Below are 57,671 nucleotides of genomic sequence, written 5' to 3' on the forward strand. Positions count from 1 at the left end.
GATACCCCGGTAGTCCTAGCTGTAAACGATGAGCACTGGATCGAGGGGACTCCCACATCTTCTCGGTCGTAGCGAAAGTGTTAAGTGCTCCGCCTGGGGAGTATGGTCGCAAGGCTGAAACTCAAAGAAATTGACGGGGGCTCACACAAGCGGTGGAGGATGTGGCTTAATTCGAGGCTACGCGAAGAACCTTATCCTAGTCTTGACATGTTTAAGAATCTCCCTGAAAGGGGAGAGTGCTCTTCGGAGAGCTTTTGCACAGGTGCTGCATGGCTGTCGTCAGCTCGTGTCGTGAGATGTCGGGTTAAGTCCCTTAACGAGCGAAACCCCTATCTCTAGTTGCCAGCGAGTAATGTCGGGGACTCTAGAGAGACTGCCGGTGTGAAACCGGAGGAAGGCGGGGATGACGTCAAGTCCTCATGGCCTTTATGACTAGGGCTGCACACGTCCTACAATGGTGCGAACAAAGGGACGCAAACTCGCGAGAGTAAGCAAATCCCAGAAAACGCGCCTCAGTTCGGATTGCAGGCTGCAACTCGCCTGCATGAAGCCGGAATCGCTAGTAATCGCGGGTCAGCATACCGCGGTGAATATGTTCCTGAGCCTTGTACACACCGCCCGTCAAGCCACGAAAGTGGGGTGCACGCGAAGTCGCTAAGCTAACTCGCAAGAGAGGCAGGCGCCGAACGTGAACTCCGCGATTGGGACTAAGTCGTAACAAGGTAGCCGTAGGGGAACCTGCGGCTGGATCACCTCCTTTCTAAGGAAAACTGTTAGATGACTCAGGAAGACTCACACTTCCTTCTAGCGACGCTTACTTCGGTAAGCGGCGTGGATCGAAAGATCTGCGTCTGTTCAATAGACATCTAACGGTGGGACAGTCTCATACCGCTTAACAAGGTCACAACCATTTTTTATACGAAGCTCGCGATAGTTTTTTCTATCGCGAGCTTTTTTCGTGCGCGCATCTCAAATGCTCATCCCTGCGATGGACGCCGTTGCAGCGAACCTAACGTCAATCACGCGACTCTTGCCGGAGCGGCGGTTGCCTGCGTAGGTCCTCGCCGCGACAATCGAAGTACGTCGCACCCAAGCGTCGGCAAGCAATCTCTAGGAAAGTTGACCCCGCGAATGTCCTCTCACAAACCTGCATCGGATCGCATCACCGTCCCCAAGTTCGTCGCGATGAAACGGGACGGCAAAAAAATCTCAATGCTAACCGCTTACGATCACACGATGGCGCAGTTGCTCGACGAAGCAGGCGTCGATTCGATCCTGGTAGGCGATAGTCTTTCGATGGTCGTCCAAGGACACGATACGACTTTGCCGGTGACGCTCGACGAAATGATTTACCACGCCAAAATGGTGGCTCGCGCAGTCCACCGCGCCTTGGTGATCGTGGATTTGCCGTTTCCCAGTTTTCATCTCGGCGTTTACAGCGCGATCGAAAGCGCTGGCCGCATTTTAAAAGAGACCGGCGCCCAAGCGGTCAAGCTGGAAGGGGGAGTCGAACAGGCCGAAGTGATCGCGGGGCTCGTTTCGGCAGGCATTCCCGTCATGGCCCATGTCGGACTTCGTCCGCAATTGGTCATGCAAATGGGGGGCTACAAAGTGCAGCGTGACGAAGAGCAACTGCTGGCCGACGCCTTGGCGGCGCAAAACGCCGGAGCGTTTGGCATGGTGCTCGAGTGCGTTCCGCGCAGCGCCGCCGCAAAAATATCGGCCGAGTTAACGATTCCGACCATCGGTATCGGCGCCGGCGCCGGCTGCGACGGTCAGGTTCTCGTCGTCAACGACATGTTAGGGCTGACCGGCGGGTACGTGCCAAAGTTTGTGAAAGCCTACGCCGACTTGCGCGGGCAAATCACCACCGCCGCCCGGCAGTACTGTGAAGAAGTCCGCGGCGGAGCATTTCCGGCCGACGAACATAGTTTCAAATAATTTCAGCAGTCGCGGGCAGCGTTTCCTTGTCGTCACCTGCTCCGTCGGAGATCAAAATGGCGAATCGCCTGACTCACGAATCGAGTCCCTATTTACTGCAACATGCCGCCAACCCGGTTGATTGGCGACCTTGGGACCAAGCGGCGATCGCCGAGGCGGTCGAAGCGGATAAGCCCATTTTTCTCTCTATCGGCTACTCCGCTTGTCACTGGTGTCATGTGATGGAGCACGAGAGTTTTGAAAATCAGGAAATCGCCGATTATCTAAACGAGCATTTTGTCTCGATCAAGGTCGACCGCGAAGAGCGTCCTGACCTGGATCAGATATATATGAACGCGGTGCAGATGCTGACCGGTCGCGGCGGATGGCCGATGTCGGTCTTTTTGACGCCGCAGCTCAAACCGTTCTTCGGCGGCACCTACTGGCCGCCGACGCCGCGCGGCGGGATGCCCGGCTTTGACCAGGTGCTGAAAGCCGTCATGGATGCTTGGGAAAATCGTCGCGCGATCGCCCTGGAACAGTCTGAGAAATTCGCAGAGCGTTTGCAAGAGATCGGCCAGGCCGAAGACTCTGGCGAACAGATCGACCTGCATTTGCTGGACGACGCGTACAAGTATCTCGAATCGATCTACGATTTTCGACACGGCGGTTTCGGCGGTGCGCCGAAATTCCCCCACACCATGGATATCGAAGTTTGCCTCCGCTACAGTCGCCGCCAACCAAGTAGTCGCGCCCTGGAAATGGCGATCCACAATTTGGATCAAATGGCCCGCGGCGGAATTTACGACCATCTGGGCGGCGGGTTTGCTCGCTACTCGGTCGATGCGCGTTGGCTCGTTCCCCATTTTGAAAAAATGCTGTACGACAATGCGCTCCTCGCCGGAGTTTACATTGATGGCTATCGCGCCACCGGCCGCGAAGACTTCGCGCGCGTCGCGCGAGAGACTTGCGACTACGTCCTCCACTATCTGACCGATGAAGCAGGCGGCTTCCAAAGTACCGAAGACGCCGACAGTGAAGGGGAGGAAGGGAAGTTCTACGTCTGGACTCCACAAGAAATTGTAGACATTCTCGGAGAAGGGGAGGGGCGTCGCTTTTGTGAGATTTTCGACGTCAGCGAGTCTGGCAACTTCGAAGGCAAAAATATTCTGAACCTGCCCCAGTCGATCGAAGATTGGGGCGCCGCATCCAATCTCGACGTTGTCGAACTTCGCCGCGAGCTTGATGTCGCTCGCCAACAACTTTTGCAGGTTCGCGACAAGCGTATCCGGCCCGCCAAGGATGACAAAGTCCTTGTCAGCTGGAATGGCCTGATGATCGACAGCTTGGCCAGAGCGGCAGGCGCTTTGAGTGAACCCAAGTATCTAATCGCGGCCGAGCGAGCCGCCGATTTTGTGTTCGACAAGATGATCGATGACTCGGGGCGGCTGTTGCATTCGTATCGCCACGGCGTCGCCAAGCTGGCGGCCTATCTCGACGACTACGCGAATCTCGCCAACGCTTGCATTTCGCTGTACGAAGCAAGTTTCGCCGAGCGGTGGCTGAAGCGCGCGATCGAGCTGACAAATCTAATGATGCGTCACTTTGGCGATCCCGTGGGCGGCGGCTACTACTTTACGGCTGACGACCACGAAAAGCTGATCGCGCGCAACAAAGACTTGTATGACAATAGCGTGCCGAGCGGCAATTCGATGGCGGCGGTCGTTCTGCTGCGGCTGAGCGCCTTGTTGGGAAATACCGAACTGCTGGACGAAGCCGTGACCACGATCCGCGTCGCCGCGCCGCTGATGAAAAAACATCCGACGGCGACTGGCCAGATGTTAGCGGCGGTCGATCGTTATTTGGGACCGGCTCGAGAAGTCGTGATTTTTGGAAATGCCGATTCTGGCGCAACCCACGAGTTTTTAGCGGAACTACGTCGCAGCTATACCCCCAATAGCGCTATCGCCTGCGTTTCATCCGAGAAGGCATTGCCTAGTGGCTCGCCGCTGGCTCCGATCTTTGCGGGGAAGGGCCCGTTGCCCGAGGCCGACGGAACTGTCTATGTCTGCGAGAATTTCGCCTGCCAACGACCGGTTACGGCCGCCGAAGCGATCGCCGATCTGCGGCAATCGCCTGCATGAACCGCAAGCGAAGGGGCGTGTCCCGATCGAGGATCAGAATCTAAAATAAGCGATTCGATCCGCAATAATTCCTTTCTTCGACGCCCATAGGTAGACCAGCTATGCCGACCGTGCCGCAATTTAAGACGTTTCGCACCGAAATCGCCGGAGTCCCGGTTCTCGATTTGGCGGCGAAATACGGCACTCCCACCTTCGTCTACGACGCCGCGAAGATTGTGGAACGAATCGAGGATTTGCGGGCGTTCGACGTGATTCGCTACGCTCAAAAGGCTTGTTCCAATTTGGCGATTCTCGATCTGATGCGCAAGAACGGCGTGATGGTCGATGCGGTCAGCGCCTGGGAAATCCGTCGCGCCTTGGCGGCCGGTTACGGCGCCAAGGGAGAACCGGCGCCGCTTGTCTACACCGCCGATATCTTTGATCACGAAGCGCTGGCCCTTTGCGTTGAACATGGACTGCACGTCAATTGCGGCTCGCCTGACATGATCGCCCAGTTGGGCGAAGCGGCGCCGGGAAGCGAGATCACGTTGCGGATCAATCCTGGTTTTGGTCATGGTCATAGCCAAAAGACCAACACCGGCGGCCAACAATCGAAGCACGGCATCTGGCACGAGCAACTCCACGAGTGTTTGCTGATCGCCGATCAGCACGGCGTCCGCGTGACCGGACTGCACATGCATATCGGATCGGGCACCGACCTGGAGCATTTGGCCCAAGTTTGCGGTTCGATGGAGAAAGCGGCGCTCGAAGTAGGACGGACGATCACCACGATCAGCGCCGGTGGCGGCTTGCCGATTCCGTACAACGCTTCCCAAACCTATGTCGATCTTGATCAGTACTTCGAGCTGTGGAACGGCGTCCGCAAACGACTGCAAGACTCGTTCGGACACACGGTCTCGCTAGAAATCGAACCAGGCCGCTATCTATCAGCGGAGTCCGGATTCTTACTGGCCGAAATTCGCGCCATCAAAACGATGGGCGAGAACAAGTTTTACGTGGTCGACGCAGGCTTCAACAACTTGGCGCGGCCAATTCTATACGGCTCTTATCATCCCATGTCGATCGCGCTGGCCAGCGGCGAAACGGATGAACGGCCGCATTTGGACGTGGTTGTCGGCGGGCCGCTCTGCGAGTCAGGCGACATCTTTACGCAGGAAGAGGGCGGTTTTGTCGGAACGCGCAGCTTGCCTGCCGCATCGATCGGCGATTTTCTCGTGATCGAATGCGCAGGAGCATACGGCTTTGTCATGGGATCGAATTACAACTCGAAACCCTTGGCCGCCGAAGTTTTGATTCGAGACGGCCAGACCCATTTAATCCGCGAGCGTCAGACTTTCGAGAATCTAATCGCAGGCGAGCATATCCCTGGCTAGGTCGCTGAAGACCACCAAGCTCGCGTCAGCAAATATCATGGGTACGGCTTGGATCGCCTGCTGACGCGAGTCAATGCGGCGCAAATTATGCGCCGCGGGCAGCCGCGTACATCGAACGCTCGCTCTCTTCCATCGGATGCGGCGTGATGCCGTGATCCCATGCCGGAAGCATCGCATCATTTTCGATGTCTTCGATCAAATCGACGACCGAGTTAATCACGCGATCAGGTCGAAATGCATAGGACGGCAAATCTTCGGCGCGCGAACCGCCGCTAAGCGTCAACGTCGCGTAGTAGCCCATCTGCACAGCGCCCAAGATATCGGTTTCCATCGTGTCGCCTATCATCACGGTTTCCCACGAGCGAACACCGAGTTCCCATTGCGCCGAACGCATCATCACCGGACTCGGTTTACCGACGCTAAACGCGGTCTTACCTGTCGCTTTCTCGATGAACGAAACGGTCGCACCACAACCGCTGCGTGTGCCAGACTTGGTTGGGCAGTTCGGGTCAAGATTGGTCGCGATCAATTGCGCGCCATCGAGCACCATCTGCACCGCCGCATCCAACATCTCAAGCGTGATCGAACGCGCTTCGCCGACGACCACATAGTCTGGCGCATGATCGACAATTGCGTAGCCATTGCGATGCAGCGCATTGTGCAGTCCCCCTTCGCCGATCACGAACGCTGTTCCACCAGGCTTTTGCTTGGCCAAAAATCGAGCGGTCGCCATCGCACAGGTGAAGATGCGGTCTTCGTCGACATCAATTCCCATGCGAAACAACTTGGCCGCGACGTCGCGACGCGTGCGCTGGCTGTTGTTGGTTAGGAATAAAAAGGGTATCTGCTTCTTTTTCAGTGTTGCGATAAAGCGATCAGCGCCGTCAATCAGCTGACTGCCGCGATAAATAACGCCATCCATGTCAATCAAAAATCCAAGGCCCATCGTTCTCATTCCTTGTTAAGTCGAACCGGTAAGCAAAAGGTCGGACCAGACTACGTTAGGCAATTGACATGCCAAACCGACAAGGCGACCGCTCTCCACCTAATTACCATCTAACGGATTGGTTTAGGTGAAGATGTCGGGCACTGCTTAATTCATGCGCAGTGATGACGGCGGCGAGTTTCGCATTATGTGGATGCGAGCTAGCACGGCGTTTCGCACGTTATGCGCGGCTATCTTGCGTTTCATTGCGCACGGGTCGCCATCCTGTACCGAGAAAGTCGTTTTGGCCTATGAAAAACTACCGGAACTAACGCAGAACTTCGGGCATTGATTTCTGACAGGTTTCGCTGGCCCTACAGCACGTAGTCGCCCAGAGGTATAATTGGCTGTTTCCATCTCTCTTTCGGCAGAAAAGCAAATAGCGCCATGACGACGACGCTTGAGACTCCGGCATTCGACTTTGCTCCTTATCGCTCGCTCAGCAATGAAGAGCTGACGGATCGCATCAACGCGGTCCGCCGCAAGCAGGGAAGTCGCCTGATGATCTTGGGGCATCACTATCAACAGGATGAAGTGATTGCGCAGTCCGACTTGCGCGGCGACAGTTATCAATTAAGCAAGATGGCGGCCGACAGCGGCGATTGTCGCCACATCGTCTTCTGCGGCGTTCACTTTATGGCCGAGACCGCCGACATCTTGGCGAATCGTCCCGAGAAGATCGCGGCGCGCGACGGACATCGCGTCGATGTGATTTTGCCCGACATGGCGGCCGGTTGTTCGATGGCCGACATGGCGGCGATCGATCAGGTCGAAAATGCGTGGGAAGATCTGGGCGAATTGATCGACACCAATGACATCACGCCGGTCACTTACATCAATTCGGCCGCCAGCTTAAAGTCGTTTGTCGGTCGACATGGGGGCATCGTCTGCACGTCCAGCAACGCTGCGTCGGTTCTGAAATGGGCGTTCGCACGCACTAGTCGCGTGCTCTTCTTCCCCGATCAACATCTCGGCCGCAATACGGCGCAGACCATGGGGATCCCCAACGATCAGATGCCGGTCTGGAATCCGTACGACTTGGAGTTTGGCGGCAATACCGCCGAGGCGATTCGAAACTCGAAAGTGATCCTATGGAAAGGACACTGCAGCGTTCATCAGATGTTCAAGAAGGAGCATGTCGCGGCGTTTCGGCGCGATTACCCCGGGATTCAGATTTTGGTCCATCCCGAATGCATGCAGGAAGTCAACGAAATCGCCGACGTGTCCGGTTCGACCGGAAAAATTATCGAGACCGTTCGCAATGCGCCCGCCGGAACCAAATGGGCGATCGGCACCGAACTCCATCTAGTGAATCGTCTAAAGCAAGAGCACCCGGAACAAGAGATTCACTTTCTTTCGCCGGTCGTCTGCATGTGCGCCACGATGTATCGGATCGACCTGGCGCATCTTTGCTGGAGCCTGGAAAATCTGGATGCAGGAACTCCGGTAAACGTCGTGCGGGTAGATGACGAAACGTCGCAGTGGTCGCGCACGGCGCTCGAAAGAATGCTGAGCGTCACGTAGTTCTCGCGCTGGCGCAGCAGCGCCGGGACGCATAGAATTCGTACAATCGGCACGACCTGCCCAACGGCTCGTAAACATTCGCCGCTAGAAATCCCCGGCGACATTGCGCGTGTGATGGTTCCTCGTCGAGTGTTAGAGTTGCCGACGCTTCAACGTATCGGCCGCTGGGCCGAACGGCAACTTTCACATCGTCAGCGAATGCCGCCATGTCGTCCCGTATCGCGATCATCGCCGTTCTGGTTCTGGTTTTCGGATCGCTCTTGGCCTACAGCCAGTTGCGGCACGAGCCGCTAAAGGTCTCTGGATATATCGAAGCGGAGGATATCCGACTCGGTTCGCGGGTCGGCGGACGCATTGCAGAAGTCTTGGCCGACGAAGGAGACCGCGTCGAAAAAGGCCAGATCCTCGTTCGCTTGGAACCGTTCGATCTCAACGAGCAGTTGGCCGCCGCCAAGGCCGAGCAAGACGACAAGCAGGCGATTCTCGACAAGCTGAAGTTCGGGTACCGAGTAGAAGAAGTCGCCCAGGCGAAAGCCAAAACCGATCAGTTGACGGCGCGACTGAAGAAATTAGTCGACGGCCCGCGTAAACAAGAGATCGACGCGGCGCGAGCAGAGCTAAAAATGGCCTCTTCCCAACTAGAGTTAGCCCAAGCCAACTTCAAGCGTGAAAAAGAGGTCTTCGAGAAAGGCGCCGGCACGCAGGAGAGTTTTGATCGCGTCGCCGATCTCCTACGTGAGGCCGAAAGCTCCTCGGTCGTGAGAGAGAACAACCTTTCGCTGTTGGTCGAAGGAACGCGCCAAGAAGAAATTGACGAAGCTCGCGCAGCGCTCGACGAGGCGACGCAGCAGTACGAGTTGATGAAATCCGGCTTTCGCACCGAAGATATCGCCCAAGCCGCAGCCGCCGTCGCCGCGGCCACCGCGAATGTAGCCGCGATTCAAAAGCGAATCGAAGAGTTGGATATCGTCGCCCCCAGCGACGCAATCGTCGAAGCGCTGGAGTTAGAGCCCGGCGATTTGATGGCGCCCAATGCGCCGATGCTAACGTTGATCGACCCGAACAAATTGTGGGTGCGCGCTTACGTTCCAGAAAACCATCTGAATATCGAACTTGGTCAGATGTTGCCGATCACCGTCGATAGCTTTGACGGCGAGTTTCAGGGGGAGATTACTTTCATCGCGCGGAACGCCGAGTTTACGCCTAACAATGTGCAAACGCCGGAAGAACGCTCGAAGCAGGTTTTTCGTATCAAAGTGACGTTGCTCGATGGGCGCGACAAACTGCGATCGGGTATGGCCGCCGACGTTTGGCTCGAGCCGAGAAAGTAATCTCATGAGCGAGCCAGTCATCCGAGTCGAAGGACTCTCCCGTTCGTTCGGCGATCTTGTCGCGGTGGACGATGTCAGCTTCGAGGTCCGCCGCGGCGCCATCTTCGGCCTGCTCGGCCCCAATGGTAGCGGCAAGTCGACCATTATCCGCATGCTCTGCGGCGTGCTGGAGCCATCCTCCGGCGACGCATCGGTGCTGGGCTATGATGTGCACAAAGATCCCGAAGAGATCAAACGCCGCATCGGCTACATGTCGCAGAAGTTCAGTCTGTATAGCGACCTGTCGGTTCGCGAGAATCTCGACTTCTACGGGCGGATCTATGGTCTGACCGACGAACGTTTGGCCGAGCGTCGCCAAGCGGTGCTCGAACTGACCAACATGAATGATCGAATCGATCAGCTGGGCGGCAATCTCTCGGGAGGTTGGAAGCAGCGGCTGGCGCTTGCCTGTGCGCTCATTCATGAGCCGGACGTCCTCTTTTTGGATGAACCGACGGCCGGTATCGATCCGGTAGCGCGTCGTCAGCTCTGGGATCTGTTGTTTGAGTTGGCGGCTCAGGGGGTGACTCTGTTCGTGACCACTCACTATATGGACGAAGCCGAACGTTGCACCGATGTCGGCTATATCTTCATGTCGAAACTGCTGGTGCTCGGTCGCGGCGAAGAACTGAAGCAATTACCCGACGTCACGCCGGAGGGGACCAAGCGGATCGAGATTGATGCACACAATCCATCGACCGGACTCACGAAACTGATCCACGTCAGACAGGTCCGTGATGCGACGCTGTTTGGCGAGATGATCCATGCGTTGGTCGACGACTCGTACACGCACGAGCAACTGGCCGCCGATCTGGGGACGACGGCCGATAAACTACCGATTCGCGAAATCGCACCGACCCTGGAAGATGTCTTCGTTACGCTCACCAAAAATGCGGAAGAGCGGCACAACAGCGGCGAACCAGCGAAGACCGTTCGGCTGGAATCGGCGATCGACAATTCTGAGGAAAATGTCGAAGAAGCTTCGGCGCCCTCCCCTGCTCTGCGCCAGAAACATGAGTCGACGCTGACCGGACGTTCGACCGATGGTCTGCTCGCCGTCTTTGTCAAAGAGATGTCGCACATACGCCGTCAGCCCAGCACGCTCTTCTTCATGTTTGTCGTGCCGGTCATGCAGGTGCTGATTTTCGGCTACGCGATCGACATTCAGATCGAAAACATTCCGATGGTCGTCTACGACCTCGATGGTCGGCAAGATAGCCAACGACTGATTGATTCGCTGGTCAATACGCGCAAGCTGAAATTGATCGGCAAAGTCTATGACGAGGAGAGCTTTCAACGCTCGCTCACCTCGGGCCGGGCAAAAGTCGGCGTGCTGATACCGCCCAATTACAGCGATAGTCTGGCGCAAGGTCGTCAGGCGCAGGTGCAAGTCTTGATCGACGGCAGTGATTCGCAGGTCGCGACGACGGCGCAGAACGCCGTTGCGCTGTTAGGCTTAAATCTTTCGATTGGTCGGGCCAAATCGGCGGCGACAGATGCGCAGCGAGCTCCCGCTCGCGATCAGTGGGGCGAACTCGCCCTGCCGATCGATGTTCGTCCCCGCTTGCTTTATAACCCGGATCTGGAAAGCGCCCGGTTCTTTGTTCCCGGTCTAGTCGGCATCATTTTGCAGTTGGTCACGCTCTTCCTGACGGCGTTCGCGATCGTACGCGAACGGGAGCTGGGAACGCTCGAACAACTGTTTGTGACGCCGGTCGGCCGCGCTGGCCTGGTGCTGGGAAAACTGGTCCCCTACTCGATCATCGGCATGGTCGAGATGTTGTTGGTGCTGACCGTGATGGTCTACGTCTTTGGCGTGCCGATCCGCGGCAATCTGATGTTGCTGATCGTGTTGTCGGCCCTGTTTATCGTCTGTTCACTTGGCCTGGGCTTGTTGGTTTCGACCTTGGCCAAGACGCAAGTCGCGGCGCTGCAATTCGCCTTTTTAATCATGCTGCCGTCGGTGTTGCTCTCAGGATTCATGTTCCCCCGTAGTGAAATGCCGCTACCGATCTATCTGGTCACGTTCGCAATCCCGGTGACCTACTTCATCGAGATCCTTCGCGGCATCGTCTTGCGCGACGCCGACTTCATCGACCTGGTCCCATCGATCGTGGGTCTGTCGATCTGCTGCCTGGTGATTTTAACGGCCAGCATCGCGCGGTTTAGAAAGCAGCTGGACTAACCTGTTTTGCGACGGCGAGTTTTCGTTTTCGCCGGAGCCGGGTCGACCAGTTCCATCTTGGGGCGCGGGATCTTGATTCCGTAGACGCGGCCGAACTGTTGATGCAGTTGGGCGAAATTGAGTTCGAGAAACTGGTACAGAGAACGCAGCGGCGCCGTCATCAGGTATTTGTTGGCCAAGATCCCCATCTGTTCGTCGTACTCTTTTTGCGAGTGCGAATGGGCGTAGCAGCGCCCCGGGAGTCGGCGGATATCGCCGTCAAACTTCGGACTAACGTGCCAGAGTTCATGGAAGATGGTGATCAGCTTCTCTTGGAAGCTCATATCCATGAATCGCGGCAGATAGAAGGTGAGGATATAGAGCATCTCGCGTCCTCGTTCGTCAGCGAGCCGTTGAACGCGATAGGAACGTCCGCGACGTTTGGTGACCGCTGAGCCTCCTTCAAATCGCAGCGGCGTCAGTGACGCAAATACGCCGTAAGGAACGTCTTTGCGGGCCTGAGCGACGGCGACGGCGATCCGGCTGAGATCGATATGCTTCAACTCGGGTGAGCGAGCGATCATATCGGCGACCAACTGCCGCATGCTCCAAGAGAAGTCAAAGCCAGGTTGCGAGTTGCGCTTTACCAACGAAATTGTCCGTCGCCCTGTCGTCGCCAATGGTCGCATGCGCCGATCGTCCATCCATGAAAAAAGCCGTTATGCTCCGTGCGGGGAGTATAACGGCTTTCGTTTGTTTTAAGCAAAGCGAATTAGAGCGTAAATTACGCCTCTTCGCCGGCGGCGGCAGTTTCACCTTCAAAGGCGGGACGCTCGGCGGCTTCGTGCTTACGATCGCGATCATTCCCGACAAATTCGATAATCGCACGCGTTCCGGCGTCACCCAAGCGGGGCGTCGCCAAACGCAAAATCCGGGTGTAACCCCCTTCGCGATCTTCAAACTTCGGAGCAAGTTGGTCGAACAGCAGATCAACTGCTTGATGATTGCACAGCATCGCGACAGCGCGACGACGCAGCGCCAAAGCAGGCGCCTGAGCGTTGTTCCAAGCGACGTATTCGTCACTCTTGCGCCACTCACGATAGGCTTCGTTCGGCTTGCCGTTGGAGTCATACTTGGCGTGCTTCGTCGCCAATTTCTCAGCGGCGCGAAGGTGCGGCAGAGCTTTGCGGGCGAGGGTGATCACCTTTTCGATGTACGGGCGAATTTCTTTCGCCTTCGAGATCGTCGTGATGATCCGGCCTTTGACCTTCGGCACGTTCCGCCCCGCATCGGGCGTATCGGTCGAGAGGTACTCATAGCCCGACTCATTCACATCGTCGCTACGTAGCGACAGGATTAGACTGCTCGCCATGTTCCGCATCATCGCTTTGCGATGGGGAGACGAACGCCCAAGAACCCGGCCTTTTTTTCGATGTCGCATGCTACTGAAGTCTTAAAAAAACTATAAGCGTGTGAATTGCAAATGACGGCTGTTGACGCTGTTCGTTAGCGAGGCGCCGATTGAACACGCATTCCCAAGTGCAGGCCAAGCTCTTTCAGCTTTTCGCGCACTTCGGTCAGCGTGGTTTCGCCAAAGTTCCGAACTTCCATCAACTGATCTTCGGTACGACGAACCAGGTCGCGGACCGTATTGATGTTTTCTGATTCTAAGCAGTTGCTGGCTCGCACCGACAGGTGCATCTCGGCCAGACTCATGTTCAGCTTTGATTCCAGCACGGGATCCAATCCGCTCGACTGCGTGCGGCTGGGAATGCTGATCTTCGAGCCGAGTTCGTTGTATTGAACGAACGGGTTCAGGTGCTTGCGAAGGATCTTCGCCGCTTCAACAAGCGAGTATTCGGGATGAATCGAACCATCGGTCCAAATCTCCAGAGTCAGCTTGTCGTAGTTGGTCTTTTGACCGACGCGGGTTTCTTCGACTTCGTAACGAACGCGAGTCACCGGGCTGTAAACGGCGTCAACCGGGATAATGCCGATTTCGTGTTCAGCGGTGCTATGTTCGGTAGCCGGAATGTATCCGCGGCCCGATTCGACGACCATTTCCATCATGAATGGAATGTCGCCGGTGATCGTGCAAATGTGAATGTCTTTGTTGATGATGTCGACTTCCGGATCGCACTGAATGTCGGCGCCGGTAATCGTGCAGGGCCCCTGCTTTTCAATCGTGACGACTTTCGTCATCTCGGAATGCTTTTTGACGACGATCGCCTTGGTGTTCAGGACGATCTCGGTCATGTCTTCGACAACGCCGGGGATCGAGGTGAACTCGTGCTGAGCTCCGCGGACCTTAATCTGCGTAACCGCGGCGCCTTCCAGGCTCGACAGCAAAATGCGTCGCAAGCTATTGCCGATCGTGACGCCAAAACCGCGTTCAAACGGCTCAGCGATAAACTTGCCATAATTCGGCGAGAGTGATTCGGCTTCGCAATTAACGACGCTCGGCAGCTCCAAACCGCGCCAGCGAATATGCATTGATTCTCTCCGTTCGACGAACTTCGAAACAGCTGTGGGGGGAAATAGAAACGCGATGCCCAAAAGCGTGAAGCTTTAGACGCGGCGTTTCTTCGGCGGACGGCAACCATTGTGCGGGATCGGAGTGCAATCTTCGATCGACCGAACGTTCAAGCCGGCGGCGGCCAAAGCGGTGATCGCACTTTCACGGCCCGAACCCGGACCTTTCACGCGAACTTCCACTTCTTTCACACCGAACTTCAATGCCTTTTCGGCAGCCTGTTGGGCGGCGCACTGGCCGGCGAACGGGGTGCTTTTGCGACTACCCTTGAAACCGCAGGTGCCGGCGCTTGCCCAGCAAAGCGAGTCTCCCTTGGCGTCGGTAATCGTCACTTGCGTGTTGTTGAAGGTCGCTTTGATATGCACGACCGCCTGCAATACGTTGCGACGAATTTTCTTCTTTGCTGCCTTGGCCACTGCGCCAATACTCCTGAAAGGTGAATGTTCGCTCGTCTCTCATTGCTCTCAAAAGGGAGCAACAAGCCTGCAAAATTATCGCAGGTCCTTCACGCCCTTCTTGCCGGCGACCGTCTTTTTCGGTCCCTTGCGAGTTCGGGCGTTCGTGCGAGTTCGCTGACCGCGAACCGGCAGACCGCGACGATGACGCATGCCGCGATAGCAAACGATGCGATTCAAACGCTGAATGTTTTGAGCGATTTGTCGGCGGAGGGGACCTTCAACGGTGTATTCCGTTTCCAGCAGCCCGGCGATGCGGCTTAGCTCATCTTCGTGCAGCTCGCCCGCTTTGCGTTCCTGCGAGATACCAACTTTCACGCACAGCTCTCGAGCGGTGCGCGGTCCGACTCCGTACAAGTACGTAAGCGAAATCCAGGTTGGTTTGTCGTTCGGAATGTCGACACCCATCAAACGGGGCATAACTCTACTCCTGCCAAGACGCGGTAGCGTCGAAATTACTCTATGTGCTTAAAATTGAACGGGTTGCGTGCGGTGGTAAAGTTGCGTTTTGGCCCCCAAGGGGAACGATCGCAGCAACCAAACCGAGTCGCCGTCAAACCTAGATCTTCGAGATCTAGCCCTGACGTTGCTTATGGCGGGGATTCTCGCAGATCACGAAAATCCGGCCGCGGCGGCGGACCACTTTGCACTTATCGCAGATGCGTTTTACGCTTGCTCGAACTTTCATCGCCTACAGCTTCCAATCAATGCTTATGGTGGAAGCGAGCCAGTATAACGCTCCTCGCGACTGGCTTGCAAGGCCTCCACGCAGGAAAACTGACCACGAAGTCTACCCCATTTTCGAGCCGCTCGGCATATGGCAATTTAGACAAGATTACGCGACGATCTGGTCGGTTTCTCGAGGTTTTTGCGTATTCCGCGACGATCTACAGCCAATCCGCATAGGCTTTTTTCAGATCTAATTCGTCCCCGACCTCCGTTTGCAGCTTCAACAAGCGATTCAATAATTGTTCAATTCGCGTGCGTTGATCCGGATTCCCCGCCAAATCTGCGCGCTCCTGCGGGTCCGACGTCAGATCAAACAGCTTTAGCTTGGCGATGGTCGGATACAGAATCAGCTTGTACCCATCGACCGTGATCATTCGCTGGCGATCGAGATAGGCGCCATAAATGGCGTCGTACTGCACGTCGCGCTCGCCGCGAATCACCGGCAATAGGCTCCGAAATTCGACGTGATCCGGCTTTTCCACACCGGCCAACTCCAAAGTTGTCGCCATCACATCCTGCAGATAGACCGGCGTTTCGCACACTTTCCCTTGCGGCAAACCGGGCCCAGCGACCAACAGCGGCACACGAACACTGTGGTCATACATATTTTGCTTCCCTAGCAGCCCATGATGACCAACCGCCAAACCATGATCGGCGGTGAAAAAGATGTAGGTATTGTCAGCTTTACCGGTTTTCTGCAACGCATCCAGGATGCGGCCGATTTGCGCATCCATATGCTCGATAATCGCGTAATACTCGCTACGGTGGACCTGAATCGCATGGGGAGTGCGGGGAAATGGGGCCAGTTTCTCATCGCGGAGCGATTTCCCGGCGCCCATCGCCTCTCTTTCCGGATACAAAGGCTGAAAATCGGCAGGCACATCGGTCTTTTCGGCGGGATAGTGATCGACGTAATCCTGCGGCGACTGTCGCGGATCATGCACCGCATTGAACGCTAGGTACATGAAAAACGGCTTATCACGCTTGGCCGCCGTATCGAGAAAGTCGACCGCATCGTCCGCGACGACTTCGCTCCAATGTTTGCCTCCGGCCCAGAACCCGCCAAACTGCGGATCGGACGGGGACCAAGGATCTTCGCCCCCCGCTGGCGGGCGATTGTAACCATGGTTCGTATCTTTCGGCATTCCTCCCCGAATATGGGCGCTCGTCTCAAACGCTTTGGCGGCGTTGGCCGGAACGTGCCATTTACCAGTCATATAGGTGTCGTAACCAGCCTGCTTCATGTACTCCGACCAAAAACGGCCCGCGACACGCTCTTTCTCGGCGGATTTGTAGACCTTCTCGGCATGCCAGACAAAGCGCCCCGTGTTGAGCATCGTGCGGCTGGCGACACAGACGGCGCCGCTCCACGATCCCATGTTGTAGGCATGCGTAAAGCGGGTGCTTTGCTTTGCCAATTGGTCTAAGTGGGGCGTCTGTACCATCGAATGACCATAGGCTCCGACACATTCGTAGCTATAGTCGTCGGCGAAGAGGAAAATGATGTTCGGCTTATCGGCGGCTTGAGTGAATGAAGCGGCCAGCAAAACGAGAAATAGCGAGGCGAATCTAGGCATGACAAGAACTTCTGGCGGGAGTATTGCATTCGGGGGGGATTGGAGCCAAGACTCCCTTTATAACCCCCCAAAAGCTTGTTTGCCAAATAGAAAACGCCGGCAGTAGAGGCCGGCGTTTTCGAGTTCGTTGGTAATTTCTAGGGGCGCATCGACTATTTATCCCAGACGCCGCAGTTGGCGATCGTCACCGTCGCACGAGGTTTGCCGCTCTGCGAACCGAGGGATTCAAGCCTTTTGACGACCTCCATTCCTTCGACCACACGACCAAAGACGACATGCTTGCCGTCAAGCCAACTGGTCTTCACGGTGGTGATAAAGAACTGGGAGCCATTGGTCCCCGGTCCCGAGTTCGCCATGCTCAACACGCCGGGCCCATCGTGCGTCAAATCAAAGTTCTCGTCGGCGAACTTGGCGCCATAGATGCTTTCGCCGCCGGTGCCGTTGCCGTTTGTGAAATCGCCCCCCTGCAGCATGAACTGCGGGATAATGCGGTGGAACGAGCTTCCCTTGTAGGTCAGCATCTTGCCAGAGCGGCCTTTTCCCTTTTCACCGGTGCAAAGAGCACGGAAGTTTGCGGCCGTCTTTGGCGTCGTATCGCCAAACAAACCGATCACAATCCGGCCGGCGGGCTTGCCGTTGACATCCACTTCGAGAAAGACCTTGTCGGTCACTTTGCCCTGCGAAGCAGGAGCCGCTAACAACGAAGAAGCGGAAATAACCGAAATCGCAACAAACATCGCCAAACGCAACATGAACAGCTCCGGGGAGAAATGGTGGTGAATTCTGTCAGGCAGACCTCCATTTTGCAACTTTCCTCGCAATCCCGCCAGATGAACCTGACTTCTCCCCTTCAACCGCGTGCTTGACGCCGTATCTCCGATGGCAACTCCCCCAATTTAAACCATCGACGCCGATAGATGAGGAAACGGTAAAGATCGCAAGAATTTCCGTTGACTTAGGTCAGCGAAGCGGAAGTGATCGCCTAGAATCGGCCTCTTATACCGCGATTTCGAAGGTGACCGATCTTGAACATGAATTCCATCTCTCCGCGACCCTACTTTATTTTGCTGTTGCTCTGCGCGCTGCTGCACGGGGGCTGCAGTTGCAGTTCGGAGGCCGAAAACCGCATGAACGCCGTGTCGTTTAGTCGTTCATCGGATGAAGAGGAGGACGAGACGCCCCCGCCCGCCGCACCGGCGCCGAAGAAAAAAGCTCCGGCCAAAGCTCCGGTCAAACCAGAGGTCGCGAAAGCCGCCGATACAAAAACCGCGGCGCCAGCAGCCGAAGAAATGCCGGAGGCCGCGGCTCCGCCAGTCAACTCAAAATACGCCGAGCGCCGAGAACGCATCGAGCGATTGGCGAAAAACCCGCCAGCCGACAAAGGCTCAGAGGCCCAAACCAAGCTGGAAATTATCGGCGAAGCCTTGGCCGACATGATTACCGAAAAGGGAGAGATTCCCTCAGCGGTCCGTAAAGACTCGCGGGGCAATACGCTGCTGGGATGGCGAATCGATCTCTTGCCGTATCTTGGCTACCAAGACCTGTACGATCAATTTGCGGTCGACAAGCCCTGGAATGACAAGCAAAATCTGGCGCTCGCGGGCAAGATTCCGCCGGTATATCAGTCGCCCGAGCGAAAAGATGAAGCGACCAATTTTCTGATGGCGTTTGGTCCGACCTGCGCCGCGCGGGCTTCTTCGCCCACGAGTCTCGACACAGTCGGACGTCGTTCGCTAAGCACCATTCCACTGATCGTGGAAGCGGACGACGCGATGTCGGTTAGCTGGGTCAAGCCGTTCGATCTCGAGTTCAATCCCGCCGCTCCGCGGGAAGGAATGGGACAGCTTCGCGGCGGCTCTATCTTTGTGGTGACCGCCGACGGCAAAACGCACAAAGTTCCGCCGGCGATCACGGCGACCGAAATGACCGATTTTTTCGTGCTGGGTAACGGTCTGGATGTTCGAAAGTTCGGAGACGCTTCCAACCCCGATCCAGCCAAAGTTGCGAGCGGCGCTGCGTCCGGCAATCAAGTTGCGTCGAATATGACCACCGCCAATAGGCCGCGATCGGATGCCGCCTTGGGCCCTGCGTTGGGCGAAACTCCCGCTGCGGGATCACGACCAGGACTCGCGAAGCTGCCGATTCCAGACCCCAAACTGTCCGATGATGCGGAAGCGCGAATTCGCGAAATTTTCGCCGACGAGTTTCGTGCCGCTGATTCGGAAAACCGGCGCTCGATGCTGGCCTCGATGTTTGTTTCAAACGCCGAGAAGCTGGGAGATGATCCTATCCAGCAGTTTGCCATGCTATCGCTCGCTTATCAGTTGGCCATCAAAGGCAAGTCCCCAGCGATCGCCAAAGATGCGTTTGAGCGTCTCAATCGTCAGTATGAATTTGACACGATCAATCAACAGTTGCAGTTGCTGAGATTTGCGACCGAAAATGTCGCCCGCATTCCCCATGCACGCAAAGACGAATTTAAGCAACTCGCCATTCAACTCTGGCAAATTTCGTATGACCGGAACAACTTCAAAGCGGTCGACGAATTGTTTGCGATCATCGAGACCTTCGCTCGTTCGCAAAATGACACGCAGATGTTGAACCGGATCGCTGCGTTACGTGACCAAACAGCGGAAGCACGCAAGGTCTATGTCGAGATTGAATCGCAGTTTCTTTCGCTCGAACGCCCCTCTTTTAATCCAGAGGGTAACTTATTGGTCGGCCGCTACCTTTGTCTCCATCGTAATCAATGGCAGCAAGGTCTCCCCTTCCTCGCCAAATGCAGCAATCCAAAGATCAAAGACGCCGCGCTGCTAGAGTTGGAATCTCCAACCGCTCCGGCAATTCAGGCCGAAATCGGCGATATGTGGTGGGACGCGGTCGCCGGCTTCAACCCGGTCGAAAAGAAGCGAATCCAAAGCCGCGCCGCTCAGTGGTACCAGGCCGCCGTCAACGGATTGCCCAACAACATCGAGCGCATCAAAGTGCAGCGGAATCTGGAGGAGTACAAGAAGCTGTATCCGGATGACAAGATCGCACCGCTGTCACCGGGGATTGATACGGCGAGCCGATAGAACAAATGAGTTCCGCACTTCTCTCGCTGGCGAGTTTTGAAATAGCGTCCCTTTTTGCCAAACCGCGTTTGGTTAGATCCACTATCTGGGCTGACGAAGAAAGGTACGTCGTGACGCACTTTTCCTCTCTTCCTCACGATCGCATCGACTCTGACATATACGTCGCGAACGGAACAAACAGCATCAGCGGAAACCAGGCCGCAAAGGCGGGGCTGACCATGTAGTTGGCCCCAAGTCCGCGGCTGGCCATCGTGACGCCGAAGAACAAAACGACCACCGCACCGCACAGGCCCACTGCCACAAAGACGTTCCGATTGTCGTTTTTCAGCACCAGCGGCAACCCCAACAGCAGCAGCGTCATGTCGAGAAACGGCTGCGTTAGTCGGCTATGAATTTCGACACGAACATCCGCGCCGAAGTCCAGCGAGCGGTTCCGCAGTGCGGAGATCAGCGCCCAAGTCGAGGCGCTGCTCCGCCACTCGCGACTGGCCGTTAGTTGCTCGAACGTCAGCTCGCTGACCACAAAGCATTGATTGGGCGCGAGCCAGGCATTGTCTTGCGGCATTAACACAAAGACGCTTCCGTCGCGATCGGTGAGCGAAGGAATCTCGGCCAGGTTTTCCGGCTCGGTCACCTCATCCAGCAAATAGCCGCTGGGGCGATCGGCTTCGGCCGGTTTGAAAAAGGCGTTTACGGCGTTGATTTTTGTCCCGACCCCCGGCTGAGATCGCGGCAGGCGGAACTTTGGAGCTTCGATCCGCAACTCGTTGGCGAACGTATGATTTCCGCTGATTAGCACGTCGGTCAGATTGTCATACTTCGGTTGCAACTGCTTCGCCGATTCGCCGAGCCAATCTTGGGCGTTGCGGCTGAGTGCGTCGGAATATTCCGGCACGACAAACTCGCGATTCAGGGCCCCCAGGATCGCAATCAAGCCGACCGCGATGATCACCGGACGGACGATCCGTTCCTTCGTGATGCCGGCCGCCATGAGTGCGGTCATTTCGTTGTGTCGCTGCAGCCAGGTGACGGTAAACATCGCCGCGATCAGCGTCAAAATGCCGCCGGTCATGTTGAAGAAGGTAAAAATCCGCGGCGTGTAGTAATCAAACAGAATGGGAAACGCGCCGCGACCCGTTTGCTCTCCATAACGGAGAAATTCGTCCAGGTTATTGAACGAATCGATCACGACATACAGCCCCGTAAAGCTGATGAAGAAGATCAGAAACGACTTGATAAACTGCGTCAGTAGATAGCGGTCGATGATGTACACGGCCGGAGCAATCTCGACGTTAATGGCGGAACAGTTGGGGAAATCGCCTGGAGTTATACCCGCACAGAGATTTTTCCCAAAGGTGAATCGGCGGCCGAGTTCCCCTATACTGGGCCAAATGTCGACTCCCCCTGCTAAAATCAATTGGGGCAAATTCACAAGCTGGGCAACTTGGCCTTGGCGGAGCCTGCTATTGCCGGCCCACTGTCCGCTTTGCCTGGACTCACTCACCGACAGGTTGGACAACTCGCCCGAGTATTGCGTCGCATGCCGAGAACAATTTGTCTGCGCCGAGCCTCGCTGTCGAAGGTGCGGAAATCGGCTGCCTCCTGGTCATGGGCCGGGTCGAGATGCCTGCGACGTCTGTCGCGACCTTCGTCTGAAATGGGACGGGGTGATCACATTGGGCGATCATTCTGGTCTACTGCAACAAGCGGTAATTGCGGCGAAACAAGCCAGCGGAGCGCCGGTCGCCGCCGCGATGGCCGAGTTATTGGCGACAACGGCGGCCCAAACCGATTGGCTAGGAAAGGTTGATCTGGTTATTCCGACGCCGATTTATTGGTTGCGACGAATTCGTCGCGGCGTAAATCCCGCCGAACGGCTAGGCGCGGCGATTGCCAAACGGCTGAATGTGAAATTTTGCCCCCGGTTGTTAAAAGTCGCGCGAATCATGCGCAAGCAATCGGAGCTTCGGATTGCCGCACGGCGGGCCAACGTACGGGACGGCTTTCGAGTGAGAACTCCGCATCTATTGACCAATGCAACGGTTCTGTTGGTCGATGACGTGATGACCAGCGGCGCGACGGCGAACGAGATAACCGGTAAAATGCGCAGATGCGGCGCCTCTCGCGTAATCGTGGCCGTCGCCGCACGTGCGCCACGCGGCGAAACAGGAAACTAGCGTTTCCAGATCACTCAATGGCCTTTCAAAGGTCGAAGAAGTTCGTGCAGTACCGCGCACTGCTAGCAAACCCCTTCAGCATGATATGAATTCGGAAGAGCAACCCCAAAAACCGAGCGGAATCCAGTCCTTTCGCCGTGCGCTATTGCGCGGGCTCGGCTTGGTATTGCCGCCGCTGCTGACGGTATTGATCCTGATCTGGGTCCTCACCACGGTGCAGAACTACGTTCTGATGCCGGTCGAATCGACGGCTCGCTACGTCGTTTCGATGGCGATCCGCGATGTCCGCAAGACGATGCCAGATGCGAAGCCGGGGGACGAGACGGCGCTGCTCGACAACCAGGTTTATCATCGGACGGCGAACGGTAACTGGATTCCGGAATACGTTTACACGACGGTCCGAGACAATCTGCACGATCAGCCGATCCCTTACTCCGGCGTCGCGATCTATCAGGAATATGTCCAAATTCGCTTTCTGCAGCGACGTTATACGATTCCGTCGCTCCTCTGCATTTTTGTGCTCATCCTGTATTTCACCGGCAAATTTGTCGCGATTGGGGTCGGGCGCATCTTGTGGACGGCTTCAGAACGCCAGATCCTGCACCGCTTGCCGGTCGTGCGAAACGTCTACTCGTCGGTCAAGCAAGTCACCGACTTCCTGCTCAATGACCGCGAATTGGAGTTCACGCGAGTCGTCGCCGTCGAATATCCCCGCAAAGGTATCTGGTCGCTCGGCTTCGTGACCAGCGAAAGCCTGCTGGATATCCGCAGCGTCGCCAACGAACCGGTCATGACCGTACTCATCCCGACATCGCCGATGCCGGCGACCGGTTTTACGGTCAACGTCAAGAAAAGCGAGACCGTCGACCTGAATATCTCATTAGATCAGGCTCTGCAATTTATTGTGAGCTGCGGCGTCGTCGTACCGGATCACCAGATGACGCGCGAAGTCGCCAATCGAATTTCGACGCAAATCGCCGAGGCCCAGCAGAACGGCATGCATGAGGACGACGCAGAGCCGGTCGAACAATCACCCCCCTTTGTGCAGAAATAGCCCCCTCCTTTTGCTGCCAAGTCTCGCTAATTCCCGCCGCTTGCGGTATTCTGTCGGGGGATATGCAAATCACGATATCAAGGGCGTCTCTCGCTTGGGCAAGTTTGGGCGGCGTCTCGCTAATACATTGGCTTCCCTTATCGTATAGAGAATCATGCCAGCAATACGGATTGGAACGCGGGGCAGCCAGCTCGCACAGTGGCAAGCTAATTGGGTCGCCGATCAGCTTCGCGCTGTTGGAACCGATGTGGAGATCATTCACATCGCCACCCAAGGTGACGTAACGCAGGGACCGCTCGACTTGATCGGCGGTCGCGGCGTTTTTACAACCGAGATCCAAGCTGCGCTATTGGACAATCGGATCGATGTCGCCGTCCATAGCTTGAAAGATCTGCCGACCGAGGCGGTCGTCGGACTCCGACTGGCCGCGGTTCCCGCGCGAGGAGCCGACGGAGACGTGTTAATTACGTCCAAAGCGAGCGACGTTTTGGGCCTTCCGCAGGAATCGATCATCGGCACCGGCAGCATGCGCCGCAAAGCGCAGTTGCTCCATTTGCGACGCGACTTCCAGATTCGCGACATTCGGGGCAATCTCGATACTCGCCTGCGGAAACTGGACGATGGTCTGTACGACGCGATCATTTTGGCAGAAGCGGGATTGCGCCGACTCGAATTGATCGAACGGATTCGCCATGTCATTCCCAAGGCCCAGATGTTGCCTGCCGTCGGGCAAGGGGCGCTGGGCCTAGAGATCCGTGAACGAGATTCCGCTACCGCCGCGATGCTGGCGCCGCTCAATCACGAAGATTCGCACTACTCGGTGCTCGCCGAACGTTCAATGCTGCGGAATCTCCGCGGCGGCTGCTTGGCGCCTGTCGGAGCCTGGGGACGAATCGATCCAATCAAGCAGTTGCTTTTTCTCGATGGAGTCGTCGTCAGCGGCGATGGTCATCACAAGGTCACCGCTTCCGCCTGCGGACCGCCCAATCGGGCCGAAGACATCGGCCGTCAAGTCGCCGACCAATTGGCGATCCAAGGCGCCGAACGCCTGATCGCTTTCGCCCGAGCGACCGGCAGCTAATCCGGCCGGCAAATCGCGACGCTTGCGGCAACTCTTTCCGCTAGCGTCAAGCAATCCCTGCGTCTTCGGCAACTTCTGCGGTATCGCAGCATCTCTACTTCACGGACGGCTGCGAATAATTCCCACGCCGTATCTCTCGGAAATTACGGCACTTGCGAAGTTCTTTGGTTCGCCGTGATGCGGCTGCGTCTGTTTCGGCACATCCCTTGCATTAGATGAGCGACGCCTGGGGGGGCGAATCATGGACGAAACGCAACAATGCCATACGGCCTATACATCGCCGCGGAAGGCGCCCAAGCCCAAGCCCAACGGGTCGAAGTTCTCGCGAACAATATCGCGAACGTCGACACGACCGGCTTCAAGCGCGATTTGGCCGTTCTGCAGGCTCGTTATTCCCAGGCCATTGAAGACGGCAAAGACTATCCCAACTCCGGCTCGATCAACGATGTCGGCGGCGGCGTCTACGTCAGTGAAAAAGTAACGGATTACTCACGCGGCGTTCTGAAAGGAACCAATGTTCCGACCGACCTGGCGATCGCCGGCGATGGCTTCTTCCAGGTTGAGATCGATGGCGAAACCTATCTAACGCGAGCCGGCAATTTTACCTTCACCGCCGATGGCGCCCTGGTCACTCCGGCCGGCAACGCCGTCCTGGATGCGGAAGGAGAGCCGGTTCAAGTTGATCCGGAAGCGTTGGCCAACCACGTCGGCAACTACTTTGACGAAAACGGCTTTTGCACCGTCGGCGGCGACGTCGTGCCGCTGGCTATGGTCAAACCCAAATCGGTCAGCGATCTGGCCAAGTATGGCGACAACGCCTTTTTCCCGTTGGCTCCGGTCGAACCGCTAGCCCTGGAAGAACGACAGACCCGCGCCGGTTACCTGGAAGGATCCGGCGTCAACTCGATCACCGAAATGATGACGATGATCGAAGCCCAACGCGCCTACGAAGCGAATGTAAACCTGATCAAGAATCACGATGAGATGCTCGGCAACCTAATCAGCCGCGTCCTCCGCCAAGGCTAATCGCCGGCGTCTTTCCCCCTTGGATAAGTAGCGATCATGAGCGTTCAAACCCTATATACCGCCGCGACTGGGATGCAGACTCTGCAGACCAAGCTTGACGTGATCTCCAATAATCTGGCGAACGTGAATACGACCGCCTTCAAAAAGGATCGCATCAATTTCGAGGATCTGTTTTACGATAATCGCGTCTTGCCAGGCAAGCTGGACGGCAGCTCGAACCCGACGCCGACCGGCACGCACATCGGCATGGGCGTTCGCGTTCAGAGTACGCAAACCGACTATCAACAGGGCGCGTTTCGCGAAACCGATCGCTCGCTCGATTGGACCATCCGCGGCAAAGGCTTCTTTCAAGTCCTCGACCCGACCGGACAGACCTACTACACGCGAGCCGGCAACTTCTCGATCAACGCCAACGGCGAAATCGTCACCGGTTCGGCCGGCGTCGGTCGTCCGCTCGAACCCTCGATCACGATTCCGCAAGACACGACCGGCATCGAAGTCTCGTCGGACGGCATCGTCTCGGTGCAACGTCCTGGTCAGCAAACGCTGGAAGAAGTGGGACAGATTCAACTGGCCAACTTCATCAATCCAGAAGGTCTGCTGAAACTGGGCGATAACTTGTACTCCGAAACGAACGCCTCCAGCGCGGCGATCGTGGGCAATCCGAACATCGACGGTTTCGGCAGCGTTGAAAAAGGCTTTCTAGAAGCGTCCAACGTCGAACCGGTGCAAGAGCTAGTCGACCTGATCACCACGCAGCGGGCCTTTGAGTTGAACTCGCAAACCGTGCAAGCCGGCGATCAAATCCTGCAGCTTGTCTCGAACCTGCGTCGTTAATCGCCTAAACGCCTAGAAAGACTCATTCGTATGCTTCGTCACTTCACCACCTTCGCTCTGCTCTTGACCGGCCTGACCAGCGCCGCTCAGGGCTACGATGTCGTCCTGCGTCGCGAAGCGGTCGTGGTCGAATCGATCGTTCGGCTCGGCGATCTGGCCGAGATCGGCGGGCCTTCGCAACGTTTCGTGCAAGAGTTGGAGCAGTTGGAACTGTTTCCGGCGCCTAGCCTGAATCGCTCTCGCTTTGTCACCATCAATGATATTCGAGCGCAACTGACGGCTCGCGGCTTTCAAGACGCCGACCTTTACTTTACCGGGGCCAGCCGCACGCGAGTCGCTCGCACCGATGTCGCAGCGCCGCTCAGCGAATTGACTCGCAACGCTTCTCCATCAGGCGTGCAACAAACCAGTTGGAGCGGCGGTCCTTTGGCCGAAGGCGAAACCCTGGTCGTCCATACGGTTCGTCCAATTCGTCGCGGCGAAGTGATCCAAGCCGAAGACTTGACCGTGCAACCGCTCAACACCGTTCGAACTGACGGTGATTTTGAAACGCGGATCGAATCGCTCGTCGGCAAAGAGGCGATTCGCTCGCTGCCGGCCCAACGTCCAATCGAGTCGGGTTCGATTCGCGAACCGGTAGTTATCCAACAAAACGACGTCGTTACTGTCATTGCCCAAATCGGCGGGCTCGTCATCCGCCGCGACGCGATCGCCGCGAGCGACGCCAGCGTCGGCGATCTGCTGATGGTGCAAGCGATCTCTCCTGACTCGAAGCGGGGTCAGCAGCGGGGAGAAATGTTTCAGGTTCGCGCCTATGGCCCGGGACAAGCGATGACCATCAATAGCGATCAACGCCGAGCCGCGACCGTCACCGCACAAATGGGAGCCCGCTAATGAACCGAATCACGATCTTGACTTCCCTGGTGCTGACCATCGCAGCGACTTCGCTGGCGGCGGCGCAAGGCCCGACTTCGAGCCTGGCTCAGCGCAGCTTGCCGGGCAACCCGTCCGTTCCCGGCGAACAAGTCGACGGTGCGATCCGCGATCTCAGCTGGTATTACCGCGAACTGCCGCCGCCGCGCAAGATTCAAATCAAAGACATCATCCATATTCGCGTCGATGAAGCGGCCGAAATGGAATCCGAAGGCAATCTGAACCGTCGTAAGCAAGCCAACTTCAACGCGTTGCTGGCGAACTGGGTTCATCTCGAAAATCTAAAAGCGATCGTGCCCGATCAACAGGAAGATGGCTCGCCGCAGATCACCGGCCAGTTGACCAGCCGCTACCGGACGCAAGGAACACTGGAAACGTTGGAAGAAGTTCGCTTCCGCGTCGCCGCAACGGTCTCAGAAATCATGCCGAACGGCACCCTGAAGATCGAAGCTCAAAAAGAGATCCAGGTAAACAACGAAACTTGGACCTACTATCTTCGCGGCGTTTGCCGCGTCGAGGACATTGACCCAAACAATGTTGTCTTGAGCGAACGCCTGGCGAATCTCAGCATCACCAAGCAAGAAACCGGTCATATCCGCGACTCCTACAAACGGGGCTGGTTATTGAAGATCTGGGACGGTTGGAAGTGGTTCTAAGCATGAAAACGAAACCGATCAAAACCGCCATGAAAACGACTGCCTTGCTGATATTCGTTGGGATCGCCGGCTACTCCACCGTGGCTCAAGCTCAACCGCAATCGCAATCGCCGCCGCAACCGTTGGTCGCCGAGCGATTTCAGATCACGCAGCCGTTATCGACGTTCGTCCGCGTCAAAGGGCAGGAAGAAAACTACCTGCAAGGGATCGGCCTGGTGGTCGGCCTGAAGGGAACCGGCGACAAAAATCTGACTCCGACGCACAAAGCGTTGTCGTTGGTGATGAAACATCTCGGCAGCAACTCCGGCGCCGGCCCAGATGGAGAATATCTGCCCGAAGCGTTGAAGACCGTCACCAACACCGCCCTGGTGATTGTGCGAGCTCGCGTGCCTGCCGAAGGCGCCGAAGAAGGGGACATGATCGATTGCGAAGTGAGCTCGCTAGGCGCCAAAAGTCTCGAAGGGGGATCGCTGGCGATCAGCACGCTGCAAGGCCCGAACCCGCACGATAAGACGGTCTGGGCGATGGCGACCGGCAATCTGGAGACGTTCAGCAAAGCCGTGCCGACCAACGCTCGCATCAAGTCAGGCTGCCGCATCGAACGGACGATTCGTAACTCGTTTGTGACGCCGGACAAAAAAGTTTATCTGGTGCTGAACGACGGCTACAAAGATTGGCAGATGGCCCAAGAGATCGTCTTTAGCGTCGGCAATCTTTTGCAGGTTGGCCAGGGATCTTCCAGCAACGTGCAAATCGCACGGGCGCTGGATCAAAAGACGATCGAAGTTCAAATTCCGCCGCAGTATCAATCCGATCCGGTCTTTTTCGTCTCGATCCTGATGGATACGCCGATCGTTGACAAACAGCTCAACAACAAAGTGGTCATCAACAAGGCCCGCGGCGTGATCGTCGTCGGCTCGGACGTCGAGATTGGTCCTGACGTCGTCACGCATAACGGAATCAAGATCGAAACGATCGATCCCGAGTCTTCCAAGTTTGTCGAACTCAACACGCAACCGGCGTATGCGACTCGCTTGAAAGATTTGGTCGACGCTTTAAACACGCTCAAAGTCCCTGCCGAAGACGTGATCGACATCATCGTGGCGATCCATCACCAGGGCAAACTGTACGGCGAACTGATCTTTGTGAACTAGCGAACGCCGAGAAACAAACCATGGTAACCAGCGCACCCGCCAATTTGACTTCCGCCGCTCCCGCTGCTCAGCAGTCGGAATTGCGTGAAAAATTCGACCAGTTCGTCGGGGAATCGCTGTTCGGCCAAATGCTCAAGTCGATGCGGAAGTCGGTCGGCAAGCCCGCCTATTTTCATGGCGGTCGCGGCGAAGAGGTCTTCCAATCGCAACTCGATCAATTGCTTGTAGAAAAACTATCCGAAGCCAGCGCTCAGGAGCTGTCAGGCCCCATGTTTGAACAATTTATGACTCAGTCGAATCTCAGTCCCGAATCGAATGCGAGTTCGACTTCTAATGAAACGTCGCAGCGATCGCCTCATTGGAAGCAGGTCAGTCTGATTCAGGCCGTGCAGACGTTGAACGATCAACCGAGCGCTCCACTGTTGGACGCTTTGGCGTAAACACCGCTTTCATCGCAAGCCGCTAGAGTAAGGTTTTCGTTATGCCCTTTACGCCCGTAGACGATGCGTCGGAAGCTTCGACCATCGACTGGGAAGCGTCCACCGCCGAAGTTCTGCAAGAACTGACCAGCGTCCAGGACGAACTCATTGAAGTGCTGGGGACCAAACGCAGCCAGATGGTCGCACGCGACATCCCCGGGATGGAAGCGACGCAACTGCGTGAGCTCGATCTGATCCAGCGACTCGAGCAACTGCGCGATACGCGCCATGACTTGCTGCTATCGGCGCAACAGCAGGGATTGCCCGGCGATAGCATCGAATCGCTAGCCGTACTTGCTGATGGCGCCGAAGGTGAGAAGCTGCGCGAGATAGCAAGCACAGCGAAGCGCCGAATGCGCACAATCCAGAACGAGACGCTAGTAAACTTCGTGCTAGCCCAACGCAGCGTCCTACATTTGTCGCAGATTTTGCAGATCATCGCGACCGGCGGCAAACTTCAGCCGACTTATGAACAGGAGAACTCCGCACATCAAGGAGGGACTCTTGTGGACCATGAAGCCTAATACTGACCAGGCAAAGGTCCATGGAGGATAGTCAAGGATGACTCTTTTTACATCGCTTCAGCAATCGAAGAACGCGCTGGTCGCCGCTCAAATCGGGATCCAAGTGACGGGCAATAATATTGCCAACGTCAATACGCCCGATTATCTGCGCGAACGAGTCATCTATACTCCTGCGCCGACCCAATCGTACGGCAACCTGCGGCTCGGAATGGGCGTGCAGGTCGAAGCGGTCGTTCAACAGGTCGATCAATTTCTCGAAGAACGCCTGCGAAATTCGATCAGCGATCTCGCCAACGGAGAAACCCAAGAGAGCGCCTATCTTCAGCTTGAGGCGCTAGTCGGCGAACTAAGCGATACCGACATCAGCACTTCGCTGAATGACTTTTTAGGGAGCATCAATGACATCCTCAATCAGCCCGAGGATGTCAGCGTTCGCAATTTGTCGGTCCTCCGCGGGCAGACGCTAGCAAGAGACATCAGCCGTTTGTACGGTCGGGCCAAAGAAGTCCATACGGACCTTAACAAACAGATCAAGCAGGCGGCCACCGATATCAATTCGCTGTTGAATGATATCGCCGATTTGAACGTCAAGATCACGACGCTGGAAGCTGGGCCGATCACCAAAAGCGATGCGATCGGCCTGCGCGATCAACGCCAGCGCAAGCTGACCCAATTGGCCGGCATCATCGACATTAAGGGAGTCGAGCAAGAGAATGGCTCGACCTCGGTGTTTCTCGGCGGCGAATACCTGGTCATCGACGGCATCGCACGGCAAGTCGAAACGAAATCGGTCGCAGAAAATGGTTTCAATAATGTAAAGCTCACGCTGGCCGGCACCGACTCGCCGATTTTGGCGAGCTCTGGCAAATTGGCGGGCATGATCACCTCGCGCGACGCGATCGTCGGCGAGTTCATGAACAACCTGGATGACTTCGCTCAGACATTGACGTTTGAGTTCAATCGCGTCTTTTCAAGCGGGCAAGGACAAACTGGTTATCAGACGATGACCAGCGAGTTCTTCATCGACGACGCGTTGTCCGATCAGCCTTTGGATCAGGCAGGGCTTACCTATACGCCGACGAACGGCTCTTTCAAGATTTTCACCCAAAACTTGCAGACCGGTCTTAAAAACACCGTCGACATCTCAGTCAAACTAAACGGCTTGCCAGACGATACGTCGCTGCAAGGCCTTGCCGATGCGATCAGCGAAGTAGATGGCCTGACTGCGTCGATCTCGCTAGATGGTCACCTGCAAATTGACAGTGACTCGCAGAACGTTGAGTTCGCCTTTGGCAGCGATACGAGCGGCGTTCTGGCGGCATTGGGACTCGGCACCTTCTTTACCGGAACGTCGGCCAGCACCATCGACATCCAGCAAGTCCTCAAAGAGGATCCTTCCAAGTTCGCGGCGAGCAAGAACGGCATCGGCGTCGATACCGACAATGCCGTTGAAATGGCGGGTTTCCTGGATCGTCCGTTGGACAGTCGCAATGGACAAACGCTCGACAATGTCTACGCACAATTGGTTGGCGAGGTGACGCAATCGGCTTCGGTCGCCAAATCGGTCGCCGAAGGTTACCGCGTTTTCAAAGAAACGCTGGATGGGCAAAAGCAGGGCCTTAGCGGCGTCAGCCTCGACGAAGAAGCGGTCAACTTGATTACCTTTCAGCGTCAATTTCAAGCAGCGTCACGGTTGATTTCTGTCATCGATGAACTGCTCGAAGTATTGGTCAACATTTAGCAAACAATTTAGAAGTCGCGGTAATTATTGATTCGGGCGGCGCCACCCAATGATCGTCGGCCCCGTTCGCGTTTTCGTAAATTCCCAACTTCAACATCGCGTTCCCAGCAGCGCTTACCGCCATGACTCGAATCGTACCAGTTCCGACTACCCGCGTAAGCGACGGCAACTTGCACTCTCGTTTGCTATCGCAATTGGCGGCGAGTCAGGCCAATCTGTTCAGCCTGCAAAACCAGCTCAGCACCGGCCGTCGTCTACTGGCGCCCAGCGATGATGCGCCGGCCGCCATTCGCGGCATCACGTTGCAATCATTGATCGAACGGAAGACGCAGATCAGCGTCAATTTGTCGACTAGCCAGTCATACTTAGCTGCTACCGATACGGCGATGGCGGGCGCCGCGGATTTGTTAGCCGAAATGCGAGGCTTGGCCGTCACGATGGTCGATTCGACAGCGACCGATACCGAAGTCGCGGCGGCGAGTCAAACGTTGCAAAACGCTTTGCAGCAATTCGTTGATATTGGAAATCGACAATTCCGCGGTCGCTTTCTGTTCGGCGGCTCCAACACCACGACGACTCCGTTTACCATCAAAGACGGCCTGGTCCAATACAACGGCAATACGAATAGCCTGAACAGCTTCTCCGATATCGATTTGCTGTTTGATACGACTGTCAACGGTAATGAAGCCTTCGGCGCGATCTCGCCGGAAGTCAAAAGTCAGATCGACCTGAATCCCGTTCTTACCGAAAATACAAAGCTCTCCAATCTGCGCGGCGGCGCAGGAATCGCATCCGGCAGCTTTGTAATTTCCGATGGCGTGAATCCGGTCACGATTGACATTCGCTCCGCCGAAACGATCGGCGACGTCATCAACTTGATTGAGAAAAATCCGCCGCCGGGAAGAACCATCACGGCGCGTATCGACAACAACAGTCTGATCGTTGATATTGACGATGCTGGCGGCGGCAACCTGACGATCCGTGAAACCGGCGGAAGTCGCGTCGCCGCCCAACTAGGGATCTTGAAAACCGACGGCAACGGCGTCCAGCCAATTGAAGGCGCCGACCTGAATCCGATCATTACGGCGACAACCAAACTTTCAGACATTTTGGGGACCAAGTCTCAAGCTGTCGTTTCTTACGCCGGCGCCAACAACGACATCGTTCTGAACGCCAAAGATAATGGCGCCGACGCAAACGGCGTGACGCTGCAATTGGTCAATGATGATCTGCTGCAAGCCAAACCGGGTCTGACCAAAGGGAACGAAGTCGTCACTCTGGCCGAAGACTTGCAACGTGCGCAGACCACTCTCGACCTGGATGGAGCCGGCAACAGTCTGTTGCTCACCGCTAACTCGACCGACGGCAGTCTCGACGGCGCACGGATTGTGTTTGATTCGACCGGCGATATCGGCGACACCGCCGTGATCGGTCCGACGACCGTCGTCAACGGCGTAAAGACGATCACCGTCCAAATCGACGATACCGACGAAACGTCACTGCAATCGCTGTCGGACGCATTTATCGCCGATGGACGATTCTCGGTCGGATTTGATACGTCGACCGGCGAATCCTTCAACGCGGCGAGCCCGGTGCTCGCCACCAATAGCGGCAACGCTTATACGACCTACATTCAACAAGAGGGGGTAAAAGCCCGCGCCGCGGTCCCGCTCTCCGGCGGTAACAACGACTTGATCTTGACCGCCAACCAAGCGGGCTTTGATTTTAACAACGTCAACATCGTGATCGACGCGTCGGGAGATATCGGCGACACGGCGACGGCGACCTATGTAGACGACGGCACGACGCGCACGTTGACGCTCGCCGTCGACGATAGCGATGAGACTTCGCTGCAAACCTTGATGAACGCGATCATCGCGGAAGGCTCTTTCTCGGTTCGACCTGACAGCTCCAACGGCAATACGTTCAACCCTAACTCGTTCGTTTCGGCGACCGACGATGGTCCGATCGGCGACACCGGTAATAGCGGCGGCGACTCGAAGACGATTTTCGCCCGCGTCGACGCCGATCGCACCAACGCCAACCAGCTTGTTTCGGCGCTCAATAACAACGCCAAATTTAGCGAACTGTATACCGCCGAGATTGACGAACACGATACCGTTTCAGATTTTCAACGTGGATCGGGGATTGTCGATCTCTCGGTCATCGCCGAGTTCCAAGGAGGCAGCGGCGCAAATTTTGACGCGTCGTCTGGGCTGCAGATCATCAACGGCGGCGATATGCAGGTTTTAAAGTTTGACGACGCGAAGACGGTCGAGGATCTGCTGAACGTATTCAACGGCGCCGGTTTGGGCGTGCTGGCCGAAATCAACACCGCCGGCAACGGAATCAACGTTCGTTCGGTCGTGAGCGGCGGTGATTTCACCATCGGTGAGAACGGCGGCACGACGGCGTCCCAGTTGGGATTGCGTACGTTCAATGAATCCACTCCGCTTACATCGCTCAACTACGGCCTGGGCGTTCAGACGACCGAAGGGACCGATTTCACGATCACTCGCAATGACGGGAAACAGTTGGAGATTGATTTATCGAGCGCAAAAACTGTGGGCGACGTACTCAATCTGATCAATAACCATCCCGAGAACCAGGATGGCAGTCCAGTCGTCGCGCGACTCTCCGACTTTGGCAATGGAATCGAATTGGTCGACGACAACCCGGCCGGCGTTGGCCGTTTGACGCTGGAGCGAGACATTCTGAGTTCGGCGATCATCGATCTGGGATTGATGCCGGCAGGACAAACCGTCGCGACCGTTTCCGATTCGCCGACTGCGACAGCGGCGACCGCGACGGTCGAATTTTCTCCGCCCACGAACGAAAACAACGCGATTCAGATCAGCGCCAACTTGCCCGGCACGACGTTCAACAACGTCCAGATCGAATTCGTTAACTCGGCCGCGGCCGGCGATCAGGCGATCGTGAACTATGACCCGAATACGAAAAAGTTAACGATCGACGTTGATCCGGCGGCGACCACCGCGAATACGGTCATCGCGGCGATCAATGCCGAAGGGACTTTCTCGGCAGATACAGCGATGGAGAGCGATCCAACCAACAACGGCGAAGGCTTGATCGTTCAAACCGGCGTGATCGCTTCGACCAACGGCGGAACCCCAATCGCTGACGCCGAACCGGCCGCGGCCTCGGTCAGCTTTGCGATGCCGGAAGATTTGAACACCGCGTTCACGCTGGAGTCGCTCTATCCGGGCACCGCTCATAATGACGTCCGGATCGTCTTTAACGATACGCTGGCTTCAGGCTCACCGACCGCTGTTTACAACTCGGGGTCAAAAACGCTGACCCTGTCGATCGACGCCGGCGTCACAACGACGGAGGAAATCATCAATGCGATCAATCTCGAAGGGACATTCCACTCGCAACTTGATCGCAGCGTCGATATCACGAACGACGGCACAGGCGTCGTTTCGGCGACAGGGACGGTCGGTACGACATCGGGCGGCACGGCCGAAGTCATGACCGGCAAGGACGCCAACCCGCGGGAGACCAAGAGCGTTTTCAATACGCTGATCAAATTGAACGAAGCGATCGTTACCCGCGACTACGTGCAGATCAGTCGTCTGGTTGATTCCCTGGACACCGATCTCTCGAGACTTAGTTTTTCGCGGGGCGAGCTTGGCGCTCGCTCGCAGAACGTCGATCTGATGAAAACTCGGCTCGAAGACGACATGGTCGAGTTGAACGCCAACTTATCGACCGAGATCGAGGTCGACTTCGTCAAAGCGGCCTCTGATTTCGCCGCACAACAAGCTTCGTACCAGGCGTCGTTGCAAACGATCGGGCAGATTTACCAATTGTCGCTGCTCGACTATATCTAATCTGAAATGCGTAAGAAGTCATCGCGCCGAACGTTCTGAGACGGATGTTCGGATTTTATGGATTCGTCCTGGCTCGCTCGCCGATAAACCAGAATGTCAGTAATTAGATCGCTACTAGGGCGATCATGCCAGCACAGCATCACTGTTCGAGATGTTTCGACCATGGATATCTATACGGCTCGCTTCGGAAAGCTCGAAATCGTGGATGAAGACGTCATCCTGTTCGCAGACGGTTTGATCGGCTTCGAGAGCCTGGTTAACTGGATCCTGCTTTCCGATGAGCAATCGGAAGACCTTGGTTGGTTGCAATCACTGGAGCAGCCCGAAGTGGCGCTGGCCGTCGTCAGTCCGCGACGATATGCCCCCGACTATCGAGTTCGTCTCGAGAAAGAAGAAGTCTCGCCGATTCGGTTGACGGCCGACGACGAGGTGTTCGTGCTTACGATCGTCAGCAAGCATGAAGATTCGCTGACCGTCAATCTTCGCGCACCGGTCGTGATCAATCTGACCAAGCAACTTGGCCGACAAATTGTGACGTCTGACGACCAGCCGCTGCAGTTCGAAATCCAAGGCGGCGCTTCTTATTACCGCAAAAGCGCCTAGTTCGGTCGAATCTGCAGGCGATAGTTGGTCGGTACATTCGATTCCGCCGACAGAAGTCGACCATTGCGGCGGATATTGATTGGGCGTCAGTCAAAGTCCGATAGATGCTACTGCGGCCGGCGCCGCGACAGCGATGCTATCCCACGCTTGGGCCGCTAGCTGACTACCGCTTAAAAACAAATACGCCCTACCGTTCTCCGGCGTCGCCGTTAAACGGATTAGAACAGCGCACCGAGGAAGGAGCCTGATATGCTCGTCTTGTCGAGGCATCGTGACGAAAGCATCATGATCGGCGATAACATCGTCATCACAATCGTCGATATTCGCGGCGACAAAGTCCGTCTTGGCATCGCCGCCCCCCAGGATATTCCCGTACATCGCCAAGAGGTGTACGAAGCGATTCAACGCGAAAACCAACAAGCGTCTCGTTTACAGCCGAACGAAGCCGCCGCACTCCGTAAGACGAAGTAGTTTGGCGCGGTTACTGCGCGTCCAACCATTCCTCACTTTCGTCCTACCCGTCGTAATCCGCTCAATGGCGCCAGGCCCGGCGCCTTTCTTTGTCGCTGCTGCGACGTCGGATTTATTCTCCAAGCTTCCCAAAACGCGCTGCGGAAACGCGCAACGAAACCGGGAAAAACGCCCGATTTTGATGCTTTGTAACGATCGTAACGCGAAGGCCTATTAGGTTCACTAAACCCGCAGGGAAAACTTCGCCAATCACCTAAAGCATGCAACTAATCATATCCGATAGTCCTCGATAGATGATCGTGCATAGGATCGGTCGAGCGCTGGAGAGTTACACTTTCACCAGAGCGAAATAGCAGGTTAACCTGCAGGGGCAGGAAGCCTCCTCAAATGACAAGCAGATAGGTTTGAATAGGGCTGCGTTTGCAGCCGACCGTTCCGATTCGATTGACTCCCCAGGCATCGGACGGGCTTCAAAGTAGTCCCTGGATTTAGGAGGGGTGACTCCCAATGACCCGCATCAACACAAACGTTAGTTCTCTTGTCGCTCAGAAGAATTTGGGCCGCTCGAACGCGGACCTGAACACGACCCTGACGCGTCTCAGCACCGGTCTCCGCATCAACAGCGGTAAAGACGATCCGGCCGGTTTGATCGCCAGCGAAGCGCTTCGCAGCGATATCACGAGTGTCGAAAAAGCGATCACCAATAGCGAACGCGCCAATCAGTTGATCGCGACGGCCGACAGCGCCCTTGGCCAGGTCAGCTCGTTGTTGAACGACATTCGCGGATTGATCTCGGAAGCCGCGAATACCGGCGCCCTCAGCGACGAGCAGATCGCGGCGAATCAGCTGCAAATCGACTCGTCGCTCGAAGCGATCGACCGTATCGCTCAAGTGACCTCGTTCCAGGGCAAACGTCTGCTCGACGGAAACTTGGACTTCATCACGCAAAACGTCAACAGCTCGGCGATCGAAGGTCTGCGTATCGATCAGGCCAACTTCGGCACGCAAAGCTCGATCGGCGTTAAAGTCAACGTCGTTCAGCAAGCGACCCGTGGTACGCTGAACTACGGTTTCGGCGCGGTCGCCGACGACTTGGTGCTGGAAATCGGCGGCGCCAACGGTACCGAAGCGTTCAACTTCGCCAAGGGTTCGACGATCGAAGAAATCGCTTCGGCCGTTAATCTAGTCTCGGACGCTACCGGCGTCGAAGCGCTTCTGGAAACGGCCGCCACCAAGGGCGAACTGACCGTCAGCAGCTTTGGCACGGACAATGACATCTTGCTGACTGCCAACGAAGCCGGATTCGATCCAGGCGACGTCCGCATCAAGTACAGCAAGGGAACTAGCAGCACGACCACCGCAAGCTACACCGCTCCGGTTGGCGCCGATCCCGGCAAGCTGGAAGTGACGCTCGGCGTTTCGGACTATGAAGCGGCCTCGTTGGTGGTTGACACCGCCGGCGAAAACAACGCCTTCACGCTTACCGCCAACGAAGCGGGCGCCGACTACAACGGCACCCAAGTCGTTTTCGCCGACGGCGCCGAACTGGGCGACGAATCGGCCTCGTACGATGCGTCGACCAAGACGTTGACGATCACCAAGAACGCCGCATCGAACGCCGATGCGATCGTCGCCGCGATCAACAACGCCACGGAACGGACCGCTGCGTCGTTCACCACCTCCGGCGCCGCGAACGCTTCGCTCACCGTGACGTCGAAGATCTTGGGTGACGAAACGAACAGCGTCGGCATCGAGTATGTCGACAACGCCTCACTCACGGGAGGCGCGCTCGTCTCGTTTGACGAAGCCAACAACAAGCTGGTGGTCCAGATCGACACTGGCGTTTCGACCGGTACCGAAGTTCGCGACGCGATCAACGCTCAAGTCGGCGACCTGTTCTCAGCCGCTTATGCGACGGGTAACGATGGTTCCGGCGCTGCGGCAGTTGGTGATATCGCGGGTAGTTCAACTTTCGCCGGCGGCACGACGACAGCTCGTTCGCAAGCCTCGGTGTTAGTCGAAGCAGGTAATGCTGACGCTTCGATCCATGTTCGCGCTCTGACCGGCGGCACCGAAATCGACGGCGTTCAGCTGATCTATTCGACCTCTGGCGCCGTGGCCAAAGGCGCTGAAACGGCCGCTTATGACGCCGACGCCAATACCTTGACGGTTCAGATCAACGTCGCGTCGACCGGCGCCGAAGTCGTCACGGCTATCGACGCTCTGACCGGCCTGTTCGACGCCCGAAACGCTCTCGGAAGCGATGGTTCTGGCGTTGTTCAAGTGGGCGACACGACCGGCACGACGCTGTTTATCGGCGGCGACCGCCAGAAGACCACCGATCTGTTCACCGCCGCAGTGGTGGAAACTACGGGTTATGGCGCCGGAGCTGGCATTGTCGCAGCGACCGGATCCTACGGATCGACTGCAACGGGCGGCATTACGGGTGGTGACATTGTCGCGACGGCGAATGACGTCATCGAGGCGATCAACGCCGCCACCGGCAACAACAAGGTTACCGCTTCGCTGGCCGCCGGTAACGACGGACACGACACGGTCACCGAGTTCACGAACTACGCCTATAGCGGTGTCGCTGAGCAGAACACCAGTCTGCAGTTCCTGTCGCCGGAAGATTCGCCGAACGTTCGCTTTGTCTCAAACGTCGGCACCGGCCTGGGCATTGACACGACGACCGATCCGCGCGTCGAAGGCTTGTCACAAGCGATCATTCAAAACGCTGACGCCAACGGCACCTTCTCCATCACCGCTAAGCTGAAGGGAACTGACTACGACGGTTATACGATCAGCTTCGTTGACAACAACGATCTGGCCGGCGGCGGTGATGAGTACGCCGTGCTCGACAAAAAAGCCAAGACGCTCACCTTGAACATCCAAGACGGCGTTTCGACGGCTGAAGACGCGATCAACGCGATCAACAACGACGCCTACGTCAGCCAGTTCTTCGAGGCCGAGAACTTCGGTTCCAGCGACGGGACGGACGCGCTCGACATCAGCGAACTAACCATTCCGTCCGGCACGGACGGCGGCCTAGTTAGCGAAGGCACGCTGATCGTCAACCTCGAAACCGACGCGGACGGAAACGTCAAGACGACGGCGGACGACTTGATCGCCTTCTTCGATGATCCCAGCGCGTTCATTTCGGATCCCACTGAAGCCGCCAACACGTTGGCGTACCTGCAGGATCGCGGCATCAGCGTCACCAATGTCAGCGGCAGCGACGGCAGCGGCGTCCTGTCTGCCACGACCGAGGACATCACCTTCGCGACCAGCGGAACCGAACTGGAAGACGCCCAGGCGTCAGGTACGACCTATTCGGTGAACGGCGTCAATGCTCAGCTGAGCTTCACGGCGATCAACTCTGGCGCCGACTACGACAACGTCAAGGTCCAGTTCGTGAACGACGCTACGGTCACCGCAGGTACGGATGAACGCGGCGAATACGATGCGGCCAACAAGACGCTGACCTTCTACATCGAGGAAGGCGTTACGACCGCAGCCGATATCGCGGACATCTTCGATAGTGCGGACGGCAACTATGACGAAAGCCTATCGTTGCTATTCAGCGCAACCGCCAGCGGCGGCGCCGCCGTCACCACCGACGACACGGCGACGCTGACCGGCGGCGTGATCGACACTGGTTCGACCGACGGAGCCGCGTTGCTTGGCAACTCGGACCTGGAAAACACCGGTCTGTCATTCCAAGCGACCAGCTTTGGCGCCGAATCGTTCGTCAGCGTGAAAGCCCTCACCGGCACCTTCAATCTGACCGATCAAAGCGGCAACACCAATGTGGATCGTTCGACGGGTACGGACGTCGATGTTCGCATCAATGGTATCCAAGCGATCGGCGACGGTTTGAAAGCCTCGATCAATACTTCTTCGCTCGACCTAAGCTTCTCGCTTGGCGAAAACGTCGAAGATGATTCGAGCTTTGAATTTGAAATCGTTGGCGGCGGCGCCTTGTTCCAACTCGGTCCGGACGTGGTCAGCAACCAGCAAGCTCGACTTGGTATCCAAAGCGTCAGCACCGCCACCCTGGGCGGCGTCAGCGGGCGTTTGTTCGAGCTTCGCTCGGGCGGTAGCAAGAGCTTGTCCGAGGATGTCGGCGGAGCCGCCAAGGTGGTGGACGAAGTCATCTCGGTGGTGACCTCGCTTCGCGGTCGATTGGGCGCCTTCCAGAAGACGACCTTGGACTCGAATATCTACTCGTTGAACGATACCTTGGCCAACCTGACCGAAGCCGAAAGCTCGATCCGCGACGCCGACTTCGCTGCGGAATCGGCCAAACTGACGCGAGCTCAGATTCTCGTTCAGGCCGGCACCAACACGTTGGGTATCGCCAACCAGAACCCGCAAAACGTGCTCAGCCTGCTCCGATAACGTTCGGGCTGATTACGCCAAGCTACGAAAGCCTCCGCCAACTTTGGCGGAGGCTTTTTTTGTGGCTTGTCGACTCCAACTACCTAATCGGAATAAGCTGGAGATTTTACCGCCGCTTGGTCGATAAAGGATGATGACGCTATCTATACATTGATGTTAATGCAGGTCGCGCGGGCCGCCTGAGAAAGCGACGATTCGCCCTATGGCTGGGATTAGCAGCAGCACCGGCTTAATATCCGGCATCAACATTACCGACACGGTAAAGCAACTGCTTTCTATCGAAGCACGTCCCCGCGACTTGCTGATTTCGCGCACGGCCGTCGTCTCGGACGAGCAAGGGGCGCTCAGCAAGGTCACGGCGGCGATTCTGAGCCTGCAGTTTTCCGCCAAAGCGCTGGCGAAACCATCGATCTTCAATGCCCGAACCGCGGTAACTAGCAATGCTGCGGCGTTGACGGCGACGGTGACCGGGACGCCGCGTATCGGCGTCACGCAATTGACGCCTGTGCGGACAGCGCAATCTCAGCAGTACCTCAGTTCCGGCGTCGCTTCCCTTACCGAACCGCTTTCAGCCGGCTCCATCTCCATTAGCTCGAGTCCACGCTTAGACCAGGGAATCGATCTCAATCGATTGAACGGCGGCGAAGGGGTCGCCCCCGGCAAGATTAAAATCACCGACCGAGCAGGGGACAGCGGTACGATCGATCTGCGTTATGCGACCACGATCGACGATGTGCTAGCTGCGATCAACGCCAATGACGACATTGACGTGACGGCGACGATTGAGGGAGACCGGATCAAACTGACCGATAATACGGGTCAAACGACCAGCAACTTGGTCGTCAAAGAGCTGTCAGGCGGCTCCACCGCCGCCGACCTGGGGCTGCGCGATGTCAACGTCGCCGCCAGCAGCCATCTCGGCAATGACATCGTCTCGCTCCATAGCGAAACGCGGCTAAGTTCGCTTCGAGATGGCGCCGGGATCCGCTTGAGCAGCGACCTGGACGATTTGACGATCGCTTTTCGAGACGGCACGACAAAAAATATCGGCTTGCGTCAGGGCGCCAAGCCCGAGGATTTCGCCGCCGCTTCTACGGCGACGTTCGACTCCAAGTTCAGCATTACGGCCAACAACGCCGGCGCTGAATACGAAGGGGTCGCCGTCATCTTTGAGAACAACGGTTCGGTCACCCAGGGCAACGAATCGGTCGTCTATGACGATCTCGCCAAGACCGTCACCGTGCAGATCGCTGAAGGCAGCACGACCGCAGCGGATGTGATCAGCGCGATCAACAACGACGCCAACGCGGGTCTCTACTTCACCGCGGCGACAGTCGACGGCGGATCCGGCAGCGGCTTGATTGACACCATCGACACCGCGATCACGTCAGGCGGCGCCGCCTTATCGACGGCCGTAACGACGGCGGCGAACGCCAACGCCAGCATCGAGATCAGCGCCATCAACGCCGGTAGCGACTACGACGATGTTCAAATTTTGTTTGTCGACGATCCAGGCGTCACCCAAGGGAGCGAACTCGTCGAATATGACGACAGCGATCCCTTCAACAAGACCCTGACGGTCCGCATCAAAGCCGGCGAGACCACCGCCGCGGACGTTATCACTGCGATCGAAAACGATCCGCTCGTCAGTCCGCTGTTTTCGGCCGCCAACGCGTCGGGAAGCGACGGCGCCGGGTTGATTGACGTCACCGACACGGGAACGACCGCCGGGGGCGAACAAAACGCGGTCGGCATTTCGACTGCACAAGCGGTTGATGGAGTCGTCAAACTTACAGCCAAGCAATTGGGGGGAGACTACGATAATGTCACCCTCCGTTATGTCAACGATCCTGCCGTGACCGCCGGAAACGAAGTCATCCAATACGATGATAGCGATCCCGAAAACATCACGCTCACCGTGCGGATTCAGGCTGGCGGAACGACGGCCGATAATGTCATTGATGCGATCAACAACAATGCGACAACCTCCGCGCGTTTTACCGCGGCCACCGCAACCGGTGGAAACGGCGATCGAATCGTCGACACCAACAGCACGGCGCTGACTACGGGCGGCGCATCGCGTGAAGAGCGTTCGCCGCAAACCTTGGGCGACCTGCTCACCATCTTCAATGAAATCGATCCGACGCGGCTGCAAGCCCAGATTTCATCTGATGGCGACCGCATTGAGTTGATCGACCTCTCCACCGACAACGGCGGATCCTTTTCGGTCAGCAGTTTCGGCGACGGACACGCGGCTGAAGATCTGGGAATCGCCCTCTCCACCACCAGCGACACCATCTCCAGCGGGCGCTATATCGGCGGACTCAATTCCAAATTGATCAGTTCGCTTAACGGCGGCCAAGGTTTGGACCTGGGAGAGGTCAAAGTGACCGACCGCAGCGGGGCCTCGGCGACGATCGACCTTTCTAGCGCCGAAACAGTCCAAGATATCTTGACGGCTTTGAACGATTCAGGTCTGGGCATCGAAGCGGAGTACAACTCTTCCGGCAACGGCATCACCATCCGCGACACGACGGGGCAGTTTTTCAGCAACTTCAAAATTGAGAATACCGGCGCGACTAATTCGGCGGACCTGCTGAACATCGCCCAATCTTCCGCACAAACCAAGGTCGAGTCAGGTTCGTTGCACTTCCAATACGTCAGCGAACAGACCGAACTCAGTTCGTTAAACGGCGGCAGCGGCATCCCCAAAGGCAAATTCCTCGTCCGCGACAGCGCTGGCGGCGCTCGTGTTTTTGACCTGTCGGATGAAAGCATCCAGACGCTGGGAGATCTCATTGATACGATCAATGGTCAAACCGGCGTCAAAGTGAAAGCGCAGATTAACGACACCGGCGACGGAATAAAAATCGTCGACCAGGCAGGCGGATCGGGTGAACTCCGCATTCAGGACTCAGGCACGTCGCAAACCGGGACCGCTTTGGGAATCGTTGGAACCGGGGCCATCGCCGAAGGGGAATCAAAACAGAGCCTGTCAGGCTCGTTCAACAAGGTCGTTCAAATCGAGGCCGGCGATACGATCACCGACGTGATCACAAAAATCAACGACCTGGACGCCGGGTTCTCGGCCAACGTGTTCGACTATGGCGCCGGCTCCGAACGTTATCGGATCTCGCTAGTTTCCGACAAAACGGGAAGCGGCGGAACTTTTCAAATTGACTCGTTGAATTCAAATTTTGAATTTGACGAAACGGTGCGAGGTCAAGATGCGCTGCTGTTATTCGGATCCAACACCAACGGATCGGCTGGAATTCTGACCACTTCTTCGACGAACACGTTTACAGGGGTCGTCGAAGGGGTAAGCGTCACCATCAAAGAGGCGACGAACACGCCGATCAATATTACGATTTCGGACTCGGACAGTTCGCTCGTCACCGCCGCGAATGCGTTCGTCACGCAGTACAACGCTCTGGTGGATCTGATGGACGAATACACGGCCTTTAACGAAGCGGACAATTCGACCGGCGTTCTGTTCGGCTCGAACGCCGCGAATCGTATCGACTCGGAATTGAACGAGATTCTTACGCGACGCTACCCAGGTCTCGGCAGTATTCAATCGCTCGAACAACTCGGCTTCGGTTTTAACGGCGAAACCGGCAAAATGGCGCTCGACGAAGTAAAACTCAAAGCGAAGTACGCCGAGGATCCCGACGCAGTCGAAGATTTCTTCATCAAAGAGCAGACGATCGGCGGAGAGACGAAACAACTCGGTTTCGCGCAGAAGTTTGACGATCTCATGGAATCGTTTGCAGGCGCCGGCAGCTCGTTGTTGATTAGCCGGATCGAAGCGCTCCAATCCAAAATCGATCTCAATCAGTCTCGGATCGACACCTGGAATGAGAAGCTGGAAAAACGACAGGAAGTTTTGCTGAACAAGTTCTATGATTTGGAGACGACTCTGGCCGGCATCCAATCGAACCTGTCTTACCTGGATGCGATTCAGCCGGTTACGTTTCCCGATTAGCGGTCGCGGAAATTCGCACAAAGCTTCAACCGCCAGCAACCGATAGATAAAGCAAGGCCCCAAGCCTGGCAGATAGTTTCTTGATACCTAACCCGGCAGTGACCATGTTCGAATACGGCGCGACAAATTCCTATCTCGAAACGGAAGTTCTGACCGCGACGCCGCAAAAGCTGCAAATGCTGCTAATCGGCGGCGCCATCCGTTTTGGACAGCAAGCGCTGCATTTGAAGAACGACGGTCAGGACGAAGCCGCGTGGGAAGCTCTGCTGCGTTGCCGCGGCGTGATCACCGAGATCCTCATCAACCTGAAACCCAACGTGGCGCCCGTCGCGAGTCAGGTCGCCGGCATCTATCTGTTTTTGTTTCGCGAACTGTCTGACATCCAGATCTCGAATCAGTACGACAAGATCAATGCGCTCTTGCCGGTCTTGGAAGAAGAACGCGAAACTTGGCGCCAAGTTTGCGAAGTGATGCCGGAAGCGCCGGAAGGTCCTCGCGAAGAGGTGAAAGAAATTACCGCCGCGAACTCGCAGCACCTGACTGGCGGCCTCGACATCAGCGATGCAGCGCCGAGCGGCGCCCACTGGGGATCAAGCGCGGCCACCCATTCGGCTGGCCAATATCAATCGGAACACGGTTCCGGATTCTCGCTCGACGCCTAGTCGAGAAAACGCAGGTATGGGCGCGTCGCGAAATGGTTCCTCGCGCCGCGCAGTTTCGGCAAAATCTGTTGCGCGCGCCGCAAACGTGCGGTTCTCTCGATAAGGTCGCCTATCTTCCCCCTGCAACCCCGGTTGCGTGCCACGGGAAGATCGGCGACGATTGTCAGATTAGCCTGCATTTTGCGATTTTGTTCCGGAGATCTAACCCTTGTCCACTTCGACTCAACTGATTCGCGTCGGCCATAGTCCCGATCCCGACGACGCTTTCATGTTTTATGCGCTCGCCGCCGACAAAATCGAAACCGGCGAATATCGCTTTGAGCATGAATTGGTCGACATCGAGACCCTTAATCGCCGCGCCTTCCAGGGAGAGTTGGAGCTGACCGCGATCAGCATTCACGCTTACGCGCACCTGGCCGACAAATATGCGATCTGCTCGTGCGGAGCCAGCATGGGGGACAACTATGGCCCCATGGTCGTCGCCAAACAGGCCTGCTCGCTCGAAGATTTGAAGTCCAAAACGATCGCCGTTCCCGGCACGCTGACCTCGGCTTTCCTCGGCTTGCGACTCTGCCTGGGCGCCGATTTCAAGCATGTCGTCGTGCCGTTCGATCAAATCATCGAAACCGTCGCCGCCGGCGAATTTGAAGGACAGCAGATCGACGCCGGGCTGATCATTCACGAAGGACAACTGACCTTCGGTCGTGAGAAGCTCGAATTGATCGTCGATCTCGGCGTCTGGTGGCACGATCTGACCGGCGGTTTGCCGCTGCCGTTGGGCGCCAACGGAATTCGCAAGGACATGGGCGAAGAGAACATCCGCGAAGTCACGCGACTGCTGAAAGAAAGCATCGTCTTTGGTCTCGACCATCGCCAAGAGGCGCTCGACTACGCGCTGCAATTTGGCCGCGGACTCGACAACGCGCTCGCCGACAAGTTTGTCGGGATGTACGTCAACGACTGGACAGTTGACTTTGGCGAGAAAGGTCGCGAAGCGGTTCGTCTGTTTCTGAAGATGGGATACGAAGCCGGAGTTATTCCGACATTGATTGAACCAGAGTTCGTTTAGTTCAGATCCGAAAATCGACGATCTGTCTAAACTGCCTCATTTGTAAAAGACTCCCGTGGGAGTCTTTTTTTATGCGCCTTTTGCAGCGATTGTAGCGGCCAGACGAACCTCCCAAATGCTACATTAAACGAGGAAACATTCACTATTGCCTGACTACCGCGTACTCTTTAGACATGATCGAACGAGCCTGGCAATCCGAACTCGCCGCGATGATCACCGCCCAAGAAGCGAAGTGGATCAACTTTCGGCGACGATTGCATCAAAATCCAGAGCCCTCTGGGCATGAGTACCAAACGAGTCTAGCCATCTATCAAGAGCTAAGCTCGCTTGGCGTCGATCTGCGCATGGGCCCCGAAGGACGGGGAGTTTTGTCGGATTGGCGAACGCCGCACGCCGAAGGTTTGGAAGCGGCCATTGCGATTCGAGGTGATATCGACGCATTGCGAATTCATGATCAAAAAGAAGTCCCTTACCACAGCCTATGTCCGGGGTTGATGCATGCCTGTGGTCATGACGCTCATGCGACCATGGCGCTGTGGGCGACGACGCTGATTGTCGAGCTCGATCGCGCCGGCGCCCTGCCCTGGCCTTTGCGACTGCGGTCGATCTTTCAACCGGCGGAAGAGACCTGCACCGGCGCGCTGGAGATGATCTCGGTCGGCGCGTTGAAAGACGTACGCGAGATCTATGCGACGCATGTTGATCCCACTTTGCCGACCGGTCGAATCGGCTTGCGCGTCGGTGCGCTGACCGCCAGCTGCGATGCGGTGCGCATTCTGATTCACGGCCAAGGAGGCCATGGCGCTCGACCGCATGAATCACGCGATCCCATCGCGGCGTCCGCCCAACTGATCAGCGCTCTCTATCTGTCGATCCCACGCGTAACCGACAGCCAAGACGCAGTCGTGTTAACGTTTGGCCGAATCCACGGGGGCGAGAACCTCAACGTCATCCCCGAACAAGTCGAATTACTTGGCACCTTGCGTACGCTCGACACAGACGTCCGCCAGAGAACGATCGACCATATTCATCGCATCGCCTCCGGCGTTCAACGAGCGACCGATACGACGATCGAGGTCTGCTTTGATGTCGGAACCAGCGCCGTCATCAATCAGGCCAAACCGATTTCTCATTTGAAAAGCGCCATCGTCGAGTCATTCGGTCATGAAGCGATTTACGAAATTCCGCGAGCGAGCATGGGAGGCGAAGATTTCGCCTTCTACCTCGATCATGTTCCCGGCGCAATGGCGCGGCTAGGGTGCCGACCTCCGGCGGTTGAGCACGCGCCGTTGTTACACAGTCCCATGTTTGATATTGACGAAGCCGTGTTAGCGATCGGCGCACGCATGTTAGCAAGCGCCGCGATTCACGCATTTGAACCGAAACCGGCGCACGAGCAGTTGTAGCTCACTTGTCGCACCTTGGAACCTGCTTGAGGGATACGCTCCACTATGAGCAAGTTAGTTTTCACGTCCAACGACGCGTTTACCGTCGGTATCGAACTGGAGCTGGGACTCGTTGACTCCCAAACGATGGCGCTATCCAGTTCGGTGCAGCGACTGCTCGATGCTGCGCCCGCCGAACTTGCGTCGCGGATCAAGCCCGAGTTGATGCAATGCTGCCTGGAAATTAATACCGAGATCTGCACGACCATTGAGGAGGCTGAAAGCGACCTGCGCCGCAAACTGCTCGCCGTGCAAGGATTGACTGACGACCTGGGCCTGCGACTCTGGTGGGGATCGACCCATCCCTTCTCGCATTGGTGCGATCAAAAAGTGACGCAGAACGAGCGATATCTCAATCTTGTCGATCTGCTGCAAGAGATGGCGCGACGCCTGGTGACTAATGGACTGCATGTGCATGTCGGCGTCGAATCAGGCGACAAAGCGGTGATGATTTGCGACCGCATCATGCAATACCTGCCGCTGCTCTTGGCCCTTTCGACCAGCAGCCCCTACTGGGAAGGGCGCGACACCGGACTCGCTTCGCACCGCAGCAAGATTATGGAAGGCCTGCCGACCGCCGGCTTGCCGCCGTTGATGCGCAACTGGAGCGAATACGTCTGGCTGGTCAATCACATGGTCGACACCGGCTTTATCAACACGATTCGCGAAATCTGGTGGGATGTTCGCCCGCATCACAACTTTGGCACGGTCGAAGTCCGCGTTTGCGACATGCCGGGCAATCTAGAAGATGCGATGACCATTTCGGCGATGATCCAGTGCCTGGTCAAGCAATTGTCGGACGAAATCGACCACGGCGCTTATCAGCATGATTGCCATCCGATGATGGTGCGGCAAAACAAATGGCGCGCCTGCCGCTTTGGCTCTGACGCCAAACTGGTCAATTCGTACACCTACCAGGTCGAATCGGTCAGCACGGTCGTCGCCCGCTTGGTCGAACGCCTGATGGCGCCGGCGATCGAACTGGGGTGCGAGCGATACTTGTTGCGAGCGCAAGACATTGCCGATCGTCCCACTTGGTCCGATCGGCAACGATTGATTCTTCAAGAGACCGGCGATCCGACCGAGATCGTTCGACGTATGAGCGAACAATCTCGGATCGAAACTTCAGCCGCCGCCGAATAGCGGCCGCCAGGTCGCAATCCCCTACGACTTGAAGTAGTCAGGCTCGGCGCCGGGGATCCACTTGATATTGCAGCCGATGCTGGGAGACTGATCTTCGCTCGGCTGCTCGCCGCGCAAGATCGTATCCACCGCCGTGCGGAGATCTTCCCCGGTCACCGGAATCTCGTTGCCAGGTCGGCTGGCGTCAAACTGTCCGCGATAGGCGAGCTTCTGATCTTTGTCAAAAACAAAAAAGTCCGGCGTGCACGCCGCTTTGTACGCTTTGGCGACGTCTTGCGATTCGTCGTAGAGATAGGGGAACGTGTAGCCTCGCTCCTGGGCTTCGGTGACCATTTGCTCCGGCGAATCCGCCGGATAGTTGCTCGCGTCATTCGGACTGATGCCGACCACCGCGGCGCCCTTCGCTTGGTACTCTCTGGCGAAGCTCGCCAAATCGTCGGCTAGGTGTTTGACAAACGGGCAGTGATTGCACATGAACATCACCACCAGCGCCGGCGCTCCGGCGAAATCGGCAAGCGAGACGGACGAACCGTCAACATTGATCAGCGAAAAATCGGGCGCTGGCGTGCCCAGCGGCAACATGGTGCTGGCGGTTTTGACCATGAGTCAGACTCCTCTACTGTTTCTTGAAAATGGCGATGCAAGGTCGAGCCCCATTGTAGCGCAATCGTATCAGGTGGGAAACCAACCGCGCCCGGCGCTTCACTCAAACTTCGCTGACGCGGCGGAACAAGCGCCGCGCGTTGGCGGTCGTGAGTTGAGCGAACGCTTCGAGCGATTCGCCGCGTGCAGCGGCGACGCAGGAAGCCGTATGCGCCACATAGCCTGGCTCATTCGGCCGTTTTCCGCGAACCGGTTCGGGACTCAGATAGGGGGAGTCGGTTTCAATCAAGATTCGATCCGCAGGAACCATTTTCGCCACACCGCGCAAATCGCCGCTCTTTTTGAACGTCACCATGCCAGCGAAGCTGATGTACATATCGAGATCCAAGCATTGCTGCAGCAGCGCCGCATCGCCGGTAAACGAGTGCATCACGCCGCGTAGCGGACCACGCGCGGCCGCCGCCTGCAGAATCGTGACAATATCATCGCCGCAGTCCCGCATGTGGACGATGAACGGAAAGTCGCGATCTTGCGATAGTCGCAGATGTCGATCGAAATAATCTTGCTGCAATTCAAACGGCGCGTAGTCCCAATAGCGATCGAGTCCCGTCTCGCCTAATGCAACCACCTTGGGATGATCGAGCAGTTCGACAATGCGATCCCAATCGCCGGGTTGAGCTTCGGCGCAGTTGTTAGGCTGAATGCCGACCGCCGCGTGGATCTCGCCGAAACGCTCGGCCAATTCAATCGCTTTCATGCTGTCTTCGGCGGTGGTCCCGACAGCCAACATTTGCGAAACGCCCGCAGCTTTAGCTCGAGCAACGACATCATCGATCTGAGAAATCAGCGTTTCATCAAATAGATGAGCATGGGTATCAAACAGCATCATGACCGGAAGACTCTTGATTAGGACGCGGCGAGATCGGCGGCGGCGTCTTGCAAATTTTTCAGATGGCCTTTGGCCAGGCCCCAAGCTTCTTCGGCAATTTCGCGCGGGACGGCTTCATCCGGTAATGCGTCGATCAGATTTTCGAGCCGCACAATGAAGCCCTCTTGGTACTGCATGGTTCGCTGCACCAGATATTCAATCGACAAATCATGCAGACTGGTGTACTCCATGGGGAAGTTCCCCAGATGCGACTCCAGGCCGTCCGCTTCCAAAAGGGTCATCACCTTGTCGACGACGTACGCATGATCCACGGCGATCTGTCGCAGCATCTCGACCGCATCGTCGTCTCCCTCAGCCGCCCACGGACGCGTGTAGCTGAGATAGGAAGGAAGCGACGTACGATGAAGCGCCGCAAGTTGATTCAACAGCAGAGCGGCAGGCGATGAAGTCATGCGACAGAGACTTAACTTGTAAGGACTTAACTTGAAACGCGATTAAGTGATGATGTGCGAAACAGCTTCCAGCAGCCAGGCGTTGAGAAAATCCCAATTGAACAACAACAGCACCAGCGGCGCCGTAACCAGCACCAGATAGCCGTTTTGAATGATCCCGATCGGCCTTTGCATCGGCGCCGTGTCGTCCGATTCGCTATCGATCGTCATCACTTTCGCGATTCGCAGATAGTAAAATAGGCTGATCGCCGTGTTCAAACCACCGGCGATGAGAAGGAACATCAAAAAGGGAGACGACGTTAAATTCCAGGCCTGGGCGATCGCGGCGAAGATGGCGAACTTGCCGATAAAACCCGCCAACGGCGGCAACCCAATCAAGCTAACCAGGATCAACGTCAAACAGATCGCCAACGTTGGTCCTCGCTTTAACATGCCTGCGTAGTCCTTGATCTCTTCGCTGCCGACCGCTTCGCGGACAAAGGCGATCGCCGCAAACGCGCCCAAGTTCATGAAGAGATAGATCACCGCGTATAACGCCAAATAGGCGATCGCCTGACGAGCCGAATTCTTGTCGACTTCGGCCACCGCGATCGCCGCCGGAACCGCCATCATCATGTAGCCAGCGTGAGCGATCGTGGAATAAGCGAGCAGACGTTTGACGTTCGTTTGGGCGTAAGCGGCCAGATTGCCGAACGTGCAAGTCACCACCGCAACGACGCCGATCAGCAAGACGACAAACTTGCGAGCTGGCGCTAGCGGATCTGAGCTCTGGAGCGCTTTCTCCGGCGCCGCTTCGGCATCGACAAAGGCCACTTGCTCAATCGTCGGCGGCGTCGCTCGGGCGACTTGAGCGGGCTCGGCAGGGAGTGTCGTAAAGCCGACGGCGACTCGCACCAACAGGGCCAATGCGGCTGTCTTGGACGCGATCGAGAGAAAAGCGTCGACTTCGGCCGAAGCCCCTTCAAACACGTCAGGGCACCAAAAGTGAAACGGGAACGCCGAGAGCTTGAACGAGAGTCCCACGCCCAACATCAATCCGCCGAGCGCCAATACCAGCACCTCGGATCCGCTGGGCTCGGAGGCGAATAACTCGCTCAGCCGGGTCGCCATTGTCGGCAAATGGGCCGAATTCAAGACGCCGCACAAAAGACTAACGCCATACAGCATGACCCCAGCGGCGCCGGCGCCAAAGACGGCGTATTTGAGCGCCCCTTCCGATCCCTTCTTGTTGCGTCGTTGCAGCGCGACTAACGCGTAAGAGGGAACGCTCGCCATTTCCACGCCCATGAAGATCATGAGCATGTGATTGGCCGAAGACATGACGAACATGCCCAGAATCGAACCCAGCGCCAGCACGACAAAGTCAGCGCTGTCAAAGCGAGACGAGAGCTTGGTGATCTTCGTTAGCAAAAAGAAGAGGAGCAAAAAGAAGAGCAAGATCGCTTTGATCGCGATCGCGAAACCGTCATGCGTCAACATGCCGGTGAACGTTTCGGTCGGTTGCAATTGCCCCATCGCGATCGCGACCGGCCCATCGGCGCCGATCGACCACGGCTGAAAAGGGCGCAATGCGATCAGTGCGGCGATCACGCCGACGATCCCCAGCCAGACCGAGTCGACTTTTTCTAATACCGGCAGCATACGACAGAGCAGGATCAGGACGATCGCGACCACCAACGTCAATTCGGCGCCAAACAGAGGCAAGCTCTGCTGCAGCGTATCGATTCGGAGTTGCTCGATCAGTTGATAAAACATCAGCGCTAGGCCTTGAGGTCGTTAAATTTCGCCGTCCACAACGGCGACAGCCGGCACAGCATCCACACGCACTGCCGCAGCTTCCGCCGCTTGCTGCTCCCAACCAGGCGCAACGGCGGCGGTCGCTTCTTTTTCAGTCTGCTCCGCTTGTATCCGCGGGATCTTCGTTTCTTTGGTCCAGGTCGCCAGATCCTGCACTTGTTGGTCGATCGTCGCGTCCATGTAGCGGAAAACGGTATGCGGCAGCACGCCAAACAAGATCGCCAGCACGCAAAGCGGCACGGCGATCGCCATCTCGCGAATGTTGATCTCGGTCAGCGCTTCGGCATGCGGGCCCTTGTACTCGGCGCCCAGATAAACGCGTTGCACCGCCCATAAGATATAGCCGGCCGTCAAAATCACGACAAAGGCGCCGGCGACAGCGAGTCCTGCACTGAACTTCCAGACCGAGAGCACGACAAACGCTTCTCCGATGAACCCGCACAGCCCCGGCAAACCAAGACCGGCGAAAAAGACGATGATCGCCATCGACGTGTAAACCGGCATCTTACCGAACAGCCCGCCAAATTCGTTCAGATTGCGATGATGGACGCGATCATAAATGACGCCCACCATAAAAAACATGCCGGCCGAGCTGATGCCGTGACCAATCATTTGGAACATCGCCCCTTTGACGCCCATGTTCCAAGCGACCGGATCGCCGACAACCGTGGCGCTCCATACGCCCAAGCCCAACACCACATAGCCCATATGACTGACCGAACTGTAAGCGACCATCCGCTTGAAGTCGGTCTGGGCCAGCGCGGCGAACGCGCCGTAGATCATGCTGATCACGCCGATCGAGCAAACGACCCAGGCCAAGTCATAGCCGGCGTCAGGACAGATCGGGTAGCAGATCCGAATAATTCCGTAGCCCCCCATCTTCAATAACACGCCGGCCAAAATCATCGAGATCGGCGTGGGCGCTTCGACGTGCGCATCGGGCAACCAGGTATGGAATGGGACCGAAGGAACTTTGATCGCGAAGCCGATAAAGAGGAGCACAAACGCCCACCACTGCAGCGATTTGCCGAACAGCAGTTCTTTGTCAAAGACTTCCGAGTGTTGCCCAAGCTGTTGCAAGGCCAGCAGATTGAACGTGTGCACCGGCGTTTCGGCGGCCGAGATCGTCTCGTGATATTTGGTCGCGGCGGCCAGATGTTCGTCAACCGCGCCCAGATGCTCGACGCCGGCCAGTCGGACGTTACTGTCCACCAACTGCTGCGGCGATAGCTGACGCAGATCGCTGTTGAAGTAGATCATCAAGATGGCGACCAACATCAACACGCTGCCGAACAACGTATAGAGGAAAAACTTGATCGCCGCGTATTCTTTGCGCGGTCCCCCCCAGACGCCGATCAAAAAGTACATCGGCAGCAACATCACTTCCCAGAAGATGTAGAACAGGAAGAAGTCGAGTGAGACAAAGACCCCCATCATGCCGGTCAGCAGGATCAGATAGAGGACGCAATAACCTTTGACATGTTTTTCAATCGTCCAACTCGCGCCCATCGCCAAGGCGCTGATCAGCGCGGTCAACACGACCAGCGGAAAGCTGATGCCGTCAAAGCCCAGGAAGTAGTCGATATTGAACGACGGAATCCAAGGGAGACTAACGACATTTTGCATGCCAGCCGTTTCGATGTCGAAACTGATCGTCTCGTTAGTAGGCAGCGCCATACCGAACAACACAACGCCAAACATCACCAACGTCGCCAACAACGTGGTGAAGCGGATCACGTTCTTTTGATCCCCGGGGATCAGCGATATCAGCGCAGCGGCGGCCAACGGAAAAAATATCAGCGCCGACATAGAGCAAGTGACGAGATCCATATTTCCAATTCCCGCGGTTAACTAACCTCGGTAAAGGTTGCCTAACGTAAACGACTAGCGAGCAAAACCGTACGACCAAAAACTCATCAGCACGAACATCGCCAGCGCACCGACGACGATAAACATCACATACTGCCGCAGACTGCCGGTCTGCATTCCTCGCAGCGCAGCGCCCGTGGAGTAGGTCTTCGCCGCGAACCAATTGATCGCGCCGTCGATCGCGCCCTGATCGACCCAAGCTTCTCCGCACCGCGCGATTTGTCGCACCGACCAAGCGAGCCCGTGTAATAAGCGGTCAATACACTGCTTATCAATCCAGACGCAACAAGCGGCGATGACTTTGGCAGGACGAACGAAGAGGACGTCGTACGCTTCGTCGAACCACCATTTGTGGACCAAAAATTTGTAGACCGGAGCAAACGTGCGCCGCGCGTCCGTCGGATCAAGCACGCGCCATAGATACATGGCGCTCGCCAAAAAGATCCCCGTCATCGCGGCGCCAAACGCCATCAACCCGACAGGAGTTCGAATTTCGTCGGCGTGACTCTTCGATTCGTGCAGCCAGACATAGCCGCCGTCGAGACTCGCCATGTCCGACCAAAGGCCGATCGGGCGCCCTTGTTCGATGACGTTGGTCAGTCCATAGTTCCCAAAAATGGGCCACGCGATTGCGACCGCCATGACCGCCAACACGACCAGCGGCACGTACATCACGCGCGGCGATTCGTGCGCATGTTTGTAACGATGTTCGTCACGCGGCTCGCCTGCAAAGGTCAGGTACCACATGCGGAACATGTAGAACGCAGTAACCGCGGCGCCGCCGGTCGCGGCATAAAAGAAGATCGAGCCCCACAGCGGATTCGCCGAGCGGAACAGATAGGCCTGCTCCAGCATCAAGTCTTTGGAGTAGTACCCTGAGAAGCCGAACGGAATCCCCAAGGCCGACGGCACGCCGACGCCGGCGATCGCCAGACAGCCGACCAGCATCGTGTAGGCGGTGTACGGCATCTTCTTACGCAGGCCGCCCATCTCGGTCATCTCGTTGGTGTGGACCGCGTGGATCACCGAACCAGAACACATAAAGAGCAAGCTCTTAAAGAACGCGTGCGTCACCAGGTGCATCACGCCAGCGGCCCAACCGCCCACTCCCAGGGCCAACATCATGTAGCCAAGCTGGCTAACCGTCGAATAGGCGAGAACGCGTTTGATGTCGGTCGCGACAATAGCGATCGAACCGCCGATCAGCAGCGTAATGCAGCCGGCGCAAGCGATGACCAGCAGCACTTCGGGTGCGAAAACCGGATAGAAGCGTGCGACCAAAAATACGCCGGCCGCGACCATCGTCGCCGAGTGAACCAGCGCTGAAACCGGAGTTGGGCCTTCCATCGCGTCCGGCAACCAGACATGCAACGGAAACTGAGCACTTTTACCAACGCAGCCGCAGAAGATGCCGACGCCGGCGATTACGAGCAGCCAGTAACCATAGTGCGTCGCGTCCCCTTTGGCTTTGCCGTCGCGCCACAGCGACACCTGGGCGAGAATCTGCGACTCCAGATCGGCCGTCGTCGTCCCCGGCTGCGCGGCGACGATCATCTCTTCGACTCTCTCTTTCGCTCCTTGCAGCACCATGCCGTCCGGCACGCGCAACTCATGCAGACCATTTTCGCCGGCAGGTCGCAGCAGCGAGAACAACCCATGTTCGTGCGGATCGAGCTTGCCGTCGCCGTTGCGATCCACATCGCCAAAGTTGAATGTCGCCAGGCTCGCCCAGATCGCCATCAAACCGATCAGCATCCCGAAGTCGCCAACGCGATTGACGATGAACGCTTTGTTCGCCGCGGTCGAAGCGCTCTGACGTTCAACGTAAAAGCCGATCAAAAAGTAGCTGCACGCACCGACCAATTCCCAAAAGACAAAGGTCATCGCGATGTTGCCGGCGATCACCAGCCCCAACATGCTGAAGCAGAACAGGGACAAGTACTGGAAGAACCGATGATAGCGGCCTGGTCGTTTCAAATGCGTGCCGTCAGCCAACGTCACTTCGTGGTCCGTCACCTCATGCAATTCTTCATGCATGTAACCGCCGGCGTAAAAGTGAATGCAAGTCGCGATAAAGGTCACGACGCAAAACATCACAATCGTCAGCGCGTCAATGTAATAGTTGATCGCGACTTCGGAGCCGTAGAAGCGCCCCAGCGAATACCAGTGTCCCGTGTAGACCGGAGGGACAAAGTGCGCATCGTCCGCATGTTCGTCATGCTCGCCATGGACCAAGCCGTCGGCGTGGTCATGATCATGCTCCCCGTCATGCAGTGCGGTCAGATGAACGCTGGATTGCGAGATGACGGCATGCGACTCTGCGGGATGAGCATGATGCGTCGCCGGCGGCGCATGCTGCGCCATCCAGATAGCGGCGGCCGTTAGCGAACACATCGCCGCGGCGGCGATCGCTCCGGTGGCGATATGCGCGCCCAGTTGTTCGAGCCATTTGCCGAACAAGAAAATCACGAAGAACGAAACCAGCGGAAGTAAAACCGCTAGTCCGAGTAGGAACGGCAGACTGTCTTCGGGAGTCAGCATCAGCCCTTCAACTCATTCGCCTTGTCGACGTCAATAGTGGAGTGGTTGTTGTAATAATTGAGCGCGATCGCCAACGCGACGGCCGCTTCCGCCGCCGCCAAGACAATGACAAACAGCGCGAGTAAGTTACCTTCGAGCCCCAGATTGTCTTCGCGAAAGTAAGGACTGGCGAACGCAACGAAATTGATATTCGCCCCGTTCAACACTAGTTCGACCCCCATCAGGATCCCCAGCGTGTTGCGCTTGGTCGCCATGCATACGACGCCGGTCACAAACAAAAAGGCGCCGACGGCCAGAAAATGGGAGAGCCCGACCGGCTCGGTCAAAAAGTTCATCGAGCGTCTCCCTCGGGCGTTTGCATAACCGCACTTCGTTTC

Annotated in this window: 45 protein-coding genes and 1 rRNA gene (2 of these 46 cut by a window edge); 28 read left to right on the forward strand and 18 right to left on the reverse strand. The window is 56.7% G+C overall.

Translation table 11 applies throughout. The features are described 5' to 3' along the window. The 4 genes from DSM3645_RS31040 to lysA all read left to right on the forward strand — a co-directional run. Positions 1 to 760 (forward strand): 16S ribosomal RNA (locus DSM3645_RS31040) (it extends 838 nt beyond the left edge of the window). 371 nt (positions 761 to 1,131) lie between these two features. Continuing rightward, positions 1,132 to 1,941, forward strand: coding sequence for a 3-methyl-2-oxobutanoate hydroxymethyltransferase (panB, locus tag DSM3645_RS24200; protein WP_002655258.1), 810 nt, complete (start codon positions 1,132 to 1,134; stop codon positions 1,939 to 1,941). A 56-nt stretch (positions 1,942 to 1,997) separates the two neighbouring features. Further along, positions 1,998 to 4,064, forward strand: a complete 2,067-nt coding sequence (locus DSM3645_RS24205; protein ID WP_002655259.1) for a thioredoxin domain-containing protein — start codon at positions 1,998 to 2,000, stop codon at positions 4,062 to 4,064. Between the two features lie 101 nt (positions 4,065 to 4,165). Then, a complete protein-coding gene (gene lysA / locus DSM3645_RS24210; RefSeq protein WP_002655260.1) occupies positions 4,166 to 5,437 on the forward strand; it encodes a diaminopimelate decarboxylase in 1,272 nt (423 codons plus the stop codon). Positions 5,438 to 5,522: 85 nt separating this feature from the next. Here the strand turns inward: lysA and DSM3645_RS24215 are convergent, their stop codons facing one another. Beyond that, complete coding sequence (locus DSM3645_RS24215) at positions 5,523 to 6,383, reverse strand: HAD-IIA family hydrolase (RefSeq protein WP_002655261.1); 861 nt, start codon at positions 6,381 to 6,383, stop codon at positions 5,523 to 5,525. A gap of 426 nt (positions 6,384 to 6,809) precedes the next feature. On the opposite strand from DSM3645_RS24215, the gene nadA reads away from it, so the two are divergent. The 3 genes from nadA (at position 6,810) to DSM3645_RS28940 (ending at position 11,501) form a co-directional block, all read left to right on the forward strand. Continuing rightward, positions 6,810 to 7,946 (forward strand): quinolinate synthase NadA, encoded by a 1,137-nt coding sequence (gene nadA / locus DSM3645_RS24220; RefSeq protein ID WP_002655262.1) that lies wholly within the window; start codon positions 6,810 to 6,812, stop codon positions 7,944 to 7,946. A gap of 206 nt (positions 7,947 to 8,152) precedes the next feature. Then, positions 8,153 to 9,277, forward strand: coding sequence for an HlyD family secretion protein (locus DSM3645_RS24225; RefSeq protein WP_002655263.1), 1,125 nt, complete (start codon positions 8,153 to 8,155; stop codon positions 9,275 to 9,277). Between the two features lie 4 nt (positions 9,278 to 9,281). After that, a complete protein-coding gene (locus tag DSM3645_RS28940; RefSeq protein WP_002655264.1) occupies positions 9,282 to 11,501 on the forward strand; it encodes an ABC transporter permease in 2,220 nt (739 codons plus the stop codon). On the opposite strand, the gene DSM3645_RS28945 is transcribed toward DSM3645_RS28940, so the two are convergent. The 8 genes from DSM3645_RS28945 to DSM3645_RS24270 form a co-directional block, all read right to left on the reverse strand. Continuing rightward, on the reverse strand, positions 11,498 to 12,169 hold the full coding sequence (locus DSM3645_RS28945) for a putative metallopeptidase (protein ID WP_202595006.1): 672 nt from the start codon (positions 12,167 to 12,169) through the stop codon (positions 11,498 to 11,500). The two genes, DSM3645_RS28940 and DSM3645_RS28945, sit on opposite strands and share 4 nt — an antisense overlap. Positions 12,170 to 12,264: 95 nt before the next feature. Beyond that, positions 12,265 to 12,852 carry a bL17 family ribosomal protein gene (locus DSM3645_RS24245; protein WP_390072914.1) on the reverse strand — a complete coding sequence of 196 codons (588 nt, stop codon included), beginning with the start codon at positions 12,850 to 12,852 and terminating at the stop codon, positions 12,265 to 12,267. A gap of 134 nt (positions 12,853 to 12,986) precedes the next feature. Then, entirely contained in the window at positions 12,987 to 13,973 is a 987-nt protein-coding gene (locus DSM3645_RS24250) for a DNA-directed RNA polymerase subunit alpha (protein ID WP_002655267.1), read from the reverse strand. A 75-nt stretch (positions 13,974 to 14,048) separates the two neighbouring features. Beyond that, positions 14,049 to 14,429, reverse strand: coding sequence for a 30S ribosomal protein S11 (gene rpsK, locus DSM3645_RS24255; protein ID WP_002655268.1), 381 nt, complete (start codon positions 14,427 to 14,429; stop codon positions 14,049 to 14,051). A gap of 75 nt (positions 14,430 to 14,504) precedes the next feature. Continuing rightward, a complete protein-coding gene (gene rpsM, locus DSM3645_RS24260; RefSeq protein WP_002655269.1) occupies positions 14,505 to 14,876 on the reverse strand; it encodes a 30S ribosomal protein S13 in 372 nt (123 codons plus the stop codon). Positions 14,877 to 15,042: 166 nt separating this feature from the next. Next, positions 15,043 to 15,156 (reverse strand): 50S ribosomal protein L36, encoded by a 114-nt coding sequence (gene rpmJ / locus DSM3645_RS29750; protein ID WP_002655270.1) that lies wholly within the window; start codon positions 15,154 to 15,156, stop codon positions 15,043 to 15,045. A 199-nt stretch (positions 15,157 to 15,355) separates the two neighbouring features. Beyond that, positions 15,356 to 16,774, reverse strand: coding sequence for a sulfatase-like hydrolase/transferase (locus DSM3645_RS24265; RefSeq protein WP_040352984.1), 1,419 nt, complete (start codon positions 16,772 to 16,774; stop codon positions 15,356 to 15,358). Between the two features lie 152 nt (positions 16,775 to 16,926). Next, on the reverse strand, positions 16,927 to 17,526 hold the full coding sequence (locus DSM3645_RS24270; protein ID WP_002655272.1) for a peptidylprolyl isomerase: 600 nt from the start codon (positions 17,524 to 17,526) through the stop codon (positions 16,927 to 16,929). A 279-nt stretch (positions 17,527 to 17,805) separates the two neighbouring features. Between DSM3645_RS24270 and DSM3645_RS24275 the strand changes: the two genes are divergently transcribed. Continuing rightward, complete coding sequence (locus DSM3645_RS24275) at positions 17,806 to 19,848, forward strand: DUF1559 family PulG-like putative transporter (RefSeq protein WP_002655273.1); 2,043 nt, start codon at positions 17,806 to 17,808, stop codon at positions 19,846 to 19,848. Positions 19,849 to 19,981: 133 nt separating this feature from the next. On the opposite strand, the gene DSM3645_RS24280 is transcribed toward DSM3645_RS24275, so the two are convergent. After that, positions 19,982 to 21,121, reverse strand: coding sequence for an LptF/LptG family permease (locus DSM3645_RS24280; protein ID WP_002655274.1), 1,140 nt, complete (start codon positions 21,119 to 21,121; stop codon positions 19,982 to 19,984). A gap of 403 nt (positions 21,122 to 21,524) precedes the next feature. Between DSM3645_RS24280 and DSM3645_RS30730 the strand changes: the two genes are divergently transcribed. The 20 genes from DSM3645_RS30730 to DSM3645_RS24385 all read left to right on the forward strand — a co-directional run bounded on the left by DSM3645_RS30730 (position 21,525) and on the right by DSM3645_RS24385 (position 49,143). After that, complete coding sequence (locus DSM3645_RS30730; RefSeq protein WP_161603413.1) at positions 21,525 to 22,025, forward strand: ComF family protein; 501 nt, start codon at positions 21,525 to 21,527, stop codon at positions 22,023 to 22,025. Between the two features lie 85 nt (positions 22,026 to 22,110). Continuing rightward, positions 22,111 to 23,079 (forward strand): DUF502 domain-containing protein, encoded by a 969-nt coding sequence (locus DSM3645_RS24290; protein ID WP_002655276.1) that lies wholly within the window; start codon positions 22,111 to 22,113, stop codon positions 23,077 to 23,079. A 154-nt stretch (positions 23,080 to 23,233) separates the two neighbouring features. Further along, entirely contained in the window at positions 23,234 to 24,160 is a 927-nt protein-coding gene (gene hemC, locus DSM3645_RS24295) for a hydroxymethylbilane synthase (RefSeq protein WP_002655277.1), read from the forward strand. Between the two features lie 258 nt (positions 24,161 to 24,418). Then, positions 24,419 to 25,186, forward strand: coding sequence for a flagellar hook-basal body protein (locus DSM3645_RS24300; protein WP_002655278.1), 768 nt, complete (start codon positions 24,419 to 24,421; stop codon positions 25,184 to 25,186). Between the two features lie 36 nt (positions 25,187 to 25,222). Continuing rightward, on the forward strand, positions 25,223 to 26,023 hold the full coding sequence (gene flgG / locus DSM3645_RS24305) for a flagellar basal-body rod protein FlgG (protein ID WP_002655279.1): 801 nt from the start codon (positions 25,223 to 25,225) through the stop codon (positions 26,021 to 26,023). A gap of 30 nt (positions 26,024 to 26,053) precedes the next feature. After that, positions 26,054 to 26,917 carry a flagellar basal body P-ring formation chaperone FlgA gene (flgA, locus tag DSM3645_RS28950; protein WP_002655280.1) on the forward strand — a complete coding sequence of 288 codons (864 nt, stop codon included), beginning with the start codon at positions 26,054 to 26,056 and terminating at the stop codon, positions 26,915 to 26,917. After that, positions 26,917 to 27,612, forward strand: coding sequence for a flagellar basal body L-ring protein FlgH (locus tag DSM3645_RS24315; protein ID WP_002655281.1), 696 nt, complete (start codon positions 26,917 to 26,919; stop codon positions 27,610 to 27,612). The genes flgA and DSM3645_RS24315 overlap by 1 nt, the downstream gene beginning before the upstream one ends. Positions 27,613 to 27,641: 29 nt before the next feature. Next, entirely contained in the window at positions 27,642 to 28,766 is a 1,125-nt protein-coding gene (locus DSM3645_RS24320; RefSeq protein ID WP_161603414.1) for a flagellar basal body P-ring protein FlgI, read from the forward strand. A gap of 20 nt (positions 28,767 to 28,786) precedes the next feature. Beyond that, on the forward strand, positions 28,787 to 29,206 hold the full coding sequence (locus tag DSM3645_RS28955) for a rod-binding protein (protein WP_002655283.1): 420 nt from the start codon (positions 28,787 to 28,789) through the stop codon (positions 29,204 to 29,206). Between the two features lie 41 nt (positions 29,207 to 29,247). After that, entirely contained in the window at positions 29,248 to 29,769 is a 522-nt protein-coding gene (gene flgN / locus DSM3645_RS24330; protein ID WP_002655284.1) for a flagellar export chaperone FlgN, read from the forward strand. A 37-nt stretch (positions 29,770 to 29,806) separates the two neighbouring features. After that, positions 29,807 to 31,510, forward strand: coding sequence for a flagellar hook-associated protein FlgK (gene flgK / locus DSM3645_RS24335; protein ID WP_002655285.1), 1,704 nt, complete (start codon positions 29,807 to 29,809; stop codon positions 31,508 to 31,510). 122 nt (positions 31,511 to 31,632) lie between these two features. Continuing rightward, the gene (gene flgL, locus DSM3645_RS24340) at positions 31,633 to 35,364 is read left to right on the forward strand and encodes a flagellar hook-associated protein FlgL (protein ID WP_002655286.1); all 3,732 of its coding nucleotides are present in this window, start codon (positions 31,633 to 31,635) and stop codon (positions 35,362 to 35,364) included. Between the two features lie 162 nt (positions 35,365 to 35,526). After that, positions 35,527 to 35,967 carry a flagellar assembly protein FliW gene (fliW, locus tag DSM3645_RS24345; RefSeq protein ID WP_002655287.1) on the forward strand — a complete coding sequence of 147 codons (441 nt, stop codon included), beginning with the start codon at positions 35,527 to 35,529 and terminating at the stop codon, positions 35,965 to 35,967. A 249-nt stretch (positions 35,968 to 36,216) separates the two neighbouring features. Next, positions 36,217 to 36,438: a carbon storage regulator CsrA gene (csrA, locus tag DSM3645_RS24350; RefSeq protein WP_002655288.1), complete on the forward strand. Its 222-nt coding sequence runs from the start codon at positions 36,217 to 36,219 to the stop codon at positions 36,436 to 36,438. Between the two features lie 507 nt (positions 36,439 to 36,945). Next, positions 36,946 to 40,839, forward strand: coding sequence for a flagellin N-terminal helical domain-containing protein (locus tag DSM3645_RS24355; protein WP_040352986.1), 3,894 nt, complete (start codon positions 36,946 to 36,948; stop codon positions 40,837 to 40,839). A 202-nt stretch (positions 40,840 to 41,041) separates the two neighbouring features. Continuing rightward, the gene (fliD, locus tag DSM3645_RS24360; protein WP_002655291.1) at positions 41,042 to 44,824 is read left to right on the forward strand and encodes a flagellar filament capping protein FliD; all 3,783 of its coding nucleotides are present in this window, start codon (positions 41,042 to 41,044) and stop codon (positions 44,822 to 44,824) included. A 104-nt stretch (positions 44,825 to 44,928) separates the two neighbouring features. Continuing rightward, positions 44,929 to 45,486 carry a flagellar export chaperone FliS gene (locus tag DSM3645_RS24365; RefSeq protein ID WP_002655292.1) on the forward strand — a complete coding sequence of 186 codons (558 nt, stop codon included), beginning with the start codon at positions 44,929 to 44,931 and terminating at the stop codon, positions 45,484 to 45,486. A gap of 208 nt (positions 45,487 to 45,694) precedes the next feature. Then, positions 45,695 to 46,555 (forward strand): MqnA/MqnD/SBP family protein, encoded by an 861-nt coding sequence (locus DSM3645_RS24375; protein ID WP_002655294.1) that lies wholly within the window; start codon positions 45,695 to 45,697, stop codon positions 46,553 to 46,555. A 173-nt stretch (positions 46,556 to 46,728) separates the two neighbouring features. Continuing rightward, a complete protein-coding gene (locus DSM3645_RS24380) occupies positions 46,729 to 47,961 on the forward strand; it encodes a M20 metallopeptidase family protein (RefSeq protein ID WP_002655295.1) in 1,233 nt (410 codons plus the stop codon). A gap of 45 nt (positions 47,962 to 48,006) precedes the next feature. After that, positions 48,007 to 49,143 (forward strand): carboxylate-amine ligase, encoded by a 1,137-nt coding sequence (locus DSM3645_RS24385; protein ID WP_002655296.1) that lies wholly within the window; start codon positions 48,007 to 48,009, stop codon positions 49,141 to 49,143. Positions 49,144 to 49,164: 21 nt separating this feature from the next. Here the strand turns inward: DSM3645_RS24385 and DSM3645_RS24390 are convergent, their stop codons facing one another. The 8 genes from DSM3645_RS24390 to DSM3645_RS28965 form a co-directional block, all read right to left on the reverse strand. Beyond that, a complete protein-coding gene (locus DSM3645_RS24390) occupies positions 49,165 to 49,746 on the reverse strand; it encodes a thioredoxin family protein (protein ID WP_002655297.1) in 582 nt (193 codons plus the stop codon). Between the two features lie 103 nt (positions 49,747 to 49,849). Further along, entirely contained in the window at positions 49,850 to 50,635 is a 786-nt protein-coding gene (locus DSM3645_RS24395; RefSeq protein WP_002655298.1) for a TatD family hydrolase, read from the reverse strand. Positions 50,636 to 50,652: 17 nt separating this feature from the next. Further along, positions 50,653 to 51,087 (reverse strand): hypothetical protein, encoded by a 435-nt coding sequence (locus tag DSM3645_RS24400; protein ID WP_002655299.1) that lies wholly within the window; start codon positions 51,085 to 51,087, stop codon positions 50,653 to 50,655. 42 nt (positions 51,088 to 51,129) lie between these two features. Continuing rightward, positions 51,130 to 52,842: an NADH-quinone oxidoreductase subunit N gene (locus DSM3645_RS28960; RefSeq protein WP_002655300.1), complete on the reverse strand. Its 1,713-nt coding sequence runs from the start codon at positions 52,840 to 52,842 to the stop codon at positions 51,130 to 51,132. Between the two features lie 21 nt (positions 52,843 to 52,863). Further along, positions 52,864 to 54,714 carry a complex I subunit 4 family protein gene (locus DSM3645_RS24410; protein ID WP_116344566.1) on the reverse strand — a complete coding sequence of 617 codons (1,851 nt, stop codon included), beginning with the start codon at positions 54,712 to 54,714 and terminating at the stop codon, positions 52,864 to 52,866. A 54-nt stretch (positions 54,715 to 54,768) separates the two neighbouring features. Further along, positions 54,769 to 57,294, reverse strand: a complete 2,526-nt coding sequence (gene nuoL, locus DSM3645_RS24415) for an NADH-quinone oxidoreductase subunit L (RefSeq protein ID WP_002655302.1) — start codon at positions 57,292 to 57,294, stop codon at positions 54,769 to 54,771. Then, a complete protein-coding gene (gene nuoK, locus DSM3645_RS24420; protein WP_002655303.1) occupies positions 57,294 to 57,629 on the reverse strand; it encodes an NADH-quinone oxidoreductase subunit NuoK in 336 nt (111 codons plus the stop codon). Before nuoK ends, nuoL begins: the two co-directional genes overlap by 1 nt. After that, positions 57,626 to 57,671 carry the 3' end of an NADH-quinone oxidoreductase subunit J family protein gene (locus DSM3645_RS28965; protein ID WP_002655304.1) on the reverse strand. It continues 692 nt past the right edge of the window, so the window shows 46 of its 738 coding nt (coding positions 693–738); its start codon lies beyond the right edge, outside the window; the stop codon is at positions 57,626 to 57,628. Before DSM3645_RS28965 ends, nuoK begins: the two co-directional genes overlap by 4 nt.

The organism is Blastopirellula marina DSM 3645 (assembly GCF_000153105.1).
Taxonomy (GTDB): Bacteria; Planctomycetota; Planctomycetia; order Pirellulales; family Pirellulaceae; genus Blastopirellula; species Blastopirellula marina.

Bases quoted from the DNA above. Each gene is read 5' to 3' on its own strand.
- DSM3645_RS28955 (WP_002655283.1), top strand. From the start codon at position 28,787: ATGGTAACCAGCGCACCCGCCAATTTGACTTCCGCCGCTCCCGCTGCT.
- DSM3645_RS24290 (WP_002655276.1), top strand. From the start codon at position 22,111: ATGAATTCGGAAGAGCAACCCCAAAAACCGAGCGGAATCCAGTCCTTT.
- DSM3645_RS24365 (WP_002655292.1), top strand. From the start codon at position 44,929: ATGTTCGAATACGGCGCGACAAATTCCTATCTCGAAACGGAAGTTCTG.
- DSM3645_RS24395 (WP_002655298.1), bottom strand. From the start codon at position 50,635: ATGATGCTGTTTGATACCCATGCTCATCTATTTGATGAAACGCTGATT.
- DSM3645_RS24225 (WP_002655263.1), top strand. From the start codon at position 8,153: ATGTCGTCCCGTATCGCGATCATCGCCGTTCTGGTTCTGGTTTTCGGA.
- panB (WP_002655258.1), top strand. From the start codon at position 1,132: ATGTCCTCTCACAAACCTGCATCGGATCGCATCACCGTCCCCAAGTTC.
- nuoK (WP_002655303.1), bottom strand. From the start codon at position 57,629: ATGAACTTTTTGACCGAGCCGGTCGGGCTCTCCCATTTTCTGGCCGTC.
- hemC (WP_002655277.1), top strand. From the start codon at position 23,234: ATGCCAGCAATACGGATTGGAACGCGGGGCAGCCAGCTCGCACAGTGG.
- DSM3645_RS24400 (WP_002655299.1), bottom strand. From the start codon at position 51,087: ATGACTTCATCGCCTGCCGCTCTGCTGTTGAATCAACTTGCGGCGCTT.
- DSM3645_RS24320 (WP_161603414.1), top strand. From the start codon at position 27,642: ATGAAAACGACTGCCTTGCTGATATTCGTTGGGATCGCCGGCTACTCC.
- DSM3645_RS24385 (WP_002655296.1), top strand. From the start codon at position 48,007: ATGAGCAAGTTAGTTTTCACGTCCAACGACGCGTTTACCGTCGGTATC.
- DSM3645_RS24380 (WP_002655295.1), top strand. From the start codon at position 46,729: ATGATCGAACGAGCCTGGCAATCCGAACTCGCCGCGATGATCACCGCC.
- DSM3645_RS24410 (WP_116344566.1), bottom strand. From the start codon at position 54,714: ATGGATCTCGTCACTTGCTCTATGTCGGCGCTGATATTTTTTCCGTTG.
- nuoL (WP_002655302.1), bottom strand. From the start codon at position 57,294: ATGCTGACTCCCGAAGACAGTCTGCCGTTCCTACTCGGACTAGCGGTT.
- DSM3645_RS24265 (WP_040352984.1), bottom strand. From the start codon at position 16,774: ATGCCTAGATTCGCCTCGCTATTTCTCGTTTTGCTGGCCGCTTCATTC.
- rpsM (WP_002655269.1), bottom strand. From the start codon at position 14,876: ATGGGTGTCGACATTCCGAACGACAAACCAACCTGGATTTCGCTTACG.
- fliD (WP_002655291.1), top strand. From the start codon at position 41,042: ATGGCTGGGATTAGCAGCAGCACCGGCTTAATATCCGGCATCAACATT.
- nadA (WP_002655262.1), top strand. From the start codon at position 6,810: ATGACGACGACGCTTGAGACTCCGGCATTCGACTTTGCTCCTTATCGC.
- DSM3645_RS24270 (WP_002655272.1), bottom strand. From the start codon at position 17,526: ATGTTGCGTTTGGCGATGTTTGTTGCGATTTCGGTTATTTCCGCTTCT.
- DSM3645_RS24215 (WP_002655261.1), bottom strand. From the start codon at position 6,383: ATGGGCCTTGGATTTTTGATTGACATGGATGGCGTTATTTATCGCGGC.
- DSM3645_RS24390 (WP_002655297.1), bottom strand. From the start codon at position 49,746: ATGGTCAAAACCGCCAGCACCATGTTGCCGCTGGGCACGCCAGCGCCC.
- DSM3645_RS24315 (WP_002655281.1), top strand. From the start codon at position 26,917: ATGAACCGAATCACGATCTTGACTTCCCTGGTGCTGACCATCGCAGCG.
- rpmJ (WP_002655270.1), bottom strand. From the start codon at position 15,156: ATGAAAGTTCGAGCAAGCGTAAAACGCATCTGCGATAAGTGCAAAGTG.
- DSM3645_RS24355 (WP_040352986.1), top strand. From the start codon at position 36,946: ATGACCCGCATCAACACAAACGTTAGTTCTCTTGTCGCTCAGAAGAAT.
- flgL (WP_002655286.1), top strand. From the start codon at position 31,633: ATGACTCGAATCGTACCAGTTCCGACTACCCGCGTAAGCGACGGCAAC.
- DSM3645_RS28945 (WP_202595006.1), bottom strand. From the start codon at position 12,169: ATGCGACCATTGGCGACGACAGGGCGACGGACAATTTCGTTGGTAAAG.
- flgN (WP_002655284.1), top strand. From the start codon at position 29,248: ATGCCCTTTACGCCCGTAGACGATGCGTCGGAAGCTTCGACCATCGAC.
- fliW (WP_002655287.1), top strand. From the start codon at position 35,527: ATGGATATCTATACGGCTCGCTTCGGAAAGCTCGAAATCGTGGATGAA.
- lysA (WP_002655260.1), top strand. From the start codon at position 4,166: ATGCCGACCGTGCCGCAATTTAAGACGTTTCGCACCGAAATCGCCGGA.
- DSM3645_RS28960 (WP_002655300.1), bottom strand. From the start codon at position 52,842: ATGTTTTATCAACTGATCGAGCAACTCCGAATCGATACGCTGCAGCAG.
- DSM3645_RS28940 (WP_002655264.1), top strand. From the start codon at position 9,282: ATGAGCGAGCCAGTCATCCGAGTCGAAGGACTCTCCCGTTCGTTCGGC.
- flgK (WP_002655285.1), top strand. From the start codon at position 29,807: ATGACTCTTTTTACATCGCTTCAGCAATCGAAGAACGCGCTGGTCGCC.
- DSM3645_RS24245 (WP_390072914.1), bottom strand. From the start codon at position 12,852: ATGGCGAGCAGTCTAATCCTGTCGCTACGTAGCGACGATGTGAATGAG.
- DSM3645_RS24275 (WP_002655273.1), top strand. From the start codon at position 17,806: ATGAATTCCATCTCTCCGCGACCCTACTTTATTTTGCTGTTGCTCTGC.
- csrA (WP_002655288.1), top strand. From the start codon at position 36,217: ATGCTCGTCTTGTCGAGGCATCGTGACGAAAGCATCATGATCGGCGAT.
- flgG (WP_002655279.1), top strand. From the start codon at position 25,223: ATGAGCGTTCAAACCCTATATACCGCCGCGACTGGGATGCAGACTCTG.
- DSM3645_RS24300 (WP_002655278.1), top strand. From the start codon at position 24,419: ATGCCATACGGCCTATACATCGCCGCGGAAGGCGCCCAAGCCCAAGCC.
- DSM3645_RS24205 (WP_002655259.1), top strand. From the start codon at position 1,998: ATGGCGAATCGCCTGACTCACGAATCGAGTCCCTATTTACTGCAACAT.
- flgA (WP_002655280.1), top strand. From the start codon at position 26,054: ATGCTTCGTCACTTCACCACCTTCGCTCTGCTCTTGACCGGCCTGACC.
- DSM3645_RS24250 (WP_002655267.1), bottom strand. From the start codon at position 13,973: ATGCATATTCGCTGGCGCGGTTTGGAGCTGCCGAGCGTCGTTAATTGC.